Raw genomic sequence first — 56,410 nt, forward strand, 5'->3', positions numbered from 1 at the left:
GGCTCCCCCCCTATCCCTTTACCACAGGCTGTCCGGACCCCGCTTAAACCCAACCCGCGCGGCGTTGACGCTCCGATCGATATGCGCCGGCTCCTGACTGATTGGTCGTCGGTTCTGGCGAACATCGTGGCCACCCCCGCGCTCGAGCACCTCTCCGGCCGGACCGGACTCACTCCCTACGAAAGGGCCTTGTAGCCAGTCCAGCCGCTCGCGATCTGCACCCGCGGACCGAACGAACCCCTTCCGTCCCCGTTGTTGCGCCACACTTTGCCGCCGGTGTCACGGGAGACCAGATCCGGCCTGCCGTCGTCCGTGATGTCGCCGACCCCGACGACCGCGTTGTACGAGCCGCCCCAGTTCGACAGCACCTTGACGCGGGCCGCGAACGTGCCGTCGCCCTTGCCGTTGTAGCGGTAGACGTTGTTGGACGTGTCCTGGGCCAGGAGGTCGGCCTTGCCGTCGCCGGTGAGGTCTCCGGCGCCGACGATCTTCTTGTAGCCCTTCCAGTTGTCGTAGAGCCTGACGCGGGCGGCGAGCTTGCCTGCGCTCGTCCCCTTGTAGAGGTAGACCGTTCCGGTGGACGAGTTCCTCGTGATCAGGTCCGGGCGTCCGTCACCGCTCACGTCGCCGGGCGAGGTGAGCACGTTGTACTGCGTCCAGCCGCTGGTCCCGAGGGTCGTGTACGACGTCGACGGCTTGACCGCCGCCCCGCAGCCCGGCCTGTAGAGCCGCAGCGCGCCGTTGCTGTAGCGGACCAGGACGTCGTTGCAGCGGTCGCCGCTGAGGTCGCCGAACGGGATCGCCATGATGGTCGTGGGCCAGCCGGTGCCCGTGTACTTGTCGCCCAGCCTGCCCGTCCCCGTGCCGCTGTGGAGGGTCAGCCCGCCCGAGGAGTTCAGGGTGAGCAGGTCGCCGCGGCCGTCCGGGCCGTCGGGGCTGACGAAGTCGCGGCGTACCGCGGCTCCGCGCTGCAGGAAGCCTTCGCCGCTGCTCACCGTGTTCGGTGTGGTGGTGCCGAGGCCGGTCGCCTTCAGGGTCCAGGTGAAGTGGCCGTTGGGGAAGTAGCCCCCGCTCGCCGTCTTCCCGTTCCAGGTCGCCGTCACCCGGTCCGGGGTTGCGCCGCCGGTGAGGGTGCGGGTGGCCTTGCCGTTCGCGCCGCTCTGGACCGAGGTGAAGGCAAGCGACCAGGAGGTGACCGGGCGGGACAGCACCCAGGTGCCCTGGAGGGATGCCCCCGGGCCCACGTAGTCGCCGACCGACGTCTCGAAGGCCGTCACGGCGGAGGGAGCGACACCTGTGGTCGTGACGTGGGTGCGTTCGTAGTCGTCGAACCAGGCGACCAGGCCGGTGTACTCGTCGACGGTCCAGCGGTAACGGCGGTCCACGGTCAGGTTCATGTCGGCCAGGCCGGAGGCGATCGTGCGAGTGGTGCCGGTGGCCGCCTCGGTGAGGACCAGCGTGCCCGCGCCATGGTCGTGGCGGACGGTGAAGCCGTCGCCGAGCAGCACGTCACCGGGGGTGACCGCCTTCGACGTACCGGCCTTGGTGTCGTACACGCCCGCCGAGTCCGTCCCGCAGGCCCAGTACACCCAGCGTCCCGCCGCCTGGAGTTCGCTCGGGACGCAGGCCAGGCCCGGGACGGCCACCGTGCTGAGCGTCTTCTCCTGCGGGATGCCGTACGAGGTCAGCTTGCCTGCGGTGGAGGCGCTCCACAGGGTGGAGCCGTTCAGGGCGGCGGCGCGCAGGGACCGCTGCAGCTTCTGACCGTGGCCGAACTCGCCGACGTACTGCGCCGGGGAGGTGCCGCCGGAGTCGAAGACGGCGTAGTGGTCGGAGACGTCGACGATGCGGCCGCCCCGGCCACCGAAGTCCAGGTCGTTGCCGCCGATCTCCACCAGCCGGTCGTCGCCGAGGCCCTCGCCCTCGTCGTTGCCGCCGTTGGCGTCGAGGTAGACGTCCCGGGCGTCGAGGTTCCCCCACAGCGCCGAGCACGTGGTGCCCTGGTACGGGCAGAGGGCGGCGTATATCGAGCCGCTCGCCGTGGCTCCGGACGCCGTCAGCGTGGCGGAACCGTCGGTGGTGAGGGTGCGCACGGACGTGGTGTCCGCGGTGGCCTTCGGGTCGTCCTCCGCGACGCGAAGACGGCCGCGACTGAGCGCGATGCCCGTCTTGGCGTTCTCCACCGCGGGAACCTGCTGGATCTTCGTCAGCTTCAGCGTGCCGTCCTCGGCCTGGCTCACCCGCCGCACCCACCAGTCGGTGGCGTCGGTGCCGCCGGTGACCAGCGCGCTGCCGTCACCCGCCGCCAGCGTGTACTCGCCGGCGCTCTCCAGCAGGGTCTGCTGCCGCGAGGGATCGTCGATGTCGACCGCGAGCAGCCGGGAGCCGAGTGAACCGGAGGACAGCGGCAGCAGCAGCTGGTCGCCGACCAGCACCGGGGCGCCGTCGAGCGGGCTCAGGCCGGTGGGCAGTGTGACGATCTGTTCGGCGGCGGCGAGGTCGGTGCGGGACTTCAGGTGCAGCTTGCCGGCGGCTTCGTCGTACCAGCCGATGCGGTCCTCACTCATCACGTAGTGCGAGGCGAAGGTGGCGTCGTCGAATGCGAAGGTGTTCACCGACGAGGCGATGTCGATGTAGCCGATCCTGCTGGTGCTGACGGACCAGAGCACACCGTCGGAGTCCGCCGCGCGGACGTCGTCGCTCCCCATGATCGCCACGTCGCCGGTGACCGCGCGGGTGCGCCACTCGCCGTCGACCTTGTCGATCAGGGCCTGGGAGGTGACGATCGTGTCGCCTGCGAGGGCGCGGTAGTAGCCCGGCCCGTACTGGCCGGAGCTGTTCCAGGTCACCTTCTTGGAGGTGGCCGTCGCCGGATCCCACAGGGTGGCGTACGCGTCGTTGGCCGTGGTCGGCAGAGCGACCAGGTCGCTGTCCGTGCCGTACCAGGCGTGACGGCACTCGGAGCCGATGGACGTGCAGCCGGTGCCCGGGGTGTAGACGCCGCCGGCGTTCTCGACGGTGACGGTCCTGCCGGTCGCGTAGTCGGTCCACAGCAGTCCGGCCCTGCCGGTCTGCCGGTGCAGGAAGCCGGTGTCACCCACGGCGTAGGGACGGTCGGTGCGCGGTGTGTTGGAGCTGGGGTCGACCAGCGTGATCGCGGTGGTGCCGGACCCGGACCCGGCCGCTTCCGCGGAGTCACCCCCCTCCGACAGGAAGACGACGGACGCGGCCACTACGGCGAGCGCGAGCGAGGAGACGGCGGCGGCAAGCCCGCCCCGTCTCAGGGCGTGTCTGCCCACGTGAAGTTCCCTCCCCTACGAGGGTCCGTACCCTCGTACAAGTGGCGGGATCTTACCAAGGTTTGGCAAAGGCAAGGCTGCTCTCGCAGGTGAGAGGGACGAGCCGGCCACCCGTACGGGCAGGCGGCGGCTTGGTCACGCTTGTGCGGAAAGCGGTGCCATGCCTATCGAGGGAATCGAGCTGCGAGCCGACGGAGCCGGACTCATTCCGCACACCACCACCGAACGGTCCTTGGGGAGACCACGCTTCAGCTGGAACTGCTCGTGGCCTTCCTCGAGGTGTGCGTGGTACCCGACCCGAAGTGAGGGAGATGGCCGACGGCGTGGACACGGGCATGGCGTCAGCGGGAGTCGGAGGAGGGAAGAGGATCCCCACCTGTCGTTCCCCGTACGACGTGGAGAAGCGGAGCGCGCCAGTTGACCGACACGAGCCGTAACCACCTTGCACGGGAATGCCTCGCCCCCTGCCCGTGTTGTGACGGACGTGGTTGTGGAGGGGACAGTGTCCCCGGGCCTCACCCATTGCCCATGAGGAAGATCGTTCGGCTGAAGCCTCATGGAGCCTTTCGCCGCGTAGGCGACCGCCCTTCACAGTCACGCGCACATCCGCTGCCCGTCCCAGAATCCAGGGGCGGGCAGCGTCGTGTCCGAACCCGCCGGCTACCAGCGCATGCCGAGCGCATCCGGTGCTGTACGATCCGGGCTGCCTCAGTAGTCGGCAGAGCCTGGCGCGGAAGGTTTACGCGTGATCGCGTAGAGCGGTGCGATCGCGCACACGACGGTGCCCGCGGCCCGCTTCCCGCCGCGCCTCGGACAGTGTGGTGACCAGCTCCGAACCCCGGCTTGCCGGGGCACCGCCGCCTCCTCGACGGAGAAGGCGAGATGACGTCGAGAGAATTCGGTGCACAGCCGGCGCGCCAGCACGGCCCGACTGGCCATGATCGACGCAGTCGGCTCATGCCACTGGCCACGGGCGATGCCTGATCCGCCGTCACGTACGGCTCGTGAGGGGTGAGCTGCTCGGTGGTCTGGTCACACGTCAGGCGGCGGCTTTGCGGGCGGACCGGGTCCGGGAGGCGTCTTCGATGGCGTTGAGGAGCCGGTGCCGGTCCAGGGCGTGGTCGAAGCCCGGGACGGTGTGGGTGCCGTCACGGAGGTCGGCGGCGAGTGCGGCGTAGACCTGGGCCACGTTGTGTGCCGGTCCCGTAAGCCCACGGGGCACTGCGGTGAAGTAGCGGTCGGGGATCTCGATGGGCGCGACTTCGCTGTCGCTTCCCTGGCCGCCCTGTAGGCGCAGGTCGGCGACCTGGAGGTTGCCGTTGATGCCGGGGGCGCTGAGAACCAGGTCGCCCTCGGTGCCGTTGATCTCCCAGCGGAGGTTGTCGCCGCGGGAGTAGGCACCTCGGTAGAAGACCGAGGCGGCGGCGCCACCGCGCAGGGTGCCGGCAACGGACACCTGGTCGGCTGCGGTGACCGGGACGGTGATCCCCTCATCGGCGATCCGGACCTCTGTGCGGCCCCTGACGAGGTTGGCGGAGACCTCGTCGAAGTCGCCGAGTACGAAGTTCAGCGCGTCCAGAGCGTGCATGGCCGGGACCGCGAGAGTCGTCGCACCGCTGGCCTTGTCGAAGATGTAGGCATGGGATCGGTCGGTCTCGCCGACCCAGGCGACCCCCGAACCGACGAGGGTGGTGCCGAGTACCTTTCCGAGATAACCCTCCGCGACCAGGTCGCGGGCGTGGCGCACCGCAGGGGCGAAGCGCCCTTGGAGACCGATCACCGTACGGACCTGTGCGGCGCGGGCGCGCTCCGCCAGTACGGCGGCCTGTTCGAGGCCGATACCGAGCGGCCACTCGCTGTAGACGGCCTTGCCTGCCTCCAGCACGTCGGAGATCAGCGTGTGGTGGTGGGCGACCTTCACCGCCACGACCACCAGGTCCACGTCCGGGTGAGCGATCAGGTCGCGGTGGTTGTCGAAGCCCGCCGGAACGCCGAACTTGCGGGCTGCCGCCTCGGCGGACTCGCGCCGGGTCGTGCTGATCGCACGCAGTTCGTAGTCGGGCAGCGCGCTGAGGGCCGGTATATGGCTCAGTGCCGCCCAGCCGTCGAGGCCGGCCCCGATGATACCGACACCGATTGTTCCCATGGGATGATCTCCTCTTGCACCGTGGTACTCCGCCTCGGAACTCCGTCGCGGCGGGGTGGCTCATACAGTGGTGGGACGGGTGTGATGTGCTCCCCGCACTGCCGACTGCTCACGATCGAGCCTCGGCCCGGGAGCGGATCCGGACAAGAGAGCACTTCAAAGTGCCCAGGTATCGCGGAGGGAACCGTGGCCCGCGCAACTACAGAAGAATTCCGCACCGAAGCGGGATCCGTATCCTCAGGCTGCCGGGAGGAATCGCGTCCACTGATCCGCAGCGTGCTGGAGCGCATCGGCGACAAGTGGAGCGTGGTCGTCGTCTGCCAGCTCGGTGAGGAGACATACCGTTTCAACGAGCTGCGGCGACTGGCCAAACCGGTCACGCAACGGATGCTCAGCGTAACGTTGCGCGGTCTGGAGCGGGACGGGCTGGTCAGCCGTACCGTGCACCACACCGTTCCACCACAGGTCGACTACGCGTTGACCGAACGAGGCCGCTCGCTGCTGCGGGTCGTCCGCGACCTTGCCGAGTGGGCCGACACCCATGCGGAGGAGATCAGCGAGTCCCGCGCCGAGTACGAGGCCCGGGAGGGATGACCTCCCAGGCGCCCGTCAAGGGTCGGCGCGAGGGCCTCGCGCACCAGCCCCGGGCTTTCACGAGGGGTGCCGTCCTGCAGGTGATCGAGAAGGCGGAAAGTGCCCCCGAGCTGCAACGGTAGGACTTGCTGAGGGTCCTGTACGTGGTAGCGGAAGAGGCACTTCCCAGGTGAAGAGTGCTTCTTTCCTGCGAGGACCCGGCCCCTGGAGACGTCTCACCGTTGGTGGCCGGGGCACTCCACGCGGCGTTTTTGATCGTCCACCCGACACCGTGCCGCGTACAGAGCTTCCTCAGACGTGCACCGTCTCCAGTAGTGCACGGGTCTCGGCGACTACCCGCGCGTTGAACGCCGGGTCGTGCACCTGTGCGGAACCCCGCATGGGCTGTCCCTTCTCGTCGTAGTAGACGCCGGTGGTGTCCGATTCGTCGCTGAGTATCCGGGTGATCATGCGAGCAGCGGTGCCCGGGTTGGTCCAGTACTTGATGAGCGGGGCAAGTGGCGAGAGCACGTACTTCGACAGCAGACGCAGGAACAGGCCGGCATCACGGCCGAGATCCGTGCCGGGAGCGAAGCCGGGCTCGATGGCGTTGAAGCGCAGTCGGGGTGTTTCGCGGGCGAAGGCGAGTACCGTCGCCAGGTTGCACTGCTTGGACGTGGCGTAGGCGTCTGCGCCGGGCAGTTTCGAGCCGCCGGGCTTCCACTCGCCACGGGTGCTCGCCTCGGCGGAGATGTACCGGGCGCCGCGGAAACCGGCCATGGTGGCGGCCTTGCGCTCCGGATCCTCCACGGCCGAGACGATGAACACCACCTGTGTGCCGTCTTCGAGGTGGGGTACGAGCGTCTCGGTGAACACGAAAGGCCCGATGTGGTTGGTCGCGTAGGCGATGTCCCAGCCGAGGGCGTTCGTGCCGGGACGGTTGGGGAAGATCCCGGCGTTGTTGAGCACGCCGGTGATCGGAAGGCCGAGCTCGGTGATCTGAGCGACGGCGCGTCGCACGCTCGTCAGGTCGGAAAGGTCGCAGAGGACGGACACGGCCTTTCCGCCTCTGCCTTCGATGCTGCTGCGCACGTCCTCGAGCTTGGCGGCGTTGCGCCCGACCAGGACGACGGTGCCGTGCTTGGCCAGCTCGAGGGCGGTGCGGTGGCCGAACCCTGAGGTAGGGCCGGTGATGACGTAGACCTTGTCGGGCATGATGGTCCTTAGATGTCTGACCAGACAGTCATTAATGGATGTGTGTGAGTGCGAGGAAGCGGGCCCGGGGCGGGTCAGCCGATCATGCGCCAGAGTGCGTCGAAGCCGGACTGCTTGTGCTCGTCGGCGCGGTCCGGGTCGCCGATGATGTAGTCGATGGTGGCCTCGGCCAGGGCGCTGGACAGCGCGAACACCAAAGCCGCTGGGGCCTCGCGCATCGGGCCGTTCGCCCTGCTGCGCTCCAGGATCTCTCCGATGCCTGTCATGGTCCGGTTGGCCAACCCGTGGGTGGACGCCGTGATCTCGTCGGAGACCTGGAGCTGGGCCAGAGTGCGGCGCTTCAGGGGATTGGCCGTTGCCCAGTCCATCCATCGTGACCACATGTGCAGCATCTGGGTGCGCGCATCGGCTGTGGGCAGGCCGCCGAGTGCGGCTGCCCCCATCTCGCCCTTCAGCTCCAGGTAGAGCTGGTTCAGTAGATCCGCTTTGGTGTCGAAGTAGGTGAACAGCGACCCGTTCGAGACGCCGGCCTCCTTCGCGATCGCCGCCGTCGCTGCCCCCAGCCCCTGAGTAGCGATGATCCGCGTGGCGGCGGCCATGATCGCCGCGCGCTTGTCGTCGCTCCTCGGTCTGGGCATGAGGACAGTCTGTAGGAGAGTGGTTAGTCAGTCAAGCGGAGCGGGTCACCCTCCCTCGACGTGCGCCGCGTCAGATGCCAACGCAGCCACCTGCTTGAACTTCGGTCGACCCGGGGGCGGTTGGTCTTGGTCACGGCCGAGACCAGGGACCGTCCGCCTGCCGCCGTCGGACCTTCGAGCAAAGGGCACTGGGATCTGGTTTCCTCGTCGACGCGCTCGCCGCGTCCAGCCCGAAGGCTCTTGCGGCGATCCGGGGCACACGTTCCGAAGCGCGTCAGAGGGTCTGGGAGTTGGCCGGGGAAGGCAGTCCAGCCGCCGACGGTCAGGTGATCACGGACATCGCTTGTGACCAGGCCCACCGCCCGCCGAAGCTCTCGCAGACGCGGACAGCGGGAACCTGGCGTGGCTCAAATCGACTGATCGTCTCGGCACCGGCGGTCAGCAGTCCCGCCAAGGGGCGGCACCGGAAAACTCCAGGAGCCCGCCGGGAAGGTCAGTAGCCGCTGGCCGGCAGCACCGGCACGGATTCGTGAGCCATCGCCGTGTTCCAGAAGTGCGCCCGGGCTGTTCTGCCAGCGGCAGAACGCCTGCCTGACCGGACTTGACGGTCGCTACAGTCCACTTTCATGGTGACGATTTCCACGCGTACGGTCGAGTACCCGGCCGACGGCCTCACGATGATCGGGCACCTCGCGCTCCCGGCCGGCGTCGACCGCCGGCCCGCGGTCCTGCTCGGACCGGAGGGCATGGGGCTCAGCGATGTCGAGCGCCGCCGCGCCGATGCGCTCGCCGAGCTGGGATATGTAGCGCTGGCCTTTGACCTTCACGGCGGGCGCTATGTGGACGAGCCCGAGGAGATGCTTTCCCGTTGCCTGCCGCTGCTCGCTGATCCCGACCGGATGCGGGGCATCGGCCATGCGGCGCTCGACGTGCTGTGCGCCGAACCGCGGGCCGACCCCGACAGGATCGCCGCCGTCGGCTACGGCACCGGGGGCGCAATCGTGCTGGAACTCGGGCGCGACGGCGTCGGTCTGCGCGCCATCGGGACAGTCAACGCAGTGACCACGGGCCGACCGGGTGAGGCGGCGCGCATTCGCTGCCCGGTGTGGGCCGGGGTCGGGTCGGAAGACCCCATCATGCCGCTCGCGCAACGCGGCGCGTTCACCGCCGAGATGCAGGCCGCGGGCGTCGACTGGCGCCTTGTGGTCTACGGCGGAGCCCTGCACGCCTTCCACCACCCACCGGTCGACCACACCGTGCTGCCCGGCGTCGGCCACCACCCACGGCACGCACAGCGGGCCTGGCGCGACATTGTCGACCTGCTCGCCGAGTGCCTGCCTGTGACGGAGCGACCGGTCCCACGCATTTAGAGGTCACGGATCCCTCGAACCGCCTTCGTGTCGCACCAGCACCACCACGGCTCCAGCGGCAATCCGCAATCCGGTTCCGTGCTCAGTCGAACCGGACCACGAGGCGGGCGTGCTCCCGGGACGTGCGGCTCGGCCACCGTCCTCGTCACGTCCCGGACGGCGCCCAAAGGGTTCCTGTTCCGGCAACGGTGCTTCGGCCGAGTGCTCCGGACCGATCGGGTTCGTCCCGGTCGGCGGCTGCGAACTCGGCCCAGCTGATCCACGTTGTTCCGTGCGCGTCCTGTGGTCCGCCCCATGCGTTGAGTGTCTCCCGCAGTCCCTCGGAAGCGTCCTCCGGCAGGCCGCGGTCCTCGGACGCAACCGGAACGCAAAGGAGTCGCGGACGCCGAAGAGGCAGGCAAGGCGTCATAGGCGTTGCCGACGTTGAGGAGGAAGAGGCCAAGGGCGGCGTAGCATACCGCGTCCTCGTCGTCCTCCTCGAAGGTCCGGGCCGAGGGACTGCACTCGGTCACTCCGCCGACCTCGGTGGACATGCCCGCAGTCTGCCGAGCACGGGCGGGGCCTGTCCGGCCGACTTTCGCCCACTCCGCCGGTCGGGGGCGTCACGGCGTCAGGCCTGGCCCGCCCATTCCTCGCGGAGCATCCCGAAGAGCAACCGGTCGTAGCGCTTTCCCCGCACCAGCACGGCCAGCCGGCGGCGGCCTTCCTCGCGGAAGCCCAGCCGGGAGAAGGCACGCACGGCGCGTTCGTTGCCGCTCCAGGTGTCCAATTCCAGCCGGTTCAGGCCGTACGCGCCGAACAAGTGGCCCACCAGCAGCCGCAACGCGTCACTGCCATGGCCGCGACCCCAGTGTTCCCGCTCGCCGATGGTGACTCCGAGCGTGGCCGTTCCGGCGTAGGGGTCGAGGTCCCGGTAGTCGGCCATGCCTATCGTCCTCCCCTCCGCCAGGTCCTCGACCGTGAACACGGCCGACTCCCTCGGGTCGAGTCGCAGCATGGTGTCGAAGGCGAGCCGGACCGCGTCAGCCGTGACCGGGCCGAACATCGGGTCACCGCCCGCGGCCCAGCGCACCACCTCCGGGTCATTGCGCCACCGGACATGGTGTTCAGCGTCTTCGGGGCGCAGCGCGCGCAGTCTTACGAGTTTTCCTTCGAACATCGACGAACTCTATTCGATCGGAGGGCGCGCTCAGGATGGCGGGCTGGGCGGACACCACCACTCATCGGGTGATTCAAGCGAATCGGTGAAAGGGTCCACGGGCTGAGTGTGGTCCTGCCGTGGGTGTGACGGTGTTGGAACTCGGCGCAGGCTTCGCGCGCCTGCGCCGGCGGGCAGAGGTTCGCGATCGCGGAGGCCGCGACCCTGCCGTGTACGGCGATCTCACGGCGCGTGGGGGCCGGTGCCGTGGTCAGCCAGGCTGCCGTGACTGCCGGTGACCGGGAGGGTCCGTCAGGCCTTGCTGTCGTGGCGGGCGGTGCCGCTCCGGTGCGGTCGCGGTCTTCCGTGGAATCGTGCTGCCGACGATCGTCGTGACCGCGCCTGCTCAGGACTTTCCGCCGGAGCTGTGCGGCATGAATGTGCCGACGGCAGATTTCAGACCACTTCCGGCTGCCGTCAAGTACCCGTTCCCTCGTAGGGGTTGCTGTCGCACCGGAATGTGTCATGTGCCGCGTGCCTGCCGTAGCGTTCTCGCACTGTGTCTGCCTGGGGGAGTCCGGCGGGCCGTACCAGGAGAGGACGGCGTCGGGGTGGTCGGCGATGCTCAGGAGTGGGTTGGACGGGCGGTCTGCCGAAGTGCTGATCCGGAGGAACTGTTCGTCGAGGGAGCGGCCCAGAACCAGGCGAAAGCCGTCTGCACGGGCTGTCCTGTGCGCACCGAGTGCCTCGCGCACGCCCTCGATCAACGCATCGAGCACGGCATCTGGGGTGGGATGACCGAGCGGGAACGGCGGGCGCTTCTGCGCCGCCGGCCGACGGTGACGTCGTGGCGGCTGCTGCTGGAGTCGGCGCGCGCCGAGTACGTCCGGCAGGACGCGCAGTATCAAGAGCCGGAGGCGAGGCCTTTCCAGGCGGGCTGAACCCTGCTCCGGTCCACCAGCGGCACATCCTGCCGACGCGGCCGGCCCCGCTCTCCCTGCCGTGTGACCGTGACTGACTTCAAGTGATCACGCTCCGGGCCGTGTTGTCAGTGCCGTCTGGAATGGTGCTGATCATGTTTGAGGGACTTGATGAGATCAACTGGGCTTCCATGTACCACGCGTACGGTTCGGCCGAGGAGGTGCCGGGGCTCTTGCGGGGGCTGCGTTCCCCGGACGCCGGGGAACGTGGCAGAGCCCTTGACCGGTTCTACAGTGCGGTTCACCACCAGGGCGACGTGTACCCGTCCACGGCCGCCTGCCTGCCCTTCCTGTTCGAGCTGACCGAGGACGGTGCCACGCCCGGGCGGGCGGGTGTGGTCGAGTTGCTGGTCAGTATCGGCCGGGAGTCCCTCGACCGGGGCCTCGTGGACGGCGGCACGGACGTCGAGTACGACCTGCCGACGGGCCATGGTCAGGCCGACGACTTCCTGCGCCGGCGGGGAGCGCGGTTCGTCGAACTCGCCCGTGACACCGACCCGGACGTGCGCCTGGCCGCGCTTCCCGCACTGGGGCTCTTCCTGGACGACGCCGACCAGGCGGCCGCCGTGCTGTGTGAACGGCTGGCAGCCGAGCCAGGGATCGCGGCGCGGCTGCGGATCGTCAAGGCGGCGGCCACCCTGGCCCTGCGCCTGCCGGTGGCCGCGCACCAAGTGAAGGTCTGGCTCGCCGAGATCGCCGCCGAGCCCGCCTGGGGCCCGGTGACTCGGCTCGGGGCCGTGATCGAGCGGGCCCGCTGCGCCCCGGATGAGATCGGCGAGGACGTCGTACCCGCCGTGCTCGGCCTGCTGCGCGAGAGTGCCGGCGCCATACCCGTGCGACGGATCGCACCGACACCCAGCCGGACAGCTCCACCCACCGACGGCGTCGCGCCCCAGATCGTCGCCGCCTTTGAGGATCTCGACCGGCACACACGCGTGTACGCACCGACCACCGCCCTGCTGCGCACGTTCCACGACGTTCTGGGAGCCCGGGTGCCGGAGCGCACCGCCGTGCTGATGGAGCAGTTGCGCAGCCCCGACCCCGGCTCTCGCCTGGACGCGGTCCGTATGAGCCAGGAGCTGATGCGTGCCTGGCGCGGGGATCACACGCGTCTCCTCATGCTCGTCGCCGACCAGCTCGGCAAGGCGGACCAGGAGGTCGCCGCCGAGGCTGCGGCAGCCCTGGCGTCCTGTCACCCGATCGCCGCACCGGCGCGGGAAGCACTCGCCGCCTGCATCGGCGTCCAGCGCACGACGCACGGCGCCAACGTGTGGGCGGCACCGCAGGCGCCGCTGCGCAGAAGCCATCAGGAGGCCGTCCGGGCGCTGGCGCGCCTCGGTGACGTCCGGGCGATGCCGAGTCTGCTGGCCGCGCTGGACAGCGGCGTCGACGCCTGGCGCGCGATCCAGGTCGCGGGACATCTGCCGCAGGCAGCTGAGGAGTTGGTTCCCCGGCTCTGCGACCACCTGCGTCGGCTCGACCTGTCCGACCAGCCGAACGAGATGAGCGTCAACGCGATCCTCGCCGCGCTGGCCGCGCTCGGCGACCCTTCCGCGATTCCGGTGATCGCGGACACGCTCACCGTCGCCGCAGCACGCCCCGGGCAGCGACAGGTCACACGATCCGCACTGAAAGCGCTGAGCGTGTTCGGTCCGGCGGCAGCCGGAGCCCGGAGCACGATCCAGGCGCTGACCCGCGACTCCGGGGCGCACGTACGCCCTGCCGCCGTCGAAGCACTGTGGTCCGTCGGCGGTGACCTGTCCGGCGTCATGCCGCTCCTGCTCGGTCTCCTCGACGACTCCGTCACCTTCCACATCAGCGACGCGGCCGATGTACTCGCCGAGATAGGCCCGCCCGCCACCGACGCCCTGCCGCGTCTGCGCAACCTCCTCACGCACGACTACGAATGGGTCCGGGTGCACTGCGCGGCCGCGCTCTGGGAGATCGGCGGTGCGGCCGAGGCGCCCGCGGTCCTCGACACCCTGCTGCAGGCCATGGCGAAGAACCCGGCAACGGCCAACCACGTGGTGGCCTGCCTGGACCGCATGGGCCCGCACGCGGCACCGGCCCTGCCCCTGCTCCGCGAGCAACTGGCGGAGCCCCGGCGCGGCGGCCGATTCCAGAACATCGACCACGACGAAGAACTCCAGCGCGTCAGCCGCACTCTCCTCGCACGGTTTGACCGCCCGCGACGGCCCTGAACCACTCCTCGCCACCTCATGACCCGGCCGTCACGCCAGACAGACCACCTGGTGATCCGCCTCGGACTCGTGAACGAAGCCGGACGGGCTTCACGGTCGAGTACTCCGGCCTCGGCGGTTGCCAACACGCGCTTCCCCGGCCGCCTGGGCGTCGGCGTGGCAGGCCCGGTCGGACAGATGCATCGTGATCCGTGCCGACAGGGACCGCCGCTACGACTGCATCTCCGCGCCTTCGCCGGTCAGTTGGCCGGCGCTGGGAGCGAGGTGAGGCAGGTGCTGTCCTGAGCTGCGAAGCGCCTACGTCGGTGGACACGGGATCTGCCATCCGTCGGCCACTGTTGTTCCCCGGGGCTCCCCGATGGACCTGGCACGCGTGTGGCATGAGCCGTGGCCACGAGCACGCGAGTTGCCGAGGAGGGGGCACAGCGGCGGCCGTGCCGTGATGATGGTCGAATGAAAGAAGAGTCGCCCGTACCATTGCCGGTCATCCTGGGCATAGACGACCTCAGGCCGCTGCCGTGGACCACGCGGATCGCACGCAGCAGCGGCGAAGGTGTCAAGCTCCTGCAAGAGCACCGCGACACCTTCATCGACGAACTCTGGCTCGACCATGACCTCGGCGGCGACGACAGCATCTTGCCCGTGGTGACCCTCCTGGAAGAAGCAGCTTTCAACGGGCGGCCCTTCCGTATCGGCACGGTCTTCGTGCACAGCGCCAACCCCAGTGGCGCCGAGACCGTCGTCCGGTCGCTCACACGCTGGAACTACCAGGTCCGGCGGACAACAGCCTAGGAGCCTCAGGCCGTTCCCCATGGGCCCGCGGTCACTGACCCGGGGATCCACAGCAACGGTTGGTTGTCTCGACAGGAGTCAGCTGCATCGTCTTCGCACGGAAATCGGCCTTCTCGGTCGGGCCAGGAGAGCGGTGCCACGGGCGGTGGTGAAACCTGGTCGTAGATGTCGTTGCGGCGCTGGTCGGGCAAGAGCGGAGGCCCGTGGCGCACGGCGTCGCCCGCATCATTGACCAGGTGGGTCATGACGTCGACGGCCATTCCGAAGATGCACACCTCCGGGCTGCGCAGGGTGTGCCACATGCCGACGGAGTAGGCCCATCGCGATGGACTCCTATCACGTGCCAGCCGTGGTCTCTTGTGCCGGAGGCCACGGTCTGGTCGCCGCCGGTTCCACGGGGCTTCGTTCGACGACTGCGTGCACAGGATGCACGGACACCGGGATGTATCCATCCGGGGATGCCAACGCCGCGAACGATCAAGCCGGTCACGTGGGCGTTTGTGGACGTCAGATCGTGGACTGGCAACTGCTCACGCCTGAGGTGGGGTTCGGCCCGGGTCAGACCTGCCGGCGGAGTTTGGAGCGGTGGCAGCAGGCCGGAAGGGCTTCGACCGGCTGCACCGTGTTCTGCTCGCCGAGCTGAATACGGCCGGTGAACTCGACTGGTTCAGGGCGTGTGCGGACGACTCCCACATCCGCGCAAAAGGGGGGGCGAGCCGCCACAGGCCGATCACCGGTCGACCGGCGGAAGCCGGGCAGCAAGCACAGCCACCCCGCCGCCCCGATTCGATGCCCGGTGACAGCAGCTACGACTCCAACTCCCCTCACAAGGAGCTGTGCGATGGCCGGTTCCTGCCCGTCATCTCCCGTAGGGGCGCCCCGAACATCAAGGGCCTGGGCAGACTCCGCTACGTAGCCGAGCACGTCTTCGCCCCGCTCGGCCAGTTCATACACCTCGCCGTGCGCTGGGAAGGTCCTGTCGCGGGACTGGACGTCTCGTGATGCGGTGCACGACGACGTCTCGGAGGGTCCAAGTGCTGGATCACGGCCGGCGGTCCGGGGCAGGGCCTGGAGAATGCACCGGCGGCCGTGTGTCGTCAGCGCGCGAGCAAGGTGTCGAGCCAGTCGAAGGTGCGCTGGTGGAAGAGGGAAATGGCGCCTTCGTGGCAGTGTTCGCCTGCGCCCTCGCCCTCGTGGAAGAGGATCAGTTCCCTCTGGCACGTCATCTCGTCGACCATGCGCTGTGGCTGGCCTTTGAAGAACTGGTCGTTCTCGGCGTCGAGGACCAGGGTCGGGCAGGTGATCCGGTCGGCGATGCCAGCCATGGTGTAACCCTCGGTGGCCTTGACCATCTCCTCGAAACCCGAGACGCCCAGGGTCCACTGCCCGTTGCGCACCACCCAGCGCACCTGGGTGTCCCGCGCCATCATCTCCTCGATGCCGCCGCTCGTTGCAGCGGCGCGGTCGGCCAGCCCCGCGACGACTTCGTGGAAGTCGTAGACACCGTCGTGCAGCACGCACGCGGCGATGCGGTGTTCGAATGCGGCCGCTCTGGCGGCCAGGTACCCCCCGAGGCTTGTGCCGATCAGGACGAGCCTATCGGCGTCCAGTTCGGGCACGGTGAGTGCGAAGTCGACGGCCGGGGTGACCACTGCTTCCCAGTCGGGCCGGAAGTGCAGGCCCTGCTCGCGCACGTTGCTGCCCTGTCCGGGACCGTCGAAGGTCAGGACGTTGTAGCCGCGGCGCAGTGCGCCCGCGGCCAGGGCAAGGTAGTTCTCCTCCAGGGTGGAGTCGTACCCGCCGTGGTAGACCACCGCCGGACGCGGGGTCCCCGAGTCATCGACGAGGAACAGGTAGCCCGGCAGCGTGGTGTCCTCGTACGGGATGCGCACGGCGCGGGCCGGGGTGTCCAGCAGGGCGGACGCGTCGGCGAACGCCTGCTGCGAGGCCTTGGCCAGCCGCGCGGACTCGGCGTCGGCGGCAGGGTTCTCGCGGCGGTAGAAGTCGGCACACCGGTAGTAGTTGGATGCGCGCAGCAGCGCCTCGCGCGCGCTGATCCTGTGGCCTGCGGCCAGCGCGTCCCTGCCGATGCGCTCGACGCGCGACGCGGTCGCGGCCCACCTGGCCGACCACGCATCCTCATCGCCCTCGGGGACCTCCCGGCAGGTGACAAGGACCTCACCCAGGTCGGCGCCGCCGTAGGCGGCATAGCCCGCAGCCCGCAGGGCCTCGAAGGAGAAGGACTCGTCGTCATAGAGAAACTTCATCGTTGGCTCCTTTCGATCAGTGCAACGGAACGAGCCTGTTCCGTTCTACTGTAACATTTGGAACGGAACCGTTCCGTTCGATATGCTCAGGGCCATGACAGGGCAGCAGAGGAAGAGCCGGACGGCGACCGGCGGAGCGGTTCTGCGGGAGCGGGTGACCGAGGCGATCACGGAGGCAGCCTTCGCCGAACTCGCGGAGACCGGTTACGCACGGTTGTCGATGGAGGCGGTGGCCCGGCGCGCCGGGGTGGGCAAGGCCGCGCTCTACCGGCGCTGGCCTTCCAAGCCGGCGATGATCAGGGATCTGGTCCGCGGCAAAGTCGCCGACTCACTTCCCTGCATACCGGCCACCGGTGACCTGCACACCGATCTGCGTGAACTCCTCGCCGCCTACCGCAGCCAGCTGGCCAACCCCCTGCTCGCCCTGATCGGGGCCGAACTGCTTGCGGAGTCCCGCCGGGACAACACCCTTGCGCAGATGCTGCACACGGAAGTGGCCGCGCCACGGCGGCTCGCGGCACTCGCGATCCTGCGGGGTGCGATCGACCGGGGCGAACTACCCCCGACGCTGGACGTCGAACTCGCCACCGATCTCCTCATCGCGCCGCTCGCCTTCCGCATGGTGATCCTGGACGGGCACACTGACAACGACTACCTGGAGACACTGACCGCCGCCACAATCGCGGCACTGAAGGCGGCCGTCCGACGGCGCTGATCACCAGGACGGTGGGCGACAGGGCCGCCAGCGGCTCTACGGGCGGAATCGATCGTCACCGGTCTCATGACCGGCCGGATCTTCGATGTCGGTGCACGATGACTTGACCATCGCCCGGCGCAAGTCAAAGACCACCGCAAGTTCTCCCGAAGCGGCGAAGAGCGGGTTCAAGCTCGCCCGCACCTGGCTGGACAAGGCGCAGAAGGTCGCCCAGGCTCAGGACCTGCCCGTGCACGACAGAGAGGCACCACCGTCCCCTGGCCGCCGTGGAGGCTGGTGGCGGAGACGTGGACCGACAGGGGCAGGCCCTGGCGGTCCACGGTGAGGTGGATTTTCAACCCTTTCTTGCCGCGGTTGGTCGGACTCGGTCCTGTCAGCTGCCCCCTCTGAGGGCGCGGACACCGACGGAGCCGATCGCGCAACGCGAACAGTCGAGCTCGCCCCGGGCCCCGAGTTCGTCCAGGACCAGGCGGTGGAGCGTGGCCCACACCCTGGCCTCCGTCCGCTCAGTGAACCGCGGGAAGGCGGTGACCCCCGCCAGCCCGAAGCCCGGCGGGAGCTGGTACCAGACGCAGCCTGAGGCAGTACCGAAGACGATGGCGGCCAGCACCTCGCGGTCCCCTCGCCGACGATGCCCTCCACCCTGCGGACGAGCCGGCGCCGGCGGCACCACGCGCTGGAACGATGTCCCCAGCTCATCCGGCGCCATCCGCTCGACAAGCACAGCAGTCGTCACCCCGGACTGCCGCAACATCACGCCGACTGAAATGGCGTCTGAAAGCCCCGCCGCGGAACCGGCACGGACGGCAGGTCTGCGTTTCGGAAACGTCCAAGCCGTGCCACCAGGACGCGACTTCCCGGCCCTCCGCGTCCTGGTGCGGCTTCCAGAACAGTCCTGGCTTCCCGGCGGCTCAGCGATCGAAGTAGAAACCCGCGTCGAGGTCGGCGAGCAGCGTGGGGTGGGTCGGCACCCAGCCGAGCAGTTCGCGGGTCGCCTCGTTCGGCATCTTGACGTCGATGCCGATGAAGGGGAAAGCCTTGAAGTGCTCGGCCGCCTGCTCCGCCGACATGCTGACCGCCTCGACGCCCAGGTGACGGGCGACGGACTCGGCGATGGTGCGGACCGGGACGCCGGCCTCGGTGGCGCCGGTGACCTGCGAGCCGGCCGGAGCCTTCTCCACCGCGAGCGCCCAGACGCGGGCGACGTCGAGGGTGTGGCCCGCGGACCAGGTGTTGGTGCCGTCACCGACGTAGCCGGCGACGCCGGTCTGGCGGGCGATCCGGAGGTACTGCGGGATGAACCCGTTACGGTCGCGCTTGCTGTGCGTGACGTTCGGGACCGCGACCAGGACGGTGCGCACGCCGCGCTCCCTGTACCCGTGGATGGCGAGCGCGACCTTGGCGCGGGGATTCCCGTGGTTCACGAGGCCCTCGACGCGTCCCATGCCGATGCCGAGGAAGGCCTTGCCGGTGTCGACGAGTTCGCCGCAGACCGCGTGGACGACCTCCTCGTCCTGCGCGGCGACCTCGGCGAAGCGGCCGGACGCGATGCCCTCGTGCTGGAAACCGAGGTGGACGACCGCGTCGGCGTCGCGGGCGGCCTCGCGCAGGCCGTCGAGGTCGGTCAGGTTCCCGCGGCGGGCCTCGGCGCCCATCCCCCTGACGGTCGCGGCCGCCTCGTCGGAACGGGCGAGGCCGACGACGTCGTGACCCGCACGGATGAGCTCAGGAACAACGGCGGAGCCGATATGGCCGCTGGCGCCAGTGACGAAAACGCGCACGAAGATCTCCCTGAGAAGTGATGTGACTTGGTAACGTCACCGTAGCACGGTGACGTTACCAAGTCACATCACCTAAGATTGTCCCCATGGCTCGATGGGAACCGAACGCACGGGAACGGCTGGTCCGCGCCGCGGTCGAACTGTTCGCGGAGCAGGGATACGAGGCGACGACGGTCAACGAGATCGCCGAGCGGGCAGGAGGGCTGACCAAGACCACGTTTTTCCGGCATTTCACGGACAAGCGCGAGGTGCTGTTCGCCGGCCAGGAGATCCACAGCCGGATCATGGCCGAGGCGATCGCCGAGGCGCCCGGATCGGCCACGCCTCTGGAGATGGTCGGCCTGGCGCTGGACCGACTCGCATCCTCGTTCACGGAGGACCGGCGGGACATCGGGCGTCGGCTTCGGGCGGTCATCGCGAACAGTGCGGAGCTGCAGGAGCGCTCCGCGTCCAAGCGGGCGGCACTCTCCGAGGCGGTGGCCCAGGCGCTTCGCACGCGCGGCGTCTCGGAACTCGTCGCCGGTCTCGCGGCCGAACTGGGCACGCGCGCGTTCTACGGCGCGTTCGACCAGTGGACGTCGGCGGCGGATCCGCGGACGCTCGTCGGGCACGCGCGAGAGGTGTTCGGCGAGTTGAAGACGGCCATGTCCGTGCTCGAATAGCCTGCCTCCTACTTCAGCAGGACGTCGTGATCTGCGGTCAGAGGTCGAGGCAAGCCTTCTTGTGACGTGGCCCTGAGCGGAAGGTGGCTTCAGTGGCCGGCTGCCGCACGGTTCCGCTGGCCTTCGGTCGGGTGCATGTCCCGGATATTGGATAACTCCCCGCGTGCCGAGAGAGATTCGGGGATCCTGGGTGGCCGTGAGCGAAAATTTGAGCGATACAACTCCGGGCAGTGAGGTAAGGGCGCTTCTTCGGGTCCTGGAGGCACAGCGACGCCACGTGCTCGGCATCCTTGACGGGCTCGACGCGAAGGATCTTCGACGGCCCGTGCTGCCTTCCGGATGGCACTGCCTGGGGCTGGTTCAGCACCTGGCACTGGATGTGGAGCGGTTCTGGTTCCGCGCGGTCGTCGCCGGGGAGGAGAAGGTCATTCGCGATCTGACGAGCGGCGACGAAGCCTGGAAGATGGCCCCGGAAGTGCCGGCCATCGAAGTGCTCGACCGATATCGGCGGGAGGCGGAACTGGCCGATGCTGTCATCACCGCCCTCCCCGCCGACGCGGCATTGGCCTGGTGGCCCCACGACGTGTTCGGTGAACCGCACCTGCACACGCTGCGAGAGGTTCTGCTGCATGTCATCACCGAGTCTGCGTGCCATGCTGGCCACCTCGACGCAGCCCGAGAGCTGATCGACGGCCGCCGCTGGCTGGTGTTGACCTGAGAATTGCCCTTCCGGCTCCGCGCTCCTCGCGTCGGGTTCCGTGTTCCATCCGGTCCGTTCGGGAGGGTCTCGTCGGCGGTAGAGGCTGCGGCGGGCTGTTGCCTGGTGTTGTCGGCGCCGGGTGGACCAGCGCGATGGCTGGTTCCTGTCACGGCCGGCGGGTTGAGAACGGTGGCGAGTAGGTGTCGGATCTCCGGGACGGTGAGTCTGATCAGGGGTGACCGCAGGTGAGGCGGGATGGTCGGACGGAGCGCTCAGGTGCTGAGCTGGCGGCGACGGCGGTCAGGAAGCTGCACCCGGACGTTGTACAGGTCTCGGATCAGGAGCTCCGGATGCTCGCTCCCAGCAGGGTGAGCATCCGCAGGAAGGGGCGCGCCGGCATGTGACTCTCGGACGCGAGCTGGTCGAGGGAGATCTCCCAGGTGTGCCGTACCACGCCACGTGCGACGGTGGGATCGGTCGCGTCGGGGATGTCCCGCACCCAGGAGTTCGCGTGTCGGCTCGTCCAGCGCGAGCCGGTAGGCGTCGAACGTCCGGTGGCGGCTGGTGCGTCTGGACAGGTAGCGGTCCGCAGCCTGCAGCGCCAGCCCCCAGACGGAGCGCCAATGCCTGCGCCTGCGTCGGCTGTCCTGCCGCGGGCGCGGCGTCCAGGAGGACCCGGCCGCCGGTCACGGCATCCAGCGGGGGGAGCCGGATCAGTTCGGCCCCGGGCCCCCACGTGTCGCGGCTCGTCACGAGCAGCAGTCCCGCCCCGTCGGGGTGTATCCAGCCGCGGTAGTCGGCGACGTTCTCGGGCTCGGGCCCGAGCCTGTCGGCGGTGTCGGCGTTGTCGAGAACGATCAGCCACCCGCCACGACGGGCCAGCTGAGACCAGACCAGATCCGGCAGGTTGCTGTGGCCGGCCCGCACCCGCTCCGGATCCGCCGGCGCCAGGCCGCAAGCCGGCGCCACCTTGGCCAGCTGCTCACCCAGGGCGGCAGCGTCACGCCGACGGATCCAGAACACCGCCCGCCCCCGCGTGGCAACCCGATCGGCCAGTGCCGCGGCCAGCGTGCTCTTGCCATGCCGCCCACCGCGCAGACGACGGCGAACCGCCCACCCGGCTGAGCTACCAGCCCATCCGGCCGGCCCAGCTGCTCCTCACGGCCCTGGACCAGCTGCACGTCCCACCGCGGTGGTCGCACCGATCCGGACCTGCCCGATGCCGGACCCTCCGGCGACGTTGGCGCTGAGTCGTCCGCCGCTTCACCCTCCAGACGCCTGCTCACCCGAGCGAGCCAGACTCCAACGGCAGCGAGCGCCCCGGACAACGGCCAGACCACCCATGGGTCCTGTGCCCAGCCAGGCGGCTCGGCGCTCGCGAATTCATCACCGGAACCGCCACCACCGCCATGAGCGCCGCCGCGACATCAGCGTCCCCAGAACGTGTGCCGAGTGCGCAGGTCCGCCTGTCCCGCGGATGCCTCGAGGGCGGTCACAACGGGGTGCGCAGTGAGGTACGGCCGTCGCGCCAGGCGGTGAGAAGCTGGCTGCCGAGCCGCTCTTCGGTCCATACGGTTGCGTCGACACCGAAGGCGACGTCCCCGTCGAGATCCGGCTCGGATTCGAGGAGGCCGCCGACGACCTCCCGGCGGACGATCTGCTCGTGGACCGCGTCGGCCTCCACGTGCTCGGCGTAGAAGTGGACGGCGGCAGGGCCCGCACCGATCCGTCGCAGCCCGTGGGCGATGCGTCGTGAGCCGGGCGACGAGGTGGTCTCCACCGCTGCGAAGTGACCGACCAGTGCCCCGCGCAGCGCGCGGTGCAGTCCGAACAGGGACATGAGATTGACGCTGGCCAGCATCTCCGCACCGGCCGTGTCGACGTAACGCCCGTAGCGGGTGTCCAGATCGAGGTCGGCCATCAGGTCGGCGAACAGCCGGGCGTGGACGCGCTCGGCCCGTCCGGCGCCGAACTCGTCGTATTCCACGGCGACCATCGCGGCCTTGGCGCGTTCGGTCAGTCTCGGGATGACCCAGGCGTGAGGATCGGCTTCCTTGAGGTGGTAGAGGGAGCGTTGGGCCGCGTACTCACGGAACTGCCACAACTCCCCCCGGTCCTTGAGGAAATGGGAGGGTCCGTCGACGTCTGCGGGTTCCACGAGGAGGTCCGCAAGGGCTTCCTCCGCCCTTCTGGCAGGGCGGACGTCGGCCCGGAGCGCCGACAGGAAACGGCGCTCCATCCCGGCCCGCAGCCTCAGCAGGCCGGGCTCCCACTCCCACTCGGGGTCGACGCCGGCGAAGCCTCGGTAGTGGAGTTCATAGCAGAGGTAGAGCGCGAGTTGCAGATCATCCCCATAGGGTTCAGCGTGTACCGCTGTCACCCGCGGCGGCAGCGGACTGCCGACGGGACGGATCAGTGACTGTCGTACGGTGCTGGAGAGTTCACCCCTGCTGCGCGGCAGCGCGGGGCCGGTGACTCGGTCGCGAACGGACGGTGCGATGCCGGTCATGCGGTCCGCCTCCTCTCCCGGGCGCGGTGGCTGGTGTCGCACCAGGGGTAGGCCCGGCTGCGCCGGCACACGCAGAGCGCGACGGTGAACCGGTCCGAACACGCTATGCGCCCGTCGTCGAGTACGACCTCGACCGGTCCTTCCACGAGGATCGGACCGTCGCGCGTCAGCGTGACGCGGCGCGGCTGTTCAGCGGATTCGTTCGGCACGGATGATCACCAGCTCTTCGTTCTCCTCGCCGGCGCCGACGAGCCCCCGTTCGCGCAGCCACGACCGGCGTGAGCGGAGCACCGGGCCGAACGGCACGAGCTGCCGGTCGGTCACCCGGGCTTCGAGTCCCGACCGCTCCAGGGCGGCCAGGGTCGGTGCGATGCCGCACAGCGCGGAGTGCACGAGCAGCAGCACACCGCCGGGACCCAGTGACGTGTGCGCGCGGCGGCATATCCGGTCCACCAGGAGGCGTCCGTCGGCACCCGCGTCCCACGCCACCGCGGCGTGGTGGCGGCGCGGGAGGGGCCCGGGCGCCGGGACATAGGGCGGATTGCTCACGACCAGGTCGAACCGGCGGCCGGCGACCGGGCCGAACAGGTCACCGTGAAGGACTTCGACGGGCAGTCGGGCGACCCGGGCGTTGAAACGGGTGGCCAGGACCGCGCGGTAGGTCCTGTCGACAGCGGTGACGTCGGCGCCCCGCCGGGCCGCGGCCAGGGCGAGGGCACCGGCACCGGTCCCCACGTCCAGCACAGCCGCTCCCGCGGACACCTGCTCCCGGTCCAGGGCCCGGGCCAACAACTCGGTGTCATGCTGCGGGGCGTACACCCGCCACGGCGTCGGCGCCGCGCCGTAAACGCTGTCGTTCCAGGTCGTCACGTCGATCACACCTACACCTCGTAGCCCGCGCCCCGAGCGCGTCACCGGAGGCCCGTATAGGGGCAGCTCAGTACGAGGGGCGCCTCACGGGTGAGCCTCACAGGGCACACCCGACCAATGCGTCACTGCCCCGAGTGCCCGACGGAATGCGCCTCACACGGCGTATCGGACATTTCTGCGATCGCGGGGTGCCCCGGTCGAACCCGGCAGGCGCGGAGTGACCCGACATCCGTTCTCGAAGCGGGAGCCACGTACAGTGACCGACCTTGATCCCTTCACCGACCTGCTCGACTGCCCGATGTACGTCGTGTCCGCCTAAGGGCTGTCCCGTAATCCCCGGCGGGCGCACGACGACAGCTACGGCACCTCGCAGCGTTGTCGGGCTCGCCCGAATACGCCCAGTATGAGGACGACCCTCCGCCTTGCGATGCACCGCATCCGACGCCGCGCGCAGATCCACCAGGGATTACGGGACAGCCCTTAGGCCGCGGGAGAAGAGCAGGCTGCCTGGTCGGATTCGCCTCGCAGTGCCCGATCAGAGCCGGCCGGCCCGGCTCTGCGGCAGTCAGACCGGTGAACGCACCGACAACGCTGATCCTCGACGACGCTCCCGCCTGGTTCGTCGACCGCGTGGAAAACCAGATCGACGGCGGCGACCACGTCGGTTACCTGCTTGCTCCGGAGGCGGCGGACACCCCCACGGGCACCAGACCCCTGTTGCTCACACTGAACGACACCCACGACATCACCCCATCCCATCCGGCGGTCTGAGAGGGGCGAGCGTCTAGTGGGCGGCACGAATGCGATCGGCCGGCGGTTCATATCCTCGAGCCGGTCACCGACGTGGCCGCGATCCCGCGGTCAGCCGGACCGCTGTGCCGCGACACGGACCAGTCGGCACAGCGGTAGCGGCTGGTGGACGAAGTCGGCTGGTGTCAGCTGTCTGCTTCCGTCGCGTGCGGGGGAAAGGCGCGGATTGCGTCGGTACTCTGCGTGCCGTCGGCGATGGCCCGGGCGAGGTCGGAGAGCTTGCGGTTGTGGGCGCGAGCGTACGCGCGGAAGACGCTGAACGCCTCGTCGATGGGCATCTGCCAGCGCTCGGCGAGGATGCCCTTGACCTGCTCGATGACGATGCGGCTGTTGAGGGCGTATTGGAGCTGGTCGCGCTCGGCCTCGCTGTGGGCGAGCGTGCGCTGTTGGAGGATGGCGATGGTCGCCACGTCGGCGAGGGCCTGGGCGAGAGTGAGGTCCTGTTCGGCCAGCGGCGCGGGGCCCGCCCTGAACAGGCTGAGCGCGCCGATGACCCGCCCGCGCAGCCGCAGCGGCAGGGCGTTGGTGGAGACGAAACCGGTGTCCCGGGCGCTGCGGGCGAACTGTGGCCACCTGGTGGTTGCCGTGGGGTCGGTGAGGCTGAGATTGATCCGCGGCACACCGTCGTGGTAGCAGTCGACGCAGGGGCCCTGGTCGTGCTGGAGGGCGAAGAGTTCCAGCAGCCGGGTGTGTTCGTCGGAGGCGGCGAGAACGTGCAGGTTGTCGTTCTCGTCCGCGAGCAGGATGCCGACGGCGGCGACGTCCAGCAGTTCCATGCAGCGCACGGACAGTTTCTGCAGGAAGTCGATGACGTCGAAGTCGTCGATCAGGGAGTCGGCCACCTCGACGAAGACTTCGGTGAGTTGCTGTTCACGGGTTGCCATCGAGATCAGTCCTCGTCTTCGTCTTCGGTGACGTTCGTCGGTTGCGGATCGGGTTCGAGCCGCAGCCGTCTGTCCACGACGTCCCGAGCTGTGTCGGTGAGGGTGCGGCTGTTGCCGTAGGCGTAGGCGCGGAGCCGCAGCAGAGCCTCTGCCAGGGTTACGGAAAGCTGCACGCTGACCATGCCGGTCGCCTGGTGGAGGACCGCCTGGTGCAGTGCCGGGGCGGCCAGGTCCTGGTTCTCCGCGGCGGACAGCAGGGGACTTCCGAGTTCCAGTACACGTTTGGTCAGGGCGACGGCCAGTACGTTGACGTCGTCGCCCTGCACGGGCGTGAGGTGTCCTGGGGTCTTTCTGACCAGGGTCAGCACGCCGAGGGTGATGGCACCGATGTGCAGGGGAAAGCAGAACACCGCCCGCACGTTCAGGGCGGACGCCTCGACGAGGAGGGCGGGCCAGCGGTCCCCTCGCACACGGTCCAGATCGGGGACGCGCACCGCGATGCCGTCGGCAAGGCAGTCCGGCCCGGGGCCGTGTCCAAGGGTGAGCTGCAGGTCCTCGAAGTCACGCGAGAGGCCGTCCGAGGACCAGAGGATCTCCGTCGGGCCTGGCCCGCCGACCGCGCTGACCGCAATCCCGTCCACGGCGAGCAGCTCAGCCGTGTCAGCCGCCACGTCGGGCCACTCCCCGGTTTGCAGCAGCCGCAGGATTCCCGCCATCCGATCGCTGATCATGCGGCTCCGCTGGAGGGCTGAGCTGTCCCGGCCGGTGGCTGTTCCACGTCCGAGTTCTCCTCTGCCAGGAGGTGTTCCGTGCCCGTGAGGTTCAGGAGCCGGTTCACCACCGGGGCTGGATGGTGCAGCCGCAGCTCGCCCTCCGAGGCGGCCAGGTGCTGGGAGACTTCGAGGAAGACGTTCAGACCGCTGGCGTCGCAGAACGTGACGGCAGCCAGATCGACGTCGATCTCCGTCATCCTGTTGGCCAGGCATGTCGCCAGGGCGGCGCCTACGGCTGGAACGGTGGTCCGATCGATCTCACCCTCCAGGAAGACGGTCGCCCGGCCGTTGCCGCGGTACCGGATCATCGTACGCACGAATTGCACAGCGCCTCGGCTTCCCCGCCCGTCTCGAAGCCACCGTGAAGGGGGGCATCCATGCAGGCGCGCTCCAATGGTGAGCAGCGAGTTCGCCGAGGGATCGGGTGCCGGGACCGGCGGTAGAACCGCCTGAGCGACCGACAAGGAAGGCGGTCCGCCTGCCGAAGGACGACACCGTCTGTCGACGAGCGCCGGGGTCTGGGACGCAAGCGTCAGCTTACGCCGCGTCGGGAGCGGTGCACAGCAGTCCGCCCTCCTTTCGAGCCCCACGCCTCGTCGGCAGCCGGGCGTCCGTCGTGACCGGCGGTGGTCACAGTCAGTGCACCCACGTCGTGTCACGACGAGACCGCACGCGGTAGCAGGTTGGCTCGCGGTGGGTCGGACGCGATACCGGGGGTAGCCGGAGCGATGGGAGCCGATCGGCTCCAGGGATTCCACCGGCGAAGACACCCGCTCCTCGCGGGACGTGCCGGAGATCGAGAGGCGGGCCCATGGATGCGATTGTGCTGCTCAAGGACGACCACCAGACGGTCGAGAAGCTGTTCAAGGAGTTCGAGCAGGCCGGGGAGCGTGCTTACAAGACGAAGCGGAAGATCGCCGACAAGGTGATCGAGGAGCTGACGGTCCATGCCTGGATCGAGGAGGAGATCTTCTATCCCGCCGCACGTGCCGCCGTCCCGGACACCACCGACCACGTGCTGGAGAGCGTCGAGGAGCACCACGTGGTGCTGTGGATGCTGTCGGAGCTGGCGGGCCTGGATCCCCAGGACGAGCGGTTCGACGCCAAGATGACCGTCCTCATCGAGAACGTCCGGCACCACGTCGAGGAGGAGGAGAAGGAGTGGTTCCCCGAGGTCCGCTCCGCTCTCGGCCGCGGCCGGCTGGCGGAACTGGGCGAGCAACTCGCCGCCGCCAAGCCTGCCGCCCCTCGTGATCCCCTGAAGGTCCCCAGCGCCCACGAATGACCTCCATGGGGCAGTGACACCTTCGAGGCCGGTTTCGGCCGGGTCCCCGCGCCTTCTGCCTGATCATGAAACGCCTTCCGCCTTCGGGCTGCGTGTCGCGAAGGCGGAAGGGTGCGACACGGAGGTCATCCACCGCCGCGACTTCGGCCGAGACGTGCCACACCCCCGGATCATCAGTCCCGGAGGATCCGACCAGGAAGTTCCGGCCTCGGTCGACTTCTGTCGACACACGCCCGTCCACGCCGCCGGTCAGCCGGTCGGCGATGAGTTCGGCCAGTTCGCCACCGGCCAGCAGTTCGCGGGACAGACTGTCGAGCCAGACCGGGACGCCGGCGGCGGAGAGGTCGGCGAGCGGGTCGGACGCGGTGGACGGGACGGACGGGATGGACGGGATGGACGGGGAGACGGTCGATCTCCGGAGCGGGGGAGTGGGGGTGCTTCTAGGCAGTCGCCCCGGTGCGACGCAACGGGGCCCCCGCCTGGTGGAGGCTGCGCAGGGCCTGCCGGTAGGACGTGGCCAGGCTGGTTTCGAGGTAGTCGACGCCCAGTTCCTCGCAGTAGCGACGGACGACGACCTGTGCCTTGCGCAGGTTGGGCGTCGGCATGCTCGGGAAAAGATGGTGCTCGATCTGGTAGTTCAGGCCGCCGAGCGCGATGTCGGTGATCCGGCCGCCGCGTACATTGCGGGAGGTGAGGACCTGGCGGCGCAGGAAGTCCGGGCGGTCCGCGCTGGTGAGGACCGGCATGCCCTTGTGGTTGGGGGCGAAGACCGAGCCCAGGTACATGCCGAAGAGGCCCTGGTGGACGGCGATGAAGGCGACCGCCATGCCGGGCGGCAGCACCAGGAACACCACGGTCAGGTAGCAGGCGAAGTGTCCGAAGAGCAGGCTCGCCTCCGCGAGCCGGTGCCTGAGTGGGCGTGTCCTCAGGGCCCGGACACTCGCCACGTGCAGGTTGAGGCTCTCCAGGGTGAGGAGGGGGAAGAACAGGTAGGCCTGTGAACGGCCGATCAGCCGGGGCAGTCCGCTCGCCTCGGCGGCCTGGGTCCGCGTCCAGACCAGCAGGTCGGGGACGATGTCGGGGTCGAGCTGTTCGTGGTTGGGGTTGGCGTGGTGGCGGGTGTGTTTCTCCTGCCACCAGCCGAATCCCATGCCGATCCCGGCGTTCGCGGCGATCCGTCCCGCCGACTCGCTCATCCTGCGCAGCCGGAACACCTGGCGGTGAGCGATGTCGTGGGTGACGAGGGCGACCTGACCGAAGACCAGAGCGAGCGCCCCGGCGACCGCCAGCGTCCACCAGCTCGCACCGATCAGGACGAAGCCGGCCCAGCCGCCCGCGTACAGGACGGCCACGGCACTGATCCGGGCGGTGTAGTAGCCGGGTCGACGGCCCATCAGGCCGCTGTCCGCGATCGTCCGCGACAGCCTGGCGAAGTCACTGCCGGCGCTCCGAGCGGGTGTGACAGGAAATTCGGTGATCACAGATGGGACCCTTTCGATGGCTGCCCGGGCCTTGCGCTCCGGAATTCACTCCACGCAGCCGTCGGCGGGGTCACGGCCGGTCCGCCTCCGAGGGGAGGCGTCCCTTGAAGCCTGCGAGAGACTTGACGTGACTGCGGGTACCCCCGAATCGGTGTCCCGCACGTGGACGCCCGTAGTGGTCCAGGCTGACGATGCGTCCGGCGTCGCCGACCACGTCGCGTCAGCCCTGCCTCACCGCTGCCTCGACACCGACCCGGGCCCGCACGACGGGCGGGAGGACTCGTCCGGGTACTCCGCGGGCTGCGGGACAGAGCATTCCCGGCGTGGCGTCGACACGCCCCGGACAGGCAGCTCACCGCTGCCCACCACGCCCTCTACGCCACGTACTTCGAGCGGCTGCCGGAGCTGGACTCGGTGGGCGAACTGCTGCGGGCGGGGCGGGGAGATCGTGCCGGCGGCCTCGGCGGGCGGCGCGGAAGTCTTTGCGCTGCGGAGCCGTCGACGCGGATGACTTCATCCTCCGGGTCACCAGCGCGGACGACGTCGCATGCGGCCCAGGCTGTGACGGGTGAGTGTGCGCGGCAGGGAAAGGATCAGCTTCGTGAACTCGGCGGCCACCTTGCCCCCGACGGCAGCTGCCGGTGCCGGCCGCGTACGGTCGGCTTTCACCTGCGGGGTGAACGAGGGCAGGCGACTACTGCAGTGCGTGGACCGCGGCTGAGAACACCGGGGGCATCCGGGATGCTGCCGGGACGATGAGGCGGGCGGTGCCGGGACGGCGGCTCGCGGCCAGCAGGGCTCCGGTCAGGAGTCGGTGGCGCCGGGTGAGGCGTAGCCAGGCGTGCTCGTACGAGTGCGGTCGCCCGGTGGCCAGGCAGCGGACGGCGGCCCCGGCGGTCGTCAGTGCGAGGGCGATGCCCTCGCCGGTGAGGGCATCCAGGTAGCCCGCGGCGTCGCCGACGAGCAGAACCCGTCCCGCTACTCTTCGTCGTACTCGCTGAAGCAATGGTCCCGCGCCGCGTACCTCCGTCACGGCCGGGCCGCGCAGCGACGCGGAGAGGGCCGGAAAGCCGGCCAGGTGATCGGCGTAGCCGCGACGGCTGCGGCTGAGGACGGCGACGCCCACCAGGTCGTCGCCGACCGGTGTCACGTAGGCCTCGCCGTGCCGGCCCCAGTGGACCTCCACGAAGTCCGACCACGGCTCGGTGCGGTAGTGCCGGCGCAGTCCGTAGCGGCCGTGGGAACGGTCCGGCAGTTCCAGCCCCAGGCGGCGGCGTACGGGGGAGTGCAGGCCATCGGCGGCGATCAGCCAACGGGCCGTGATTCCGGCGGCGGTGACCGTGTCTGCGCTCTGGTGCACCTCGCCGACCTTGCCCGGCAGCATGCGCACGCCAAGGCTGAGAGCGCGCTGGTGCAGTGCGGAGTGCAAGGTGGTGCGGCGGATTCCCAAGCCGCCTCGGCCGTGGAAGGAGGCTTCGGCGCGGCAACCACCGTCCACGTATCGGATGCCGCGCAGTTCGCGGCCGGTGACCTCGACGCCCAGTGCCCGCAGTGCGGCGAGACCGGATGGCATGACGCCTTCTCCGCAGGCCTTGTCGATGGGCGCGGTCCGGGGTTCGACGACCACGGCCTCCAGGCCGACGAGCGCGGCGTGGATGGCGGCTGCCAGACCGGCGGGTCCGCCGCCGGCCACCAGTACGTCGATCACGCCGGAGCGGCCGTGGTCGACGCGGCGGCGAGTGCTTGGTCCTCGCATCGGATGCGCACGGTGAGCAGGGCGGCGTTGAGTGCCGTGAACATGGCTGCGGTGACCCAGGCGGTGCGAACGAGGGGCAGGGCCGCGCCCTCGGCGACGACGGCCACGTAGTTCGGATGCCGCAGCCACCGCCACCGGTAGGGGCCGCTGGTCACCGGTGGCAGGCCGGGTACGACGATCACCCGGGTGTTCCAACGGGGTCCCAGGGTCGCGATGCACCACCACCGCAGTGCCTGGGCGGCCACCAGTACGGCGAGCGTCGGCCAGGCCAGGGCGGGCACGAAGGGGCGGCCGGCCAGCCACACCTCGGCCGGACAGGCGATCAGCAGGGCGGTGTGGAGGGCGACCATGGCCGGGTAGTGGCCCTGGCCGGCCTCGGTTGCGCCGTGGGCCGTGCTCCACCGTTCGTTGCGGCGGGCAACGGCGAGTTCGGCGACGCGTTCGGCGGCAACGGCGGCGACCAGCAGTCCGTACCAGATCATGTGCCTGTGTCCTTCGAGGTTCGACTACCAGCGCAGGAGAACGAGTTCGCATGCGAAGCCGGGTCCCATCGCCAGCAGGACACCCGGAGTGCCCGGCGGCGGTCGGCGTTCGGCCAGGGTGTCGCGCAGTACGTGGAGCACTGATGACGAGGACAGGTTGCCCACGTCGGCCAGGTGGCGCCAGGTCACGTCGAGTGCCTCTTCGGGCAGGTCGAGGGCCTCGGTGACGGCCTGCAGGACCTTGGGGCCGCCGGGGTGGCACACCCAGGCGGACACGTCCTTCGGCTTCAGGCCGTGGTCGTCGAGGAACCCCTCGACGTCGTCGGCGAGGTAGTGGCGCACGACGTCAGGGACCTGCGGGTCGAGGACGATCTGGAAGCCGGAGTCGCTGATGTTCCAGCCTATGACCTGCCCGGTGTCCGGATACAGGTGGCTGCGGGTGTCCACGATCACCGGGCCCGCGGTCTCGTCCGGGCGGCACGGCCGGTTCGCGCCGTACGCGACGACCGCGGCGGCGCCGTCACCGAACAGTCCGGTGGCGACCAGGTTGGCCATGGAGGCGTCGTTGCGCTGGAAGGTGAGCGAGCACAGTTCGACGGACAGCAGTACCGCCACCTGGTCGGGCCGGCCAAGCAGGTAGTCGTGCATACGGGCCAGTCCAGAGGCGCCGCCGGCGCAGCCGAGGCCGAACAGGGGCAGCCGTTTGACGTCCGGCCGCAGCCCAAGGCGGCCGACGAGGCGTGCGTCGATCGAGGGGATGGCGATACCGGTGACGGAGGTGAAGATCAGCAGATCCACGTCGGCGGCGTACAGGCCGGCTGTGTGCAGCGCGTCCCGGACGGCCTTGGCGCCCAGGTCGGTGGCGGCGGCGACGAAGATGTCGTTGGCGGCGCCGAATCCTTCGAGTTCCGCGTACTGTTCCAGCGGCAGCGTCATATAGCGCGAGCGGACTTTCGTGCCGCGGTGCAGCCGGTCCAGGACCCGGCGGTCGGTGCCCCCGGGGAGACAGACGCGGGCCACCATGTCGGTGATCTCGCACTGGGTGCGACGGTGCGGTGCGAGGGCACCGTGAACGGCGGCGATCCGCGTCATGTGGTCCCGTCCGGCTATCGACTGGGATGAGCTGCTCTGCACGTGTTCCCCGGACCGCGGCTCCGCCACCACGGATCGCCCGTCCGGCTGTTCGTCCCGGGGCGCGTGTTCCGGCCGGGTGGGGCGGGGCGCCTACGATCGGCCGGGTGGGTACTCCTGAGCAGTCGACGGCCGGCGGCGCGGCCGCGGGTTGGGCCGTCCGGGTGGGTGGCCTGGCCGGGGCGTGCCACCCCGCGCCAGTCGTGGCGGTCACGGGTCTGATGGCCGCGCTGGCCGTCACCGCCGGGCAGGGGGCCGCGGGTTGTGTCCTGACCGCAGCCGCGGTTCTGAGCGGGCAGTTGTCCGTCGGATGGTGCAACGACGCGTTCGACGCCCGCCGAGACATCGCCTCCGGCCGCCGCGGCAAACCCGTCGCCGACGGCAGGGTCGGTGTGGCGGAGGTGTGGGTGGCCGCATACGCCGCGCTGGCGCTGTGCGTGCCGCTCTCGTTCGCCTGTGGCCTGTGGGCGGGCGCCGTCCACTTGGCCGGGGTCGCGGCGGCGTGGGCGTACGACCTGCGGCTCAAGGCGACCGCATGGTCTTGGGCGCCGTACGCGTTGGGTTTCGCCGCGCTCCCGGCGTTCGTGGCGCTGGGGCTCCCGGGACAGCCGTGGCCGGCCTGGTGGGTTGTCACCGCCGGGGCGCTGCTGGGGGTCGGAGCCCATCTGGGCGACGTACTGCCGGACATCCGCGGGGATCTGGCGACGGGTGTACAGGGATGGCCGCACCGGCTGGGCCCGGAGGGCGCGCGGCTGCTGCTGCCGGTTCCGCTGGTGACCGCGTCCGCTGTTCTGGCGCTGGGGCCTGCCGGGGACACCGGCGGATGGGGAGGGACGGCGGTCGCGGTGGCCGGCCTGGCCGCGGTGGCGGGGACGGTGCTGGGACGCCGCCGGCCGCGGGCGGCGTTCGCGGCAGCCGTTGCCGTGGCGGTGGTGGACGTGGCGTTGCTGCTGCTGCGCGGCACCAGGATCGCCTGATCGCTCCGCCGCTCCGACCGGCGCATACCGGACGGAACCGCCGGCGGAGGCGGGAGTTCCCCGACCCGTGCCGGCGTTGTCGGCTCACGAGTGCTGTTCCCCTTCGTGGCCGGGTCGCGGTTCGTCTGATCCGCCGGTGCCCGTACTGAGCACAACCGTGGTGGCGATGCCGGCGGAGTCCGGTGCTTCGGCCAGTTCTGGACGGCGGCGCGGGCTGACGCGTGCGCCGACGACCAAGCCGCCCCGAACGGTCCTATCGCCGTCTCCGTCAGTTCCAACCGCTGCAAGCCGGGCGGGATGCAGCGGACCGGCTGCGGGTGCCGGCGGGCCGGTGCGCGTACAACCCTCAGCGCCCTGCTGGGCCGCAGCTTCGCAGCGGAGGAACTCCCCGCCCGTACGGGCCTGACGGAGGACCGGGGCATCGAGGACCTGGTGGCGCCGGAGGGGTACGTCGCCGACTCCGTCGGCATCCCGGGCGGTGCGGACCGGCCGGGATCTGGCACGCGAGGGATTGTCTCCCCCCGGGGTTCACGCGGTTCTGCCCGGCCGCACGATGTCGGATCCGACGGTCCGGGGAGCCGTGCGTACCGGCGCCCCGCTCGGGGAATCGAGCCGACGGGTGGCGATGTGCACGCCGTCCATCAACCGGCCGCCTGACACCTCGACCGCACCCAGGCAGAACCTGACCCACATGTTGAGCTGCGCCTCCTTGGCCACGCGCAGACGCGAGTACAGGAGGTCGACCAGACGGCTCCCGGCACGTGCCCACAGCTCCACCTCGAACTCCAGCGGTGCGCCGTCACCGCCGCATGCCCGGAAGTGGACCTGTCCAGCTTCCATGTGGCCGCGCAGGGTCACCAGACATAGACGGTCCCGGTCGCGGCGGACGACTCTCACGGGCCCGTTCCAGGGGCCCGGAATGACCACCACGAGTTCGTCCGCGAGGCCCAGTCCGCCCACCCGGGCGGGCGCCTGCTGGGAGCGTATGCCCACAACCTCCGAGGGGGCGAAGCGACCGAAGTCCTCGCAGAGCCGGAGGATGAGTCGTTCGGCATCGAGTTGGGCCGAGGCGATGCGCACCATGAAGCGCCGGTGGAACAAGGGGCCGTAACCGTCCTCCGAGAGCTGCACCCGGTCGTCAAGCATTGTCTCGGGTACCCGCGGCGGGCGGTCCCGGTCATCTCCACGTCGCTCGCCTCCGCGGTGGAGGGGAGTCGTAGCCCACAGGTAGCGCCACGTGACCAGGATCGTTCCCAGCGCCCATTGTGCGAGGACGGTGAGCGCGCGTGGGTGGCAGCGTGATACGGGGGCTTCTCTGGCCTTCAGTAGTTTATGCCCGGTAATGCGCATATTTGTCTGAGTACCCGGTACTGGGAGGGTGACACGCACGCACGCACGGAAAGAGGGAGGTCCACATGGTGATTCGGATCCTGTACGGTGCCGGCCTGCGCCGTACCCATTTCCACCTCGTTTCGTTCGCCGCGATCGGCCTGTGCGTCGCTCTCTGGGTCCGCGCCAAGACCTCCGACCAGGAGCAGCGGGGCAACGCCGAGCGACGCGCGCTGTTCGTCGGGCTGTGGCCTCCCATGCTGTGGCTCATCGGTGAGGCGCTGCGGGAACCGCAGTGACATCCGGCGCCTCCCGCGATCGCGTCTTCGGACGCGTCGACGCAGCTCGTGTCCTGCGGGACCTCGCGGACGCCCGCGTCAACTACGCGGTCGAGGAGGTGCGGCGCCCGGCCTGGAACATCGACACGTACGGTGCGGCCCTGCCGGCGGAAGGTCCAGGGCTTCCGGACCCGGGCGGAACGTGGGAGCGGGCCTGCCGGTTCGTCCGGGACTACGAGTTCTCGCCTCCGCGGATCGTGCGGGCGGTGTACGACCCGGAGCAGCCCCTGCTCGGCCGGGACATGTTGCTCGAAGCGCGCTTCTACGGTCTGCATTTCTATTGCGGGGTACGTGTCACCGAGGTCGTCGACCGGTGGAGCGGCGATGCCCGTGTCTGGGGATGGGCGTACGAGACTCTGGAAGGACACCTCGAACGGGGAAAGGTGGCCTACGAGGTGGTGAAGCGCTGCGACACGGGCGAGGTGAGTTTCGTCGTCTCCTGTTATTCGCAGGGTTCCCCGGCCCTGGGCCGAGTCGTCCGACTCGGTTGGCAGCTCTTCGGCCGGCCGACCCAGTCGCGTTTCTACCGGGAGTGCATCGCGCGTCTTCAACGCTTTGTGGAGAGCGCCCCGGACCAACCCCCGGGGCGGTCGACACGGACGGGGCAGCTCGTGTGGGCGCCGTCCGACGCCCGGGCGTATCGCCTCGACGCCCTCGCGATTCACCGGGTAGCCCCCGGCTGAGCACCGATGGCTCCGCCCGCGTCGGCGAAGAACGGCTGCCGTCTGGGACGCCGGACGCACTGTGGGCTGGCTCGATGCGAGGGAGCGCCTCACGCGCGTGGCTTCCAGGGCACACCCGGGACTCCTAAGGCCATCCAGGCGCGGCGGTCGCACACGGGCAGGGCGCGCAGTGCGGACACATGGTTGAGCCGGGCGGGGATACCCCAGTGGTATGCGACGGACAACGGGACCCAGACAGCGGGCCGAGAGACATACGCCGGACAGGCCCACCGCACTTCCGAAAGGGTCCCTCTGGGCAGTGGTAAAGGGCACGGCCAGGGAATTCCAGAATGATGAACTAGCCGACCGTGCCGCGGCGTTGACGTACTACGGAATCCTGTCACTCTTTCCGGCGCTGCTGGTTCTGGTGTCGCTGCTCGGTATCGCCGGCAGGTCGGCGACCCAACGGGTCCTGGACAACGTCGAGAAACTGGCGCCGAGTTCGGCCCGGGACGTCATCACCGACGCGGTTCGGCAGCTTCAGGCGTCCGGCGGCATCGGCTCGATCGTCGCTGTGGCCGGCGTCGTGTTGGCCGTGTGGTCGGCCTCCGGCTACATCGCGGCGTTCATCCGCAGTGCCAACGTGGTGTACGACATGCCCGAGGGCCGGCCGATGTGGAAGGTGCTGCCGATCCGGGTCGGCGTCACCGTGGTACTGCTGGTCCTGACGGTGGTGAGCGCGTTGATCGTGGTGTTCACCGGTGGTCTGGCCCGCGCCGCCGGTTCGGCGCTGGGGATCGGGGGCTTCGCGCTGAAGGTGTGGTCGATCGCGAAGTGGCCGGGGCTGGTCGTGATGGTCATGGCCATGGTGGCGATCCTGTACTGGGCGGCGCCGAACGTGAAGGGCCGCGGCTTCCGGTGGGTCACTCCGGGCAGTGTGCTGGCCCTGTTGCTCTGGATGATCGCCTCGGCGGGCTTCGCGTTCTATGTGGCGCACTTCGCGTCGTACAACAAGACGTACGGCACGCTCGCCGGGGTGATCGTTTTCCTGATGTGGCTGTGGATCAGCAACATCGCGGTCCTGCTGGGCCTGGAGTTCGACGCGGAGCTGGCCCGCCAGCGTGCCGTCGTCGGCGGACTGCCCAAGGGCGAAGAGCCGTACCTCCCGCCGCGTGACACCCGCGCCTGGAGCGCGGAGGAACACCGTCGCCTTGACTGAAGCGGTCCGCGACACAGACGCCGGCCTAGCGCATGTGGAGACCGCGCACGGTCAGCGGCGCCTCACATGAACCCCGGGGTCACCCCTCACGCGAATCCCACCGCTCTCGTCCTTTGCGCGTACCACAGCGATCTCGCACTGCGGATGCCCCAGGCCAACGCTTGTCGGTGGTTCGTCGTGGGACCGGTACCTCAGCGCCCGGGTACTGCCGCCTGCGGCAGCGGGCGAAGCCCTCGCCTGCCTGACCGCCGCAGACGTCTCGCCATTGCCGGCCGTTCAGTACGCAGCACAGCGATCGCGCCATCGCGACGACGCCGAAGAGCTGACCCAGGAGGTACGCGCGGATCTCTTCCTCGCATTGAGACGGGAAGACGAAATGTGTCACCCGGGTGATCCGCAGTGGCATGGTCCTACGCCGTGCCGCAAGTCAGCGCCGGGCGACCTCCCTTGTCAACGGAGCGTTGGCACTGAGGGGTTCGGTGAGCGGGGCAGGGGCTGGCGGAGCCTAGCCGGAGGCTTCGGCCGACTCGGCCGCCGGCAGGATGCGGTCCTCCCACCAGGACAGGCCCAGCACGGTGGCGAGCAGGACGAAGGGGGCGAGCCGGAACGATCAGCGCGTACACGTGTACCGCCTGTCGTGAAGTGCGTGCGAGGTGACGGGCAGCAACAGGTGCCCGCAGGAAGCGCATCGATGCCGCGCCGGGATCGCGTACGGGACGGATTCCGGCACTGATGCGCGAGGTACGCCCTCGGAGGAACGCGAGAGGTGATCGACGCTGCCGGGGGCAAGGGCCGCACCATGCACGCCAGTCCCCGAGGTACTCGCCGGCAGCTGTCAAGTGGTCAATCGGGTCCCGCCGGTTCGGCCGGAAGCCGCGGACACGGGCCGCTGTCCGTAACCTCCATGGAGGGCTAGGCTGTTCGAACAGGCCCCGGCCCCCGGCACTGATGCGTTGCTCCGCTCCGGGGAGGCCCGCCGTGTTCGTTCTGCTTGTCGTCCTGATCGTGGTCCTGCTCGGCCTCGGCTTTCTCCATCCTCTTTGGTGGGTGGCCGCGGCCGTGCTGCTCTTCGGCCTCTCCCGCTACGGCCGTGAGCGCAGGGGCGGCTGGATCCGCGGCGACAGGTCCGACGACCTTGGTGACTACCGCGACTACCGGGAACGGCGGGACCGTCAGGACCGCTGGGACCGTCGCTACAACCGTCAGAACCGGGCGCGCTGGCGGCGCGATGACCGTCGGGACGACAACCGCCGTGGGTGACCGGTGAACCGGTCCGGCATCCAGGGAATCCCGGGCGGTTCTTCTCGTCACTCCGGGCGTGTTCTTCGTAGGGAGGGGCACCTCGTGAACGAGGGCGTACCTCACAGCGTGATCACCTGTCCATGAGTGGCCAGCGGCGCGCCAGCGCCACTACGTCCTGACCCGCCTGGTCCTCCACCGAGGCCGCGGTCCTCAGCCCCGCCATTCCAGGGGGCGTTGCTACCGTCACCTTCACCCGGGGACGTGACCTCGGGCGCCAGTATCCTCGGATCGCCTGCTGGACATGGGTAGTTGGAGAAGTGCGCGCTCGTCGATGATGCTGAACCGACGGGTTGCTTTCCACCCGTTCGGATACCAGCACCCCCAACAGCGCGAGCTCCGGGGTCCACGACGCGGCGGACCGGCTCTCGGGCCGGTCACGCAACCTGTTCACACACTCGGGTGACTGGCACATCGTGGTCGACTACGCCCACCGCTCGGCGAACGGACGACCGGTGGACGACTTGCCGCGTCACAGATCTTCTCACTCCCGGCGACTGCCCGGGACCGGCCGGGGATCAGCCGTGGACACGTGACCCGGCGGGGTCGAAGCCCGCTCGTGCCGGCCAGTTGTCCCGCCGTTCCCGCGCCACTGCCGCACGACTGCCGATCCGCTCGCCACCGGAGCCGACGCGTTCTCCACTCAGAGGCAAGACGGGGGGACCGGCTGGACAGGGACGGTCAGTTCGGGCTGCGCGGAGCATGAGCCGCTCCGGGCGCGTACTCGCCGTCGGGTTCCCCGCTCTGCCGCTCGAAGAAGCGGAGCATCTCCACGGGGAACGGCATCACGAGCGTGCTGTTGTTCTCCACCGAGATGTCCCCGACGGTCTGCAGCAGGCGCAGTTGCAGTGCTCCGGGGGTGTCGCCATGGTCGCGGCGGCGTCGGTCAGCTGCTGGGACGCCTGGAACTCTCCGGAAGGGCGATGTCCTTGATCTCGACGCGTTCGATGCGCGGTCCCCAAGGCCAGGCGCAGCCAGCACGTCATCCCCGACCCGAAGCCCAGCTCCTGAGGCAGGTACTCCCATTGGATACCTGTGTGCAGGACGAAGGGAATCCCGCGCAGTGCTTGCCGGCCCGGCACTCGAGGTCTGCCCTCGACCAGCTTCGGCGCCGGCACGGGCAGCAGGGTTCGATGGGCGACCACAGTTCATCCGACACGAGCCACGGCCGCGACTGACGTTTCCCCACGACCAATCCGACGAGCAGACAAGCCCGCACTCGCATGATCAGCAGCTTTTGTCAGAGCCAGTAGGCCGTTGTGCCGGCTCGCGAACACGGCCTCGTCTGCTTCGATCCGCAGGGAGAATACCTCCGGTCGTGAGCCGCCCTGTGCGGGGCGAGCGCGGTCGGCCCGGGCGTCGTCCTGGTGTGTCGTTCGGTGACCGTGGCGGCGACCACGACAGGTACCGCCGCCTCGTTCGCGAGCCCGGCGTGAAGACATTGACGGCGCGACGTGGCACCGAACACGGTTCCGGACGTGGAACCCAACACTGGGTTGGCGAGCGCGCCTTCACTCACCTGCAAGCGGTCGCCTCTACCCGGCGCGGTTCCAGGAGCGGCCGCTCAGGAGGCATCGGTCAGCCGGTGCAGGGGTGTGCCGTGCGCCCAACTCCTGAGGCGCGGGCCGTCGATGAGGTGGATGTCGCCCTGGCGCCGCGCCCATTGGACGTCACGGTGGCTGAAGGTCCCCCGGTGTACAACGAGCCGCAGAGTGGTGCCCGTCCGGCGTGCGGAGCGCGCGGACGCGTCCTCGTCGGGCAGGGGCTCGGCCACTGGACGGAACGCCACTTCTATGCGGTGGCCCTGGCCGTTCCGTGCGCGAACCCGTGGCCGATCCTGCCGGGTGGACGGGGGGAGAACCACCCAGCCGTCCCGGCGCAGCATTCGGGACACGGCCAGGATGAGCCCGTCCGTGTCCAGTTCCGCGAGTTCCTCGGGCGTGTAGTGCCCCAGACGGCGACGGGCCAGCGGACGGTGGTGCCGGACCACGACCGGGGTGGCGACGGCGAGGAGCGCCAGCGCCGCCACGAGCACGCCGGCCCCGAGCGCCCGGTAGGCCACCGCGACGCCCGCCACCACCCCGCACACCACCGCCACGACGCCCGCGAACGCGGGCATCACCTCGCGCAGGGTCGGTCCGTAACGCCCCTGGTCGCGCAGTGCACGGATCGCGAGTCGCCGCCGGCTACGGCGTGACGGTCCCCTCTCGGCCTCCGGTCCCCTCCATGCCACCCGGGTCGGCTCCTCCCACCCCGCGTGCGCCGATGTACCTGCCGGAGGGATACCCAGCTGTGACGTACCCGTCGTGCGGAGGGCGGGATCCGGCCATGAATCCGGCCGAAGTCTTTCGGCGCACTCGCCGGTGGGCCTCTTCCCCGAGAGCTGCATCAACCTCGCTGATGCGGCCCGGATCCGCCACCGGTTCATCCGGGCGGAACAGCTCGCCCAGCAGGTTGCGGGTGCGGGCGACACGGGCCCGCTCGTCCGACTGGCCGAATTGCGAGAACTGGCAGGAGCCACACAAGGAGCGGAACGACTGGGACGGTTGGCCGCCACGGCGGGGGACACGTCGGCCGTCGTCCGGATTGCGGAGATCAGGGAGGCCGGCGGCCGCATCGCGCGCAATGAGGCTCGGCGTCTCCACCAGCGTGCCGACCGGGCGGGAGACGCGAGCGCCCTCGCCCGCCTCGCCGCCGCGCGGGAGACAGCCGGCTGCCGGGAAGAAGCCGGGCAAGTCGCCCGGCGCGCGCCGCAAAAGCCGACCCCGGTCAGCCGGCGTCGCCGCTTCTTGACGATCTGCGGCTCGAACGTGCCCGTGTGTCACCTGGGACCTTTACCTCGACCGGCCCGACGTCGGTCAGCACGGTCCTGGCCCGGCCTCCGTTGCGGGAGTTGCCACTGCCCCGGCCGGCTGAGTCGTGCTTCTCATAGCCGAGGTGATCAGTGATCTCACCTTCCGGGGCGGACTCCAGGACCCGCATGGTCAGCTGCAGTCCTTCCGACCGGGCCCGCCGCCTCCGAAAATTCCGAAGGGAAGCGCCGACTCCACCGGCTCCGGCCTACCGTGACCGCCCCTTGAGGTCGTTCCGTCTCTTCGGAGATGGCGTTTCTCACTGAGGAGCGACCGGCGGTCGGTACGGCCTGGCATCTTGTACGGGTGCCTGCACCCGTAGAGATCGGAACCCGAAGTGCTGCCCGCTGTCACTCGTCATGGTGAGTTCGCCGCACTGGTCATAAGAACTGACTTCAGTGAGGAGACGGTCTGGCAAGCCGTACGGGAGGAGTTGTTGAGCGTGTGGGGCGATGGTGACTACGAGCCCCACGTCCACATCGTCGACGATCCGGTCTGGACCGGCGCCACACCCGATGGCGTGATCACGGCCGTGTCAGCGGACGAGGACCTGAGCGTGGTCTTCCTCGCCGACCGCACAACTATGCGAGACCACGAACATCCGCTGCTGGCCGTGGCGGTCCTGACCAGGGACGCGTGCGAGAGCGACGAGGAGTTCGAGGCTTACGGCGGATCGGTTCGCACCATTCCCGCCGGCATTCACGACATCCACGCGAATCTGGCGATCGCCAACCTGGACTTCGCAGATGTCGCGGAGGCGGCCCGGACCGACCCCGCAGAGATCTTTCGGTCCTTCTAGACTCACCACGGGCCCGGTCGGACGCCCCGCCAAGCGCACCGCGAAGGAGCTCTGCACGCCCTGTACGGCAGCTGCTCGGACGATGAACAGGCCTTCGGCCACTCCCACAAGCTCAGCACAAGGACGACTGGCATACACGCGATGGGGGGAGCGGCTGTTCCTGATCCGAGCGTGCCAGGGGCGTCTTTGCTGACCTCTCGCAACGAAGTTTGTCCAGCTGGATCTTCTGGAGAGTGAGGTTCGCTCCGCCTGCCCCAGTACTGTGGCTCTGCATGACCGACTCTGAGATCGAGATCACCGCAGACCTGGTCCGCGAGCTGCTGAGGGAGCAGCATCCGGATCTCGAAGGGCTGGCCATCCGTGAGGTTGCGGGTGGCTGGGGCAACCAGATGTGGCGCCTTGGGGATGAGTTGGCTGTGCGTATGCCGCGCATGGAAGGTGCCACGGGTCTCTTGCGCAAGGAGTGCCGGTGGCTGCCTGTCGTGGCCCCGCGTCTTCCGCTCCCGGTTCCGGTGCCTGTGCGGATCGGCGAACCGTCCGCGCGCTTTCCGAGGCCGTGGAGTGTGATGACGTGGGTCGGTGGCGAGCCACTCGACTACACCTCGATCAGTCGCGGCGACCACGCGGCCGACACTCTGGCGGGCTTCCTCAGGGCGCTCCATGTGGCGGCGCCCGCTGAGGCGCCGGCCAGTTCGGACCGTGGCGGTCACCCCAAGGAGTACACGGGCGCCTTCGAGAATTTCTTGCGGGCCATTGCCCCCGGCGGCTTTTCCGCCGATGCACGGGCCGTGTGGGACGTCTGGGACGATGCCGTTGCGGCCCCCGAGTGGGAGGGCCCGCCGCTATGGCTGCACGGGGACCTCCATCCCGCGAATGTCGTCGTCTCGGACGGGACGCTGTCGGGCGTGATTGATTTCGACGCCATGTTCGCCGGCGATCCAGCATGGGACCTGACGGCCGCGTGGCTGCTGCTTCCCGCGGGCGCCGGCTCACGGTTCTTCGAGGTGTACGCGCAGGCGGACGAGGCGACGATCCGGCGCGCCCGAGGGTTGGCTGCCATGAAGAGCCTCTTCCTCATCCTGATGGGCCAGAACGGGGAGCAGGGACTTCCGGGCGGCAAGCCGACCTGGGGACCCGCAGGCCGGGCAGCGCTCGATCGTGTGCTGACAGCGTGACGCGGACACGGAGTATCGCCACGTAGCCCCAACCGGAATGACCCGGCCACCGCCGCGGTCGGCTGCCGCGGCTTCCATGTCTCCGGCCACACAGCCTGCGTCAAGGACGCCTGGCGGGAGGCGGCCATGCGGGTGTTCGCTGAGTCCACCGACCTGCGGGTGCGTCACCGTGTCCCGCGGGGCCTGCCCACCTCGCGTGCGGTATACCCGCCACATCTGCGCGAGCCGTTCGACACGACACTCGCATCCGCCCAGGTCGATCCCGACCAGCACATCCGTCACTGGGCTGCCGTGGCAGGCCAGTGACGCAGTCTGAGCCCGAGCCGCCACTCTTCGGCAATCTGCAGGAGGGTCAGGCGGGCTTTCCGGGGGTCCCCTTCCACGGCCAGTAGGAGAATCCGTTGCCGGTGTACCAGTCCAGGCGGGTGTTGGCGCATGCACTGCTGCGGACGTCGAGGAAGTCGTAATTTGCGGCCTTGATGGACTTCTTGGGGAAGGACACGGAGATCCGCGTGGTGACGGTGCCGCGTGGGGGGATCGTGCCCAGGGGCAGAGCCTTCGAGTTCCACAGGGGGCAGTGTGCCGTTGGTCTTGCTGTTCCAGTGCAGCGTCATCGCGTGCCAGGCGCCCTTGCCGAGCCCCGCACGTGGCCCTGCGGCCGAAAGGCCGCTGGGCCGAGTACCTGAACACACAGCTCGGCTCGGTCGAGTCCACACTCGACGTGATCGCCGACTACATCGAAGCCGGCCCAGCCACTGTCTTTGGAGGGAGGGGAACCGTTGCCGCGGCGACGCTGCTATCCCTCCGACACCTTCGATGACGAATGGGCGCTGATCGAACCGCTGCTGCCGACCCCGGCCTGCGAGACCAGGACCGGCGGGCGACCGGAGAAGCACCCCCGTCGGGAGATCGCGGACGCGATCCGGTACGCGGTCGACACCGGCTGTAAATGGCGGGCTCTGCCCAGGGACTTCCCGCCCTGGCGCACGTGTTACGGCTTCATGGCCCGCTGGGCTGCCGCCGGCATCGTCGGGCAGATCCGTGACCAGCTCCGCAAGCGCATCCGCCGGGAGATCGGCCGGGCCCCGGGAGCAGTCGCCACCGTCATCGACTCCCAGTCGGTCAAGGCCGCAGAGACCGTTGGCCGCGACTCCCGCGGCTTCGACGACGCGAAGAAGACCAACGGCCGCAAGCGGCACCTGGTCGTGGACACCAAAGGACTGCCGCTGTTCGTCATGGTCACCCCGGCCGACATGACCGACCGCGAGGCGGCCAAGGAAGTGCTGTTCCGGCTGAGGCTGATGCACCCCGAGATCACCATCGTCCGGGCGGACTCCGGCCATGCCGGACAGCTCGTGACCTGGGCAAAGACAAACCTCGGACTGACCCTCAAGACCGTCGGCCGGCCGAAGGACGCCGTCGGGTTCGTCATCCTTCCCCGCCGCTGGGTGGTCGAGCGGTCCCTGGCCTGGATCACGCACGCCCGTCGGCATGCGCGGGATGACGAACGGCTCATCCAGCACTCCGAGTCGCTGATCACCTGGGCAGCTATCACGCTCATGAACAGGCGAATCACCCGACGAAGTTCCCGCAGAAGCGGCCAGCCGACATCCCGCGAAGCCGACCGCGACTGATCGTTCTCAAGGCCAGGGTCATCGCCTTGGCCCGCACCGACCCGACACCGCGGTCCTGAGAACGCTCTCCCACCCGCTGTCGACGCCTGTCAGTCTCGCGGCGGCCAGGTCACGCATGATCGCTTCGGTTGGGGCACAGGGGTATTCCGCCCCGATTCGGCCGCTACACGCGGTCGGGGCCAACCCGGCGTGCGGTCCACCAGTCCATGAGGACCTGGGCCTTGTCGTCGAAGCGGCGGTCCAGAAGGGACATTGGCGCGCGCAGCGGTATCCGATGTCCATCCGACACGTGCACGACCACCGTCCGGACCCCAGCGGTCCTCCGGACCTCCAGGCCGATGATGTCCCGCCACGCGATATCGCGGCGCCTGCCCCCGCGGAGGACGAGGAAGTCGTCGCTGAGCTCGACACGGTAGTGAGGGGACAGGACTGGAACGACCACACTCGCGAGCATGGCTGCCGAGACCCACGTCCACAGCTCCCCCACCGTCATGCGCCCACCAGTGGCCGCCACGAGCACGTACGCGAGCACGGTGCCCACCAGACCGCCGCCCAGCAGTGGCGCGGCGGTCTGCACCACCCCCAGACGGAAGGCCGGCGCGGCGCCACCGGCGCTGCTTGGGGCAAGGGGGCCGGCAGGGCTGTTCATCTGGATCACCCTTCACAGAAGTGGTTCGACGCGGTCAACACCCGCCGAAGGTGAAACGTACAGCCGTGCGGACGGGCGAAAGGTCCATGCCGCGTAGACGGCCAGGACAGATCCGTGCTGGCGCACCCGGCAGCCACCTGACAAACGGTGCAAGGCCTGTTATCGACGGCCTGTCTTCGAGTGCACTGTCCGAGATCGCTCGTATTGAGCACACCCGCAACTATCTGCAGCCAGGCGATGTCAGCACAGCCGTGTGCCTGTGGAAGGACTACGTCCACCAGCCCGAGCGGGATCTGTGGCACGACTACGAGTGGGGCAACGTGCACTGGTACTGCTGCGGCAATCCCCTCGAAGCCCGAGCCCTCCTCGACATCGTGATGCAGGCCATATCACCCCGAAGTGCCCGCGAACTTCGAAAGGTTGTCAGCCGGTCAGACGCCGTCTGGGACCGTCCATCCCCGCCCTATGACGCGGACGGCAGATAAAGAACAAGCTAAGGCGCAACGGAACGAGTGGGACCGAATCCTGAGACGAGTCTCGCGTGACCTGGGTCTCGTCGTGTCTGAGGAGTACCTGTACGGCCTCACCCTTGAGACCGCTGGTCCGCCAGGGCGCGTGCAACTCGACTGCTGCGGCGACACGGCCCACATCGAGGTCGCTTACCGCCCCTCGGGTCCGGCGGCGTTGGAAGTGATGGAGCTGGCCTATCGCATTGAGCCGCTGGATCAGCGAAGACCGGGCCGGCTTGCTCATCCAGCAACAGCGCGATACGAGCGCGCTCTATCACGGTTCCCGGCTTTCCGCCCGGGGTAATGGCGTCGTAGCCGGTCATCACGTCGACGACAGGCGCTCGGCGCGTAGCGCGGAGCGGCGCAGTTTGCCCGCCGCGTTACGCAGGGGAGTCGTGACCAGTTCGATGGACCGGGGCCGTTTGTGGGGTGACAGGCGGGTGGCCAGGAACGCGTCGATCTCCTCGGCCGTCGTCGGACGGCCTTCCTCGATCTGGACGATGGCGTGGACGCGGTTGCCGCGGTCCGGGTCCGGCAGGCCGATGACCGCGCCGGACAGGACGTGCGGGTGCTCGGTGAGCGCGGCCTCGATCTCGGCGGGATAGACGTTGACCCCGCCGACCAGGAGCATGTCCGAGCGGCGATCGTGCAGATACAGATAGCCGTCCGCGTCGAACTCGCCGATGTCGCCGAGGGTCGACCAGCCGTCCCGTTCCTCCGTCTCGGCGCCGATGTAGCGGAAGGCGGGCGGCTTGCCCTCCGTGACGCGCATGAAGATCTCACCGGGTACCCCGGGCTCGTTCACCGGCGCGCCGTCGAGGCCCATGATCTTGATCTCGCCCCAGGTGGGACGGCCCACCGAACCCCGGTGCGCCAGCCACTCGGTACCGGAGATGGTGCAGCCGGCCTGGGCCTCGGTCCCGGCGTACAGCTCCCAGATCCGGTCCGGTCCGAGCCAGTCGATCCACGCCTGCTTGGTCGCCGGCGGGCACGGTTCGGCGCAGTGCCACACCGAGACCAGCGAGGAGAGGTCGTAGCGGTCGCGGGTCTTCTCGGGCAGGGCCAGGATGCGTCGCATCATCGTCGGCACCAGATACACCCAGGTGATCCCGTGCTCCTCGACCTCTGCCAGCACCCGCTCGGCGTCGAAACGCCGCAGAAGGGTGACGGTGCCGCCGTTGAACAGGGTCGTCATGGCCGTGGAGAAGGGCGCGTTGTGGTGCACCGGCGCGGTGACAAGGGACTGTTCGCCCGGCCTGAGACCCCACGCCTCCATGTCGAAGGGGTTGAAGGCCCCCTCGGCCCCCGAGAGGATGATCTTCGGCTTGCCGGTCGATCCGCCCGACGTGGGCGCCTTCCACGAGGGACCCACTTCTGTCACGAGGTCGCCACCCCCGGCGCCCTGACGGCGAAGTTCTGCGACCGTGGTCGCCCTGAACCGGCCGTTCCCCTCCGGTGTGCCCGGATCGAGGCCGACGACCACCGCCGGATCGGACAGCGTGAGGATCGCCTCCTCCTCGGGCGGCGCAAGCCGCGTCGACAGCGGCTGGGGCACGGCACCGAGTCTCAGGCAGGCGAAGGCCGCGGCCACGACGTCCACGCCGTTCGGCAGTGCGAGCGGGACGATGCGCCCCTTCGTCACGCCCGACTGCGCCAGCCCCTGCGCGATCTCGCCGCTCGCCCGGAACAGCTCCGCCCACGTCAGCTGATCCTCCCCGGAGCGGACCGCGACGGCCTCGGGACGCTCAGCCGCGTACGCCTTGGGGATGTCACCGAGGGGGAACCCCGGTCGGGGGGTGAACATGACGATCTCTCCTCGTGGTTCGCGATGCCGGGGCCGCTGGTGGGTTCCGTACGGTTCTGAGCAGACGGGACGTAGGCAACAAAGGGAACATCTGGGAATTCATGCGTCTCCGGGGCGTCCAGACAGTCTCCGGCCGACCGTTCAGGCGTACAGCTGGGTCCCGGGCAGCTTCTCCGGATCGGCCCGTACCTCCGCCGGGTTCGTCTCGGGCAGGAACCACGCGCTGACGAAGGTGATCAGACCCATGAGCGTGATGTAGACCGCGATCAGGGTGGTCGTTCCGGTCTTGGCGATCACGGTGGTCATCAGGACCGGTGTGCTGCCGCTGACGGCGATGGCGGACAACTGGTACGCGAAGGAGGCACCGGAATAGCGGACGTCGGGGGCGAACAGCTCGCCGAGATACGCGGCCATCGGGGCGTAGGTCAGCCCCTGGAAGAGGAAGCCGACGGTGACGGCGATGAAGACCAGCGGGACCGACGCCGTGTCCACCAGCGCGAAGTACGGGAACGCCCAGGCCGCTACGCCGAGCCCGCCGACGAGGATGAGCCTGCGCCGGCCGAAGCGGTCGGACAGATGGCCCGCGTAGGGGAGTATGCCCGCCATGAGGGCCGAGCTGAGCAGGGTGGCGGTCAGCAGTGAGTTGCGCTCCATGTGCAGCGTCGTGGTGCCGTAACTGAGCAGGCCGGTGATACTCACGTAGAAGAGGCTGTTCGTGGCGGACAGCGTGCCGCAACCGAGCAGAATCGTACGCCAGTTGCGGCGAACGGCTTCGGCGATCGGAGCCCGGACCACCCGGGCCTGCGCGGTCCTGGCCGCTGCCTCCTGCAGCTCGCGGAAGTCCGGGGTGTCCTCGACCTTGCGCTGGATGTGCAGCACGACGGGGAACATGACCGCGCTGAGCAGGAACGGGATGCGCCAGCCCCAGCTCAGGAACGCGTCGCTCGATACGACGCTGCTGGTCGTGGTGAAGACCAGGTTCACGATGATGACCGCCACCGGGACGCTCGTCTGGCCGAAGGTGCCGGCGAACCCGCGGCGTTTGGGGTGGGCCGACTCCGTGAGAAGGAGCGCGATGCCGCCCCACTGGCCGCCCGCGGCCGCACCCTGCACGAAGCGCAGCAGCACCAGCAGAACCGGGGCGAGCGTGCCGACCTTCGCGGCGCTCGGCAGACAGCCGATGAGGAACGTCGCGACGGCCATGCCTGTCAGGCATACGACGACCGTGGGCTTGCGGCCGTACCTGTCACCGAAGTGACCGGCGAGGAGACCGCCGAGCGGCCGGGCCACGAAGCCCGCCCAGAAGGTGCTGAAGGACAGCAGAGTGCCCATGAAGGCGGACGAGTGCGGGAAGAAGACGTGCGGGAAGACCAGAGCCGCCGCCGTACCGTACAGGAAGAAGTCGTACCACTCGATCGAGCTGCCGATCAGTCCGGCTGCGAGCAGTTGCCAGCCGGTGCGGCGTCCGGAGGCGGTGGCGGGGTCGGAGCTGTTGCCCTGGATGGGGGCCTGCGCGGAAGAGGCCATGGGAGGCGTCCCTCGGTTCTCGGTAGGGCTGCGACCTGCGTCACAACTCTGTGTCGTGCGGCGAGAGTAGAGCTGAGCGGACGCTTTGCAGGATGGGACGGGGATACACTCCTGGCGCTCACGCGGTGGAGGAAACCTCCACCTGCTCGCTTCTCGTGGAGGCCGGACCGATGCCACGCACCGACTCCGACGCGCAGGGTGCTCGCGATCAGGGTGGACACGCCGAACATCCCGAACTGGCCGCTTACCGTCTGCGTCGCGAGCGAGAGCTGACCAGCCTCTACGCGACGGCCCGTTCGCTGGCCGTGCTCGGGGAGGTCGACGTGGTGCTCCCGTCGATCGTCCGAGAGGCACACGAGCTGATCGGCAGCGACTTCGCGTACCTCTCGCTCCTGGACGCCGACGGCAACCTCAGGCTCAGGGCGTCCGCGGGCACCATCTCACCGGAGTTCTCGTCCGCACGGATGCCCCCGGGGGCCGGCCTGGGCGGACGGGTGATCGAGACCAGGGCCCCCTACTGGGTCAGCGACTACCGCGCGGCCGACGGCATCGACCACAACTCGTGCTTCGACCGGCTCGTCGGCGACGAAGGGCTCGTGGCGCTCCTCGGGGTGCCGCTCCTGGTCGGCGATCGGGTGATCGGTGTCCTCTTTGCCGCCGACCGCACCGAGCGCCCCTTCCCGAAGGACGAGGTGGCCCTTCTCAGTGCCTTCGCCGACCACGCCGCCATCGCCCTGAACAACGCCCGGCTCTACGAGGAGAGCCGGGTGGCACTGCGGCGGCTGCGGGACGCCTACCGCGTCATCGAGGGCCAGGTCGCCACGATGGAACTGGCCGCGGCGGTGCACGAGGCGCTGACCCACGTGGTGCTGACGGGCGGCGGGCCCGGTGAGATCGCGCAGCTGCTCGTGGACCACCTGGAGGGTGCGGTCACGATACGGGACCGTGACGACAAGGTCGTCGCGAGCCGGTCCCCCGGCTCCGCGACGCCGGACGTCGACCCGCCGCTGGAACGGGAGCTGCTGGAGGAGGCACGGCGGACCGGCCGGTGTGTCCACGGCCGCGGCGACGACGGTACGGTCCTCAGCGTGGCGGCCATCCAGGCCGACGGCAGCCATCTCGGCTCTCTGTCCCTGTGGCGGCGGGCGGCCACGGACTCGGCGGACGTCCGGATGCTGGAACGCTCCGCGCAGATCACCGGCCTGCTCGTGCTCATGCGCGAGGCCCGCGTCGAGGCGGAGGAACGGGTGCGGGGCGAACTGCTCACCGAACTGCTGTCCCGCCCCCCGCTCCACCCCGTCCACCCGACCCTGCGTGACCGCGCGCTCGCCCGTGGCGTCGACGTGGACCGCCTGAACGTCCTCGTGGCGGCCGACTGTCCCGGGCGTCCCGCCGCCGACGTCGTCCGCGAACTGCACGCGGCCTCCACCGAGTGGTCCGGACTCGCGGGCGAATACCTGGGCCGGGGGACGATGCTGCTGCACACCGACGACCCGGAGACGGCGGCCGCGGAGCTGCACCACCGGCTCCGTCACCGTCTGGGCTCCCCGACCCTCGTGGTCCTCGACCGCGTCACGGGCCACGACCGCTCGCGCTCCTTCACCCTCGCCCAACGCTGCCTCGACGTCATGCGCTCCCTCGGTGACACCGACCGTGGCGCCACCACCCGTCACTACGCCATGTACGCCCTTGTCTTCGACCCCCGACGCGCCCACGAACTGCGGGACTTCATCTCCGACACCCTCGGTCCCCTCCTCGACTACGACCGCCGCCGCTCCACTGACCTCGTGGCCACCGCCGCCGCCTTCTTCACCCACTCGGGCAACCTCAGCCGAACCGCCCACGCCCTCCACATCCACACGAACACCCTGCTGAAGCGGATGGACCGCATAGGGGCGGTCCTGGGAGCGGACTGGCGCGCCGGTGACTGGGGACTGCGCGTACATCTCGCCCTGCAACTGCATCAGTTGAGGCGCGCGCCCGACGGACCGGTAGCGGAGGGAAGGTGAGCGGCGCCGCCCCGACGCACGGTCCTGGACGGGTTCCGCGCACCCGGCACGCCGCCGGGCACGCGCTCCGCCGAGCGTGACGCGGCCGCGTCCATCCGATGCCGATCACGGCCGTCGAGGGCGTCCACCACGCTCATTGCGACACCACGCCGTAAGAACGGGCCCGCCCGCAGCGGAGGCCGGGACGCACCGTATGAGGTCCCGGGCGGCGTGGGTTCCGGTGTGCGGTGGTGTCCGGCCCCGGACAGGCGCAGGGCATTCCCGCAGTCCACCCGTCACGCTCCGCGCCACCTGTCCGACCGCGACACCGTCGGATTGAACCGATACACACGGCGTACAGCCGCCCCCTCTCCGGCCCATGAGCCGGCCACGCGGAGATCGCCCAACCGTGAGAACACGACGACTGTCCGGAACCCTCGCCGTGGCAGACGCCGTGGCGACAGCAAGAGCAGACTCGTCTGATCCATTGACCCCGACGGAATGCGCTCGTACATTGCCAACGTCCCAGTCGATTGAAACGTTTCATTCCGCGGTGATGGTCCTGCCGTGACTTGGAGGGAAGCCCGTGCACGGTCGCTGGCGCTGGAAGTCATCACGATGGCTCACGGTCATGACCCTGATGGGGGCGGTGGTCTTCGGGGTGTCGCCGGGCGGTCCGGGGGTCGCGGTAGCCGCGTCCGGCCGAATCACCGTTGGACGACTGACCGTGGACGGCACGGTGAACCCGCTCGGCACCGACGACACCCGGCCCAGCCTCGGCTGGCAGTTGCGCTCCTCCGCGCGCGGAGACCGGCAGACCGCGTACCGCGTCCTGGTGGCGAGCAGTCCGAAGCGTCTGACCACCGAGGACGCGGACGTCTGGGACAGCGGCCGGGTGTCCGACGCGGACTCGGTCGGAGTGGCCTACGGAGGGCCGGAGTTGACCTCCTCGCGTGCCTACTACTGGACTGTGCGGGTGTGGGACGCGCACGGCAGGGCCTCCCAGTGGAGCCCGACCGCGCACTGGGAGACCGGTCTGCTGAACGCGGCGGACTGGCAGGGCGCTCAGTGGATCAGCCCGGACACCGGCAACAGCTACTCCTGGTCGGACTTGACCCTCGACGCGGACTTCACCATCAAGACCGGTGCGGCGAGTGTCCTGTTCCGGGTGAAGGACGCACAGGACTACTACATGTGGCAGATCAACGCCGCGCAGACGGCCGGCAAGGTGCTGCTGCGTCCGCACGTCCAGTCTGGCGGCCGGTTCACCAACCTCGGCGAAGTCGACCTCAGTCCGGTCATCACCACCGCGAACGTCAACGCCCCGCACCACCTGACCATCAGAGCCGAGGGCAGCCGCATCACCACCTCGATCGATGGCGCCCAGGTCGACTCCCGTACCGACACCACCCTCAGCGCGGGCACCCTGGGCTTTCGCAGTTCAGTGACCAACGGTGTCCCCGAGGACGCCCTGTACGACAACGTCGCGGTTCACGGCATGGACGGCGCCGCTCTCCTCTCCGACGATTTCAGCACCTCACCCGACCCGCTCTTCCCCGGCAGCCCGGTCACCGGCGGTCAGCTCGAACCTCGGAGCGACCCGACACTGCTCGACGCGGAACCCGACGCGCCGATGCTGCGCCGTGCCTTCTCCCTCGACAGAACGAAGGTCGCGACCGCCCGCGCCTATGTGTTCGGCCTGGGCTTCTACGAGTTGCACCTCAATGGGGCCAAGGTCGGCGACCAGGTGCTGGCCCCGGCCTCCACTCCCTACGACAAGCGCGACCTCTACACGACGTACGACGTCACCGACGACCTCAAGAGCGGCGCGAACACCGTCGGGCTGTGGCTCGGGAACGGATACGACGAGCGGTTCAGCCCCTACGGCTTCCGCTGGTCCGGGCCCCAGCAGGCCGTGATGCTGCTCGAGGTCACCTACGCCGACGGCCGTCGGCAGACCATTACCACCGACAGCGAGTGGAGTTGGTCCACCGGCCCGATCACCAGCAACGGCATCTACGCGGGCGAGTCCTACAACGCACAGTTGGAAAAGGACGGGTGGGACAAACCCGGCTTCGACGGAACTCGCTGGCAGCCGGTGCGGACCGTGCAAGCGCCGACCGGCACGCCGGCGGCCGCCACCCTGCCGCCGATCCGGGTCACCGACACGCTCGCGCCGGTGAGGCTCACCGAGCCGAAGCCGGGCGTCTACGTCTACGACTTCGGTCAGAACATCGCCGGCTGGGAGCGGCTGCACGTCAAGGGCGTGGCGGGCAGCACCGTACGGATGCGGACGGCCGAGGAGGTCGGTGCCGACGGCATGCTCGACACCACCACCAACCGGGCGGCGGCGGCCACCGACCGTTTCACCCTGGCAGGTACTCGCACCACCGAGACGTACGAACCCCGCTTCACTTACCACGGGTTCCGCTATGTCGAGGTCACCGGCTACCCGGGCACTCCGACGACGAAGAGTCTCGACGCCAGGGTGGCGCACGCCGACGTGGCGTCGACCGGCATGTTCTCCTCGTCCGATGCGCTGCTCGACCGCATCTGGCAGAACAACAGGTGGACCATCCTGAACAACTCGATGAGCCTGCCCACCGACAACCCGGTCCGTGACGAACGGACCCCGCCGGGCATGGACGTACAGGCGTATCACGACGCCTCCGTCCGGGAGTTCGGTATGGACGGCTTCTACGCCAACTACCTCCAGGACATGCCGCCCGGCACTCCGCTCCCCAACGACGGGGGCAACGCCCAGCAGCCCGACATGGGCGGCGACCAGATCACCCTGGCCTGGGCCCTCTACGAGCAGTACGGCGACCGCGCCACCCTCGAGACCGCGTACGCGGCGATGAAGAAGTTCGTCGACACCAACGCCACCGACGTGCCCGGACACATCTGGCCGGCCGGCAGAGGGTTCGGCGACTGGTGCCCTCCCGACCGCAGCTCCAACGCGAACGGCGGCCTCGGCAACCCGAACGCCGGCAACTGCACCAGCGAAGTCTCGGTGGTGAACACCGCCCTGTCGTACCTTCAGGCCGTGGATGTCGCCAAGGCGGCCGGGGCACTGGGCCACCGCGACGACGCCGCGCATTTCACCCACCTCGCCGAAGCCATCAAGCAGGCGTTCAACACCGAGTTCCTCAACGCGGCCGGCGACACCTACGGCGACGGACGCCAGACGACCAGCGTGCTGCCGCTCGCCTTCGGCATGGTCCCCGCGGAGAGCGTCGACAAGGTCGGTGCCCAGCTCGTCAACACCATCCTCACCAAGGACGCCGGTCACCTCGACACGGGCATCTTCGGCACCCGCTACCTCATGGACGCGCTCGCCGTCATCGGCCGGACCGACGTGGCGATGACGGTATTGGGCCAGCGCACCTATCCCGGCTTCGGCTACGAGATCACGAAGGGGGCGACGACCTCGTGGGAGGAGTGGACCTACGCATCGAGCATGGAGAGCCACGACCACGCCATGTTCGCCGGTATCAACGCCTCCTTCTACACGCAGCTGGGCGGCATCCGGCCGACCGGCCCCGGCTACAGCACCGTGGCCATCGACCCGCAGATCCCGCCGGGCCTGCGCCACGCGGCGGCATCCATCGAGACCGTCCGCGGCCGGGTTGCCAGCTCCTGGACAAGCGACGGCGACAGCACCACCCTTGACGTCACCATCCCGGTCGGCAGCACCGCGACCGTCCATGTCCCGCACCTCGGACAGCCCCTTGTGACGGTCCGAGCCACTTCCGGTGCGCGACCGCAGAACAGCGGCGATGACGAGACCGTCTACAGGGTCGGCTCCGGCCAGTGGAAGTTCACCGTGACCGGCCACAGCTGAGACACTCACCTTCCCATCCGGTTCCGTCAGAGGGCCCCCTCTCTCTGACGGAACCGGCGCACGCCACTCCACCGCCACCAAAGGCCCAGGCCGGCAGGGGCCGGTGTCATCACCGATCGGCAACCGGTGTCAGAACCCACCGGCGGCGCCAGTGCGGAGCATCAGCTGGTGGTCTCCCCGGGCCCGGACTTCAGGCCCCGTCGGCGTGGACCGTTCGTAGACCAGGTGCGGCCGGTCCGGGGCGCCGGCAGCCCGTCCAGGCCGACGTTCACCGCGGTGTCCGGGTCGTTCGGGTGTCGGGCCGGTTCGAAGCGGATCCCCTGACCGGGCTCTGCGCGATGTCCCTGTCCGCTGCCTCGATGAGAGCCCGTACGGCGGCCGCCGCGGCCGCGCCGTCCCGGGCCTCGACGGCTCGCACGACGGCCCGGTGACCTGGCAGAGAGGCTTCCACCGCACCGGGGGTCCGGGTGCTGACCAGGAAGCTGTGTTCCAGCGCGACGTGGACAGCCCGGCCCAGTGAGCCGAGGAGAGGGTTGCCGCTGGCGTCGAGCAGGGCCTGGTGAAAGGCGATATCGGCCTCGACGTACCCCGTGCCGCCGGGCTCCGCCGCCGCGGCCTCCATGGCCGCCACATGGTCGTACAGGGCTCGGACCTCGTCGGGAGTGGCCCGGCCGGCAGCGAGCCGGGCCGCTTCGGGTTCGACGACCCGGCGAAGTTCACCCGTGTCACGCAGCAGAGCCGTGGCGTTTTCGGCCTGTTTCCAGCGCAGCACGTCCCGGTCCAGATGGTTCCACTGCTTCGGGGGCAGCACGCGGGTACCGGTACGCGGGCGCACATGCAGCATCCCCTTCGCCACCAGTGCCTTGACCGCCTCGCGCAGGACCCCTCGGCTCACGCCGGCCTCGGCGGCCAGCGCCTCCTCGACCGGCAGTGTGTCACCGGGCTTCCATCCGCCGCCCACGATCCGTCGCCCGAGTTGGTCGACCACGCGATGGTGCATGGTCGGGAAGTCCGCCACGATGTCCGCCTCCCCCCTGGACGCCATTCATCGAATCATTTAATGATTGCCTGACAGGGTACGGCCTGCGGGTCCCCACCCCCAATGGCCCCACCCGAAGCGGACCACGTCACAGCCACGGGAGTGCGTGCATGACCGAGGGTCGAGAAGCCGGCAGCCGGAGCCAGGCATGGTTCGGCGCACAGGGTCGCAGCGGCATGGTGTACCGCTCCTGGATGCGCAACCAAGGACTCGGCCACGAGGTGTTCGACGGGCGTCCCGTCATCGGTGTCGCGACGAGCGCCTCGGAACTCGCACCGTGCAACACCCATCTGACCCAGGTCGCGGAA

At 69.4% G+C, this 56,410-nt stretch carries 50 protein-coding genes and 3 pseudogenes (1 of these 53 only partly in view); 23 read left to right on the forward strand and 30 right to left on the reverse strand.

Features of this window, described 5'->3' with window-relative positions; genetic code table 11:
• Positions 1-176: 176 nt before the first annotated feature.
• Both ACFXI4_RS20065 and ACFXI4_RS20070 read right to left on the reverse strand, forming a co-directional pair.
• Positions 177-3,299: an FG-GAP repeat domain-containing protein gene (locus tag ACFXI4_RS20065; protein WP_384992555.1), complete on the reverse strand. Its 3,123-nt coding sequence runs from the start codon at positions 3,297-3,299 to the stop codon at positions 177-179.
• A gap of 1,039 nt (positions 3,300-4,338) precedes the next feature.
• Positions 4,339-5,445: a Gfo/Idh/MocA family protein gene (locus ACFXI4_RS20070; RefSeq protein WP_384992557.1), complete on the reverse strand. Its 1,107-nt coding sequence runs from the start codon at positions 5,443-5,445 to the stop codon at positions 4,339-4,341.
• A gap of 276 nt (positions 5,446-5,721) precedes the next feature.
• Here ACFXI4_RS20070 and ACFXI4_RS20075 point away from each other — a divergent pair, with 276 nt between their 5' ends.
• Positions 5,722-6,039, forward strand: coding sequence for a helix-turn-helix domain-containing protein (locus tag ACFXI4_RS20075; RefSeq protein WP_362722163.1), 318 nt, complete (start codon positions 5,722-5,724; stop codon positions 6,037-6,039).
• Between the two features lie 291 nt (positions 6,040-6,330).
• On the opposite strand, the gene ACFXI4_RS20080 is transcribed toward ACFXI4_RS20075, so the two are convergent.
• Positions 6,331-7,233, reverse strand: coding sequence for an SDR family NAD(P)-dependent oxidoreductase (locus tag ACFXI4_RS20080; protein WP_384992559.1), 903 nt, complete (start codon positions 7,231-7,233; stop codon positions 6,331-6,333).
• 74 nt (positions 7,234-7,307) lie between these two features.
• Positions 7,308-7,871, reverse strand: a complete 564-nt coding sequence (locus tag ACFXI4_RS20085; RefSeq protein WP_384992562.1) for a TetR/AcrR family transcriptional regulator — start codon at positions 7,869-7,871, stop codon at positions 7,308-7,310.
• 626 nt (positions 7,872-8,497) lie between these two features.
• Here ACFXI4_RS20085 and ACFXI4_RS20090 point away from each other — a divergent pair.
• Complete coding sequence (locus tag ACFXI4_RS20090; protein WP_384992564.1) at positions 8,498-9,241, forward strand: dienelactone hydrolase family protein; 744 nt, start codon at positions 8,498-8,500, stop codon at positions 9,239-9,241.
• 610 nt (positions 9,242-9,851) lie between these two features.
• Here ACFXI4_RS20090 and ACFXI4_RS20095 read toward each other — a convergent pair.
• Positions 9,852-10,400, reverse strand: a complete 549-nt coding sequence (locus tag ACFXI4_RS20095) for a GNAT family N-acetyltransferase (RefSeq protein WP_384992566.1) — start codon at positions 10,398-10,400, stop codon at positions 9,852-9,854.
• Between the two features lie 590 nt (positions 10,401-10,990).
• Between ACFXI4_RS20095 and ACFXI4_RS20100 the strand changes: the two genes are divergently transcribed.
• The 3 genes from ACFXI4_RS20100 to ACFXI4_RS20110 all read left to right on the forward strand — a co-directional run bounded on the left by ACFXI4_RS20100 (position 10,991) and on the right by ACFXI4_RS20110 (position 14,352).
• Positions 10,991-11,320: a WhiB family transcriptional regulator gene (locus tag ACFXI4_RS20100; RefSeq protein ID WP_384992568.1), complete on the forward strand. Its 330-nt coding sequence runs from the start codon at positions 10,991-10,993 to the stop codon at positions 11,318-11,320.
• A gap of 134 nt (positions 11,321-11,454) precedes the next feature.
• A complete protein-coding gene (locus ACFXI4_RS20105; protein WP_384992571.1) occupies positions 11,455-13,560 on the forward strand; it encodes a HEAT repeat domain-containing protein in 2,106 nt (701 codons plus the stop codon).
• Between the two features lie 453 nt (positions 13,561-14,013).
• A complete protein-coding gene (locus ACFXI4_RS20110) occupies positions 14,014-14,352 on the forward strand; it encodes a cyclic-phosphate processing receiver domain-containing protein (RefSeq protein WP_384992574.1) in 339 nt (112 codons plus the stop codon).
• 5 nt (positions 14,353-14,357) lie between these two features.
• On the opposite strand, the gene ACFXI4_RS20115 is transcribed toward ACFXI4_RS20110, so the two are convergent.
• A complete protein-coding gene (locus ACFXI4_RS20115) occupies positions 14,358-14,804 on the reverse strand; it encodes a DUF4262 domain-containing protein (RefSeq protein WP_384992576.1) in 447 nt (148 codons plus the stop codon).
• Between the two features lie 133 nt (positions 14,805-14,937).
• Between ACFXI4_RS20115 and ACFXI4_RS20120 the strand changes: the two genes are divergently transcribed.
• Positions 14,938-15,354, forward strand: coding sequence for a hypothetical protein (locus tag ACFXI4_RS20120; protein WP_384992579.1), 417 nt, complete (start codon positions 14,938-14,940; stop codon positions 15,352-15,354).
• Positions 15,355-15,449: 95 nt separating this feature from the next.
• Here ACFXI4_RS20120 and ACFXI4_RS20125 read toward each other — a convergent pair whose 3' ends face one another.
• A complete protein-coding gene (locus ACFXI4_RS20125) occupies positions 15,450-16,619 on the reverse strand; it encodes an alpha/beta hydrolase family protein (RefSeq protein WP_384992582.1) in 1,170 nt (389 codons plus the stop codon).
• A gap of 94 nt (positions 16,620-16,713) precedes the next feature.
• Here ACFXI4_RS20125 and ACFXI4_RS20130 point away from each other — a divergent pair, with 94 nt between their 5' ends.
• Positions 16,714-17,334, forward strand: a complete 621-nt coding sequence (locus ACFXI4_RS20130) for a TetR/AcrR family transcriptional regulator (RefSeq protein ID WP_384992585.1) — start codon at positions 16,714-16,716, stop codon at positions 17,332-17,334.
• Positions 17,335-17,537: 203 nt separating this feature from the next.
• Here ACFXI4_RS20130 and ACFXI4_RS20135 read toward each other — a convergent pair.
• A pseudogene (locus ACFXI4_RS20135) lies at positions 17,538-18,088 on the reverse strand (transposase); the annotation flags it as partial.
• Positions 18,089-18,245: 157 nt separating this feature from the next.
• The gene (locus ACFXI4_RS20140; RefSeq protein ID WP_384992588.1) at positions 18,246-19,115 is read right to left on the reverse strand and encodes an NAD-dependent epimerase/dehydratase family protein; all 870 of its coding nucleotides are present in this window, start codon (positions 19,113-19,115) and stop codon (positions 18,246-18,248) included.
• Positions 19,116-19,201: 86 nt separating this feature from the next.
• On the opposite strand from ACFXI4_RS20140, the gene ACFXI4_RS20145 reads away from it, so the two are divergent.
• Both ACFXI4_RS20145 and ACFXI4_RS20150 read left to right on the forward strand, forming a co-directional pair.
• Positions 19,202-19,777 (forward strand): TetR/AcrR family transcriptional regulator, encoded by a 576-nt coding sequence (locus ACFXI4_RS20145; protein WP_384992590.1) that lies wholly within the window; start codon positions 19,202-19,204, stop codon positions 19,775-19,777.
• 190 nt (positions 19,778-19,967) lie between these two features.
• Positions 19,968-20,495, forward strand: a complete 528-nt coding sequence (locus ACFXI4_RS20150; RefSeq protein ID WP_384992592.1) for a DinB family protein — start codon at positions 19,968-19,970, stop codon at positions 20,493-20,495.
• A gap of 319 nt (positions 20,496-20,814) precedes the next feature.
• On the opposite strand, the gene ACFXI4_RS20155 is transcribed toward ACFXI4_RS20150, so the two are convergent.
• The 4 genes from ACFXI4_RS20155 to ACFXI4_RS20170 form a co-directional block, all read right to left on the reverse strand.
• Positions 20,815-20,976, reverse strand: a complete 162-nt coding sequence (locus ACFXI4_RS20155) for a hypothetical protein (RefSeq protein WP_384992595.1) — start codon at positions 20,974-20,976, stop codon at positions 20,815-20,817.
• A 993-nt stretch (positions 20,977-21,969) separates the two neighbouring features.
• Positions 21,970-22,986 (reverse strand): iron-containing redox enzyme family protein, encoded by a 1,017-nt coding sequence (locus ACFXI4_RS20160; protein ID WP_384992598.1) that lies wholly within the window; start codon positions 22,984-22,986, stop codon positions 21,970-21,972.
• Positions 22,983-23,195 carry a CDGSH iron-sulfur domain-containing protein gene (locus tag ACFXI4_RS20165; protein ID WP_384992600.1) on the reverse strand — a complete coding sequence of 71 codons (213 nt, stop codon included), beginning with the start codon at positions 23,193-23,195 and terminating at the stop codon, positions 22,983-22,985. The genes ACFXI4_RS20160 and ACFXI4_RS20165 overlap by 4 nt, the downstream gene beginning before the upstream one ends.
• Positions 23,176-23,865 carry a HemK2/MTQ2 family protein methyltransferase gene (locus tag ACFXI4_RS20170; protein ID WP_384992603.1) on the reverse strand — a complete coding sequence of 230 codons (690 nt, stop codon included), beginning with the start codon at positions 23,863-23,865 and terminating at the stop codon, positions 23,176-23,178. Before ACFXI4_RS20170 ends, ACFXI4_RS20165 begins: the two co-directional genes overlap by 20 nt.
• A 564-nt stretch (positions 23,866-24,429) precedes the next feature.
• Here ACFXI4_RS20170 and ACFXI4_RS20175 point away from each other — a divergent pair.
• On the forward strand, positions 24,430-24,627 hold the full coding sequence (locus ACFXI4_RS20175; RefSeq protein WP_384992606.1) for a flavin reductase family protein: 198 nt from the start codon (positions 24,430-24,432) through the stop codon (positions 24,625-24,627).
• Positions 24,628-24,791: 164 nt separating this feature from the next.
• Here the strand turns inward: ACFXI4_RS20175 and ACFXI4_RS20180 are convergent, their stop codons facing one another.
• From ACFXI4_RS20180 to ACFXI4_RS20190, 3 genes are read right to left on the reverse strand one after another with little or no spacing between them, the layout of a single operon-like run.
• The gene (locus ACFXI4_RS20180) at positions 24,792-25,550 is read right to left on the reverse strand and encodes an ANTAR domain-containing protein (protein WP_384992608.1); all 759 of its coding nucleotides are present in this window, start codon (positions 25,548-25,550) and stop codon (positions 24,792-24,794) included.
• A gap of 5 nt (positions 25,551-25,555) precedes the next feature.
• Positions 25,556-26,281 carry an ANTAR domain-containing protein gene (locus ACFXI4_RS20185; protein ID WP_384992611.1) on the reverse strand — a complete coding sequence of 242 codons (726 nt, stop codon included), beginning with the start codon at positions 26,279-26,281 and terminating at the stop codon, positions 25,556-25,558.
• Complete coding sequence (locus tag ACFXI4_RS20190; RefSeq protein ID WP_384992862.1) at positions 26,278-26,631, reverse strand: STAS domain-containing protein; 354 nt, start codon at positions 26,629-26,631, stop codon at positions 26,278-26,280. Before ACFXI4_RS20190 ends, ACFXI4_RS20185 begins: the two co-directional genes overlap by 4 nt.
• Before the next feature lie 503 nt (positions 26,632-27,134).
• Between ACFXI4_RS20190 and ACFXI4_RS20195 the strand changes: the two genes are divergently transcribed.
• A complete protein-coding gene (locus ACFXI4_RS20195) occupies positions 27,135-27,608 on the forward strand; it encodes a hemerythrin domain-containing protein (RefSeq protein ID WP_384992614.1) in 474 nt (157 codons plus the stop codon).
• 440 nt (positions 27,609-28,048) lie between these two features.
• Here the strand turns inward: ACFXI4_RS20195 and ACFXI4_RS20200 are convergent, their stop codons facing one another.
• From ACFXI4_RS20200 to ACFXI4_RS20215, 4 genes are all read right to left on the reverse strand, one after another.
• Positions 28,049-29,002: a fatty acid desaturase family protein gene (locus tag ACFXI4_RS20200; protein WP_384992617.1), complete on the reverse strand. Its 954-nt coding sequence runs from the start codon at positions 29,000-29,002 to the stop codon at positions 28,049-28,051.
• Positions 29,003-29,783: 781 nt separating this feature from the next.
• Positions 29,784-30,797, reverse strand: coding sequence for an NAD(P)/FAD-dependent oxidoreductase (locus ACFXI4_RS20205; protein WP_384992865.1), 1,014 nt, complete (start codon positions 30,795-30,797; stop codon positions 29,784-29,786).
• Positions 30,794-31,327 carry an isoprenylcysteine carboxyl methyltransferase family protein gene (locus tag ACFXI4_RS20210; RefSeq protein WP_384992620.1) on the reverse strand — a complete coding sequence of 178 codons (534 nt, stop codon included), beginning with the start codon at positions 31,325-31,327 and terminating at the stop codon, positions 30,794-30,796. Before ACFXI4_RS20210 ends, ACFXI4_RS20205 begins: the two co-directional genes overlap by 4 nt.
• 24 nt (positions 31,328-31,351) lie before the next feature.
• Positions 31,352-32,419: a type III polyketide synthase gene (locus ACFXI4_RS20215; protein ID WP_384992623.1), complete on the reverse strand. Its 1,068-nt coding sequence runs from the start codon at positions 32,417-32,419 to the stop codon at positions 31,352-31,354.
• Positions 32,420-32,565: 146 nt separating this feature from the next.
• Here ACFXI4_RS20215 and ACFXI4_RS20220 point away from each other — a divergent pair, with 146 nt between their 5' ends.
• Positions 32,566-33,435, forward strand: coding sequence for a UbiA family prenyltransferase (locus ACFXI4_RS20220; protein WP_384992626.1), 870 nt, complete (start codon positions 32,566-32,568; stop codon positions 33,433-33,435).
• 528 nt (positions 33,436-33,963) lie between these two features.
• Here the strand turns inward: ACFXI4_RS20220 and ACFXI4_RS20225 are convergent.
• Positions 33,964-34,581 carry a DUF1990 domain-containing protein gene (locus ACFXI4_RS20225; protein WP_384992630.1) on the reverse strand — a complete coding sequence of 206 codons (618 nt, stop codon included), beginning with the start codon at positions 34,579-34,581 and terminating at the stop codon, positions 33,964-33,966.
• Positions 34,582-34,850: 269 nt separating this feature from the next.
• On the opposite strand from ACFXI4_RS20225, the gene ACFXI4_RS20230 reads away from it, so the two are divergent.
• The 4 genes from ACFXI4_RS20230 to ACFXI4_RS20245 all read left to right on the forward strand — a co-directional run bounded on the left by ACFXI4_RS20230 (position 34,851) and on the right by ACFXI4_RS20245 (position 38,243).
• Positions 34,851-35,063, forward strand: coding sequence for a hypothetical protein (locus ACFXI4_RS20230; protein WP_362719533.1), 213 nt, complete (start codon positions 34,851-34,853; stop codon positions 35,061-35,063).
• The gene (locus ACFXI4_RS20235; RefSeq protein WP_384992633.1) at positions 35,060-35,785 is read left to right on the forward strand and encodes a DUF1990 family protein; all 726 of its coding nucleotides are present in this window, start codon (positions 35,060-35,062) and stop codon (positions 35,783-35,785) included. Before ACFXI4_RS20230 ends, ACFXI4_RS20235 begins: the two co-directional genes overlap by 4 nt.
• 211 nt (positions 35,786-35,996) lie before the next feature.
• Positions 35,997-36,983, forward strand: coding sequence for a YihY/virulence factor BrkB family protein (locus ACFXI4_RS20240; RefSeq protein WP_384992636.1), 987 nt, complete (start codon positions 35,997-35,999; stop codon positions 36,981-36,983).
• A gap of 978 nt (positions 36,984-37,961) precedes the next feature.
• Complete coding sequence (locus tag ACFXI4_RS20245) at positions 37,962-38,243, forward strand: hypothetical protein (RefSeq protein WP_384992639.1); 282 nt, start codon at positions 37,962-37,964, stop codon at positions 38,241-38,243.
• 720 nt (positions 38,244-38,963) lie between these two features.
• Here ACFXI4_RS20245 and ACFXI4_RS20250 read toward each other — a convergent pair.
• From ACFXI4_RS20250 to ACFXI4_RS20265, 4 genes and pseudogenes are all read right to left on the reverse strand, one after another.
• Positions 38,964-39,092, reverse strand: coding sequence for a hypothetical protein (locus tag ACFXI4_RS20250; protein WP_384992641.1), 129 nt, complete (start codon positions 39,090-39,092; stop codon positions 38,964-38,966).
• A 152-nt stretch (positions 39,093-39,244) separates the two neighbouring features.
• Positions 39,245-39,507 (reverse strand): annotated as a pseudogene (locus tag ACFXI4_RS20255) (transposase); the annotation flags it as partial.
• A 339-nt stretch (positions 39,508-39,846) separates the two neighbouring features.
• On the reverse strand, positions 39,847-40,515 hold the full coding sequence (locus ACFXI4_RS20260) for a hypothetical protein (RefSeq protein WP_384992643.1): 669 nt from the start codon (positions 40,513-40,515) through the stop codon (positions 39,847-39,849).
• 528 nt (positions 40,516-41,043) lie between these two features.
• Positions 41,044-41,297: pseudogene (locus ACFXI4_RS20265) on the reverse strand (transposase); the annotation flags it as partial.
• Positions 41,298-41,471: 174 nt separating this feature from the next.
• Here ACFXI4_RS20265 and ACFXI4_RS20270 point away from each other — a divergent pair.
• The 3 genes from ACFXI4_RS20270 (at position 41,472) to ACFXI4_RS20280 (ending at position 43,414) form a co-directional block, all read left to right on the forward strand.
• Complete coding sequence (locus ACFXI4_RS20270) at positions 41,472-41,933, forward strand: DUF6924 domain-containing protein (RefSeq protein WP_384992646.1); 462 nt, start codon at positions 41,472-41,474, stop codon at positions 41,931-41,933.
• 272 nt (positions 41,934-42,205) lie between these two features.
• Positions 42,206-43,108, forward strand: a complete 903-nt coding sequence (locus ACFXI4_RS20275; protein WP_384992649.1) for an aminoglycoside phosphotransferase family protein — start codon at positions 42,206-42,208, stop codon at positions 43,106-43,108.
• Between the two features lie 126 nt (positions 43,109-43,234).
• A complete protein-coding gene (locus ACFXI4_RS20280) occupies positions 43,235-43,414 on the forward strand; it encodes a hypothetical protein (protein ID WP_384992651.1) in 180 nt (59 codons plus the stop codon).
• Positions 43,415-43,460: 46 nt separating this feature from the next.
• Here ACFXI4_RS20280 and ACFXI4_RS20285 read toward each other — a convergent pair whose 3' ends face one another.
• Positions 43,461-43,610, reverse strand: coding sequence for a hypothetical protein (locus ACFXI4_RS20285; protein WP_384992654.1), 150 nt, complete (start codon positions 43,608-43,610; stop codon positions 43,461-43,463).
• 277 nt (positions 43,611-43,887) lie between these two features.
• Here ACFXI4_RS20285 and ACFXI4_RS20290 point away from each other — a divergent pair, with 277 nt between their 5' ends.
• On the forward strand, positions 43,888-44,742 hold the full coding sequence (locus ACFXI4_RS20290; RefSeq protein WP_384992656.1) for an IS5 family transposase: 855 nt from the start codon (positions 43,888-43,890) through the stop codon (positions 44,740-44,742).
• Positions 44,743-44,905: 163 nt separating this feature from the next.
• Here ACFXI4_RS20290 and ACFXI4_RS20295 read toward each other — a convergent pair whose 3' ends face one another.
• The 3 genes from ACFXI4_RS20295 to ACFXI4_RS20305 form a co-directional block, all read right to left on the reverse strand.
• Positions 44,906-45,391 (reverse strand): hypothetical protein, encoded by a 486-nt coding sequence (locus ACFXI4_RS20295; RefSeq protein WP_384992657.1) that lies wholly within the window; start codon positions 45,389-45,391, stop codon positions 44,906-44,908.
• A gap of 831 nt (positions 45,392-46,222) precedes the next feature.
• Positions 46,223-47,704, reverse strand: a complete 1,482-nt coding sequence (locus tag ACFXI4_RS20300) for an AMP-binding protein (protein WP_384992660.1) — start codon at positions 47,702-47,704, stop codon at positions 46,223-46,225.
• A 141-nt stretch (positions 47,705-47,845) separates the two neighbouring features.
• Complete coding sequence (locus tag ACFXI4_RS20305; RefSeq protein ID WP_384992663.1) at positions 47,846-49,231, reverse strand: MFS transporter; 1,386 nt, start codon at positions 49,229-49,231, stop codon at positions 47,846-47,848.
• 170 nt (positions 49,232-49,401) lie between these two features.
• Here ACFXI4_RS20305 and ACFXI4_RS20310 point away from each other — a divergent pair, with 170 nt between their 5' ends.
• Both ACFXI4_RS20310 and ACFXI4_RS20315 read left to right on the forward strand, forming a co-directional pair.
• The gene (locus ACFXI4_RS20310) at positions 49,402-51,240 is read left to right on the forward strand and encodes a helix-turn-helix domain-containing protein (protein ID WP_384992666.1); all 1,839 of its coding nucleotides are present in this window, start codon (positions 49,402-49,404) and stop codon (positions 51,238-51,240) included.
• A 610-nt stretch (positions 51,241-51,850) separates the two neighbouring features.
• A complete protein-coding gene (locus tag ACFXI4_RS20315) occupies positions 51,851-55,063 on the forward strand; it encodes a family 78 glycoside hydrolase catalytic domain (RefSeq protein ID WP_384992669.1) in 3,213 nt (1,070 codons plus the stop codon).
• Positions 55,064-55,331: 268 nt separating this feature from the next.
• Here the strand turns inward: ACFXI4_RS20315 and ACFXI4_RS20320 are convergent, their stop codons facing one another.
• On the reverse strand, positions 55,332-56,108 hold the full coding sequence (locus ACFXI4_RS20320) for a FadR/GntR family transcriptional regulator (protein WP_384992672.1): 777 nt from the start codon (positions 56,106-56,108) through the stop codon (positions 55,332-55,334).
• A 104-nt stretch (positions 56,109-56,212) separates the two neighbouring features.
• On the opposite strand from ACFXI4_RS20320, the gene ACFXI4_RS20325 reads away from it, so the two are divergent.
• Positions 56,213-56,410, forward strand: partial view of an IlvD/Edd family dehydratase gene (locus ACFXI4_RS20325; protein ID WP_384992675.1) — the start only. 1,539 nt of this gene lie beyond the right edge of the window; only the first 198 of its 1,737 coding nucleotides appear in the window; its start codon is at positions 56,213-56,215; its stop codon lies off the right edge, out of view.

Source organism: Streptomyces sp. NPDC059224, from assembly GCF_042754285.1.
GTDB lineage: Bacteria > Actinomycetota > Actinomycetes > Streptomycetales > Streptomycetaceae > Streptomyces.

Excerpts from the sequence above, each read along its gene's own strand:
- ACFXI4_RS20225 (WP_384992630.1), bottom strand. The coding sequence starts at position 34,581 with ATGCTTGACGACCGGGTGCAGCTCTCGGAGGACGGTTACGGCCCCTTG.
- ACFXI4_RS20105 (WP_384992571.1), top strand. The coding sequence starts at position 11,455 with ATGTTTGAGGGACTTGATGAGATCAACTGGGCTTCCATGTACCACGCG.
- ACFXI4_RS20160 (WP_384992598.1), bottom strand. The coding sequence starts at position 22,986 with ATGACCGGCATCGCACCGTCCGTTCGCGACCGAGTCACCGGCCCCGCG.
- ACFXI4_RS20200 (WP_384992617.1), bottom strand. The coding sequence starts at position 29,002 with ATGGGCCGTCGACCCGGCTACTACACCGCCCGGATCAGTGCCGTGGCC.
- ACFXI4_RS20210 (WP_384992620.1), bottom strand. The coding sequence starts at position 31,327 with ATGATCTGGTACGGACTGCTGGTCGCCGCCGTTGCCGCCGAACGCGTC.
- ACFXI4_RS20320 (WP_384992672.1), bottom strand. The coding sequence starts at position 56,108 with ATGGCGTCCAGGGGGGAGGCGGACATCGTGGCGGACTTCCCGACCATG.
- ACFXI4_RS20070 (WP_384992557.1), bottom strand. The coding sequence starts at position 5,445 with ATGGGAACAATCGGTGTCGGTATCATCGGGGCCGGCCTCGACGGCTGG.
- ACFXI4_RS20190 (WP_384992862.1), bottom strand. The coding sequence starts at position 26,631 with ATGATCCGGTACCGCGGCAACGGCCGGGCGACCGTCTTCCTGGAGGGT.
- ACFXI4_RS20125 (WP_384992582.1), bottom strand. The coding sequence starts at position 16,619 with ATGAAGTTTCTCTATGACGACGAGTCCTTCTCCTTCGAGGCCCTGCGG.
- ACFXI4_RS20115 (WP_384992576.1), bottom strand. The coding sequence starts at position 14,804 with ATGGATACATCCCGGTGTCCGTGCATCCTGTGCACGCAGTCGTCGAAC.
- ACFXI4_RS20080 (WP_384992559.1), bottom strand. The coding sequence starts at position 7,233 with ATGCCCGACAAGGTCTACGTCATCACCGGCCCTACCTCAGGGTTCGGC.
- ACFXI4_RS20300 (WP_384992660.1), bottom strand. The coding sequence starts at position 47,704 with ATGTTCACCCCCCGACCGGGGTTCCCCCTCGGTGACATCCCCAAGGCG.
- ACFXI4_RS20230 (WP_362719533.1), top strand. The coding sequence starts at position 34,851 with ATGGTGATTCGGATCCTGTACGGTGCCGGCCTGCGCCGTACCCATTTC.
- ACFXI4_RS20085 (WP_384992562.1), bottom strand. The coding sequence starts at position 7,871 with ATGCCCAGACCGAGGAGCGACGACAAGCGCGCGGCGATCATGGCCGCC.
- ACFXI4_RS20185 (WP_384992611.1), bottom strand. The coding sequence starts at position 26,281 with ATGATCAGCGATCGGATGGCGGGAATCCTGCGGCTGCTGCAAACCGGG.
- ACFXI4_RS20240 (WP_384992636.1), top strand. The coding sequence starts at position 35,997 with ATGCGACGGACAACGGGACCCAGACAGCGGGCCGAGAGACATACGCCG.
- ACFXI4_RS20280 (WP_384992651.1), top strand. The coding sequence starts at position 43,235 with ATGCGGGTGTTCGCTGAGTCCACCGACCTGCGGGTGCGTCACCGTGTC.
- ACFXI4_RS20315 (WP_384992669.1), top strand. The coding sequence starts at position 51,851 with ATGACCCTGATGGGGGCGGTGGTCTTCGGGGTGTCGCCGGGCGGTCCG.
- ACFXI4_RS20090 (WP_384992564.1), top strand. The coding sequence starts at position 8,498 with ATGGTGACGATTTCCACGCGTACGGTCGAGTACCCGGCCGACGGCCTC.
- ACFXI4_RS20215 (WP_384992623.1), bottom strand. The coding sequence starts at position 32,419 with ATGACGCGGATCGCCGCCGTTCACGGTGCCCTCGCACCGCACCGTCGC.
- ACFXI4_RS20275 (WP_384992649.1), top strand. The coding sequence starts at position 42,206 with ATGACCGACTCTGAGATCGAGATCACCGCAGACCTGGTCCGCGAGCTG.
- ACFXI4_RS20310 (WP_384992666.1), top strand. The coding sequence starts at position 49,402 with ATGCCACGCACCGACTCCGACGCGCAGGGTGCTCGCGATCAGGGTGGA.
- ACFXI4_RS20305 (WP_384992663.1), bottom strand. The coding sequence starts at position 49,231 with ATGGCCTCTTCCGCGCAGGCCCCCATCCAGGGCAACAGCTCCGACCCC.
- ACFXI4_RS20095 (WP_384992566.1), bottom strand. The coding sequence starts at position 10,400 with ATGTTCGAAGGAAAACTCGTAAGACTGCGCGCGCTGCGCCCCGAAGAC.
- ACFXI4_RS20145 (WP_384992590.1), top strand. The coding sequence starts at position 19,202 with ATGGCTCGATGGGAACCGAACGCACGGGAACGGCTGGTCCGCGCCGCG.
- ACFXI4_RS20195 (WP_384992614.1), top strand. The coding sequence starts at position 27,135 with ATGGATGCGATTGTGCTGCTCAAGGACGACCACCAGACGGTCGAGAAG.
- ACFXI4_RS20180 (WP_384992608.1), bottom strand. The coding sequence starts at position 25,550 with ATGGCAACCCGTGAACAGCAACTCACCGAAGTCTTCGTCGAGGTGGCC.
- ACFXI4_RS20130 (WP_384992585.1), top strand. The coding sequence starts at position 16,714 with ATGACAGGGCAGCAGAGGAAGAGCCGGACGGCGACCGGCGGAGCGGTT.
- ACFXI4_RS20110 (WP_384992574.1), top strand. The coding sequence starts at position 14,014 with ATGAAAGAAGAGTCGCCCGTACCATTGCCGGTCATCCTGGGCATAGAC.
- ACFXI4_RS20295 (WP_384992657.1), bottom strand. The coding sequence starts at position 45,391 with ATGAACAGCCCTGCCGGCCCCCTTGCCCCAAGCAGCGCCGGTGGCGCC.